We start from the raw sequence: 56,628 nt of genomic DNA, 5'->3' as shown, positions 1-56,628 counted from the left end.
GCAGTCCATACCCTATGTATCTGCGCAGTGGAATGGCCAGCCCTCGTGCCGGACGGCTCAACTCAGGACCAGCAATCCCCCTGGCAAGGACGTGGCTTCAAGCTTGTAGGTATGCTCGATTTGCCATAACACTGCATCGAGAGACGTAATCAGGAATCGACCGCTCACCAGATGGTCGCGAACGGCGGTGTTCACCAGCACGATACGGCCGGGTCGATAGCGGTTGATTTCTTCGATCACCTCGGCAAGCGGCGTACTGCGGAACACCATTTCTCCGGTGCGCCAAGCCGACACTTCCTGCGGATCAGCGCCGGCGACGGGGCTGACGATACGATCGTCGTAGATGGCTTGCTGCCGAGCCAGGAGTGCGCGAATCCCCGCGGGATGCTCCACGCGCGCGGCGCCTTCAAGACAGGTTACACAGACCTTGCCGTTGAGAGACTTCACGTCGAGGCGTCCCGATTCGGCTACGCTTCGGCCGATTCCCGCCGTCACGACGAAGCGCTGGCCGTCCCGGGACAGGTCGACGGCGGCCTGTCCATTGATGAGTTCCAGGCCGACCATTTCGCCATGGTCCATCTGTCGTCGAACGCTGGTCCGCGTGTTGAGCGTAACAAGAACACTGCCGGCTCGCCCGATTTCCTGCCGCTCGCCGGCGGCGGTACGGTAGTCCGCTCCCCACTCCGTGATCGCTGGCCAGACCCCAAGGGGTGGGTACACCGCGGCAACGGCCGCTACGGCCGCAGCACTCACCGCTGCGCCCATGAATGCACGACGCCCCAACTGCACGGGGCGTAATGCATGGCTGTGTGCGGCGGCGATCCCCGGATCGGCACGCAGCAATTCCCCTGCCGCCGGCTTCATCGCAGTCCAGAGCCGCTTGGCTTCGTTGAACGCTTCCTTGTTGGCCGGGCTGCTGTGCAGCCAGCGTTGAAATCCTTGCGCATCCCATGCATTGACTTCACGCGAGGTGAGCAAGCGCACCCAGGCCCGCGCTTCCTCCTGGAGCACGTCGTTGGAGACGGCATGTTGGTCGATGGGTTTCTTCACGATATCGAATCAAGCCACCATGAAAACGCGCTCTGGATGGCGTCGGCGAGCCGCGCGCAGCTTCGGCGCGGATTGCGTTTCACGAGTAAAGACGAATGACAATGCTCAAATCCCTCAACTATTTTTGTCTGCTCGACATTTGGGCACAGAAATCGTGCGCGCGCTTCAATTCGTTTTCGACCGTGCGTATCGAAACCCCCAGTCGCTCGGCCACTTCCTTTTGCGGCAATCCTTCCCAGCGGACCAGCAGCAAGATTTGCCGCCGGCGCTCTGGCAGGCGCGCCATGATTCTGCTCAAGGCCTCTAGCTCGGCACGGTCTTCAACCACCTGCGCCGGACCGGGTGCGGGATCGGACAGCTCCATGAGAGCTTCAACGTCGTCTGTCGACAAGTTGCGGTTCTGCCTGCGCTGAATATCGACGGCGATATTGACCGCCATGCGCAGCAGATAGGCACTCGGGCTCAGGATCGGCCCGCGGTTCTCCTGGCGCTGCAACCTCAGATAGGTATCGTGCAAGGCATCGCCAGCCAGGTCATCGCTGCCCAGCACCCGTACCAGACTTCGCTTGAGGTTGGCGTAGCGATTGGCCAAATGCTCCAGCAAGGCCGGCTGCACGTCGTCGGACATAGCTAGGACGCCCCCCTGTCGCAGCGAAGCCTGCCATTGTGATCCTCAGGGACAATCAACATGGTTAACGGTTGTTGCGCCATATCCGGCGGTGGCGGAGGGACCTGAATCGTTCTCAAGATTTCCATCAGCGCCACATCACGTTGGGGGTCCCCCGTCGAGCCAAGCAAGCGCACCCCTTGGATGCGGCCATCGGCGCTCAATTGAAAGCGCATCAGCGCGCGGTAAGTCCCGGGGGCGGTCCGTGGGGCGCTACAGAGCGCCTGCCAGATGCGGGATTGAACCTGGCCAGGATACCGTCGATCGCTGACCAGATCGTCGATCCCGGCATAGGGTGCCGGCGCGGCGTGCTCATCGGCTTCCATCAAGACAAAGGCACTGCCGCCTCCCCCTGCATTGTCTCGTTCTGCGACGAGGCCGGTCCCCTTGAGTAGTTGGTTCAGCGCGACTTCGGGCAAGAAGCGCCCCTGCACAGCAGACGACATGCGCCCGGTCACGAGTTCGCTTCGAAAAAGCACCGGCCGTCTGGACTGCGCCGCATAGCGGTCAAGTGCGGAATCCAAGGGTAGCGCGGGTATGTCGAAGTCGAAAAACCTTTCATTTCTCCCGGCCGTGCGGCCGATGGCCGGCCCATCCGTCAACGGCAATGTGGCAGCGGTGGCCGGTCCATGGAGACGCATGTCCGACCGTGATGGCCCGCCAGACGTACCCGGCGACTGCGCACGCACCACCCCAGTCGCAATCAGGAGGCCCAAGCCACTCAAGAATCCTGTCAGCGCAAGCACGCTGACCGATGCCGAGTTGCCTGTCATTTCAAACGCATGAGTCGCCGGAGTTTTTGGGAATAGCGGGGTGGATGCTTCGCCAGCAATGTCGTCGAATTTTGTGAATACTTCATGACAAACGCCTCTTTTCCCGTGTGACTTCCATCTGTCCGGTTACGGCCGATCATCCTGGCGATGGATGTGGGGAGTCGGGATCGGATTGGCGTGCACGTGGCGATATTGTCGGCGGCAGCTTCGCCAGGCTGTCCGCTGCCACCATCTCGCGCGCGCCCGGCGCTCGGTCTGCGTTGTCGATGAGGGCCTACCGCGCAACCGCTCGGTCCGGCCGCATATCGCGAGCGAAACTCCCGGTACGAAGAGACGACGCTGCCGCACGACGCCCGCGCCCCTTGCCCTCACGGAGGGTCGGCCGGGATTCGCACTTTATGCTCTGCGAAGCACAATTCCGCATTTTGGCATGCCCCCTTGAAGCCGGGTGCCGCATGCGGCGGGCTAAACGGCAACAATGAATCTGGGATAGTCTTAACGGCACGCAGGCTTTCACAGTCAGACGTCGCCCTGGTTGTGCCAGGGAGTATGCGCATGGTTAAGGGACTGGTGTGTGCCCCTCCGTGCGCCGTGGGCCCGGACTACCATGCGCCCGAGCCGCCGGGCCGCGACCACTTCACAGCAGAGCCACTGCCCGGGTAGACCGCATCCACGCCCGGCATGCCGGGGAGCGCCGGGGCAGCGCGGCGTTTCGTCACAGTGCAGGATATCCCCGGCGAATGGTGGTCGCTGTTCCGCTGTGCCCCACTCGACACATTGATAGTCGATCAGGCTGGCACTCATGGTTTTCTTCAGTCCTTTACTGCATTGTCTCGACCAGGGTTGCCCCGCGAGTGCTGGACGATCTCGCAGCAGCAGGGGCAACGCGATCCGCGATGCCCCTGCCTGGCTAACACTATCTCACTGTCTCGAGCAAAGCTCCACGACCTCCGCTCCCGTTACACTTTCGCGTTCAAGGGCGCCGGGCTGGCCCTACTCGGCGATGGCCTAGGACGATACGAGATTCGCCGGGCGGCGCTCAGGCGTTGATCCAGGCGCGCGCCTGATCCAACTCATTGACGTGGAACGCCTTGACTTCGGCCTTCGTAAAGAATCGCGCCAGATGCATCGAGGCGTGGATCCATCCCGCGTCGGCCACCACGGCCGCGCGCGTGATTTTGCGGGCCAAGGAAACGCCGAGCGTCAGGTCGGTCCACAGCGCCTTTGGCTCGATGCCGGTGACATGCTCGATGCGTTCGAGCACGCGGGTCTTGCCGTTCAGTTCGAGATCCGCTCGCATGCGCTCGATGGCTTCGCGCAGATCGCGGTCAGTGATTTTGCCTTCGACAAAAATCTCGACGACCGGGGAATCGGGGTCAGTGTGATACAGGATCATGGCAGGACCACTTGGCTGGGGAGACATTACACGCTCAGGCACGGACAAACCTAGCGTTCGATCACCTCCTGATGGTACGCCTTTTCACACGGCTCGGATCGGCGACTCTTCGAGCTTCCTGGCCGCATGCGGCCATCGAAAACAAACTGTTGGCTTGCCAGTCCACGCATGCGCTTCAAGCTAAAGATTCGCTAGGCCGCGCTATATTCTTACGGATCAACCTTGGGAGACGGTTTTGCCAGGGGCAGCGGCAGCATCCAGAGCCAGCATCGCAGGCCCGATCATCGCCTGCAAACGGGCGCGGCTGATGCCGTCGCGGGCCTGCACGGAGATGCCGTGCAGCAGCGCGCCGTAGAGATCGCCAAGCGCGGCGATGTCGGTGTCCTGCCGCAGTTCACCGCTTTCCACCGCCGCATGCAGCCGGTCAATAATGGATTGCGTGCGCTGGCGGCGGTGTTCCGCCAGCCAGTCGGCCACCGGTTCGTTCTCGAGTGCGCAACTGCTGGCCGCGGACACCACCAGACAGCCATGCGGACGACCGCGTTTGGTGTAGGTCCGCGCCGCGTCGTCGAGCAAGCGGGCGATGGCCTGTCTGGCCGACTCTTCTTCCTGCATGGCGCGATCCGCGAAACCGCCTTCGCCTGCTTCGTATAGCGCCACCGCTTCTCGGAACAACGCTTCCTTACTACCGAACGCCGCGTAGATGCGCGCCGAGGCCAGGCCCAACGCCTCGACCAGCGTCGACATCGACGCGCCTTCATAGCCGCGCTCCCAGAACACGGTCATGGCCGCATTCAGGGCTTGGTCTCGATCAAATTCTCTGGGGCGTCCGGCCATGTTCTGCTCGTGAGTGAATGCTGTTGCGACGTGCATTTTACCGCCGCGGCGCCGAACACGGTTGACGTCCTCGTTTTCTCCGTCTATTATTTGTCGATCGACAAACAATAGACAGTTAGATCAATGCAAACTATAAAAGGTCCAAGCCTCCACCTCGCTCAGTTCAGCGACGCGCAAGCGCCGTTCGACACGTTGCCCGCGATCGCCAAATGGGCCGCCGAAACAGGGTTCAAGGCATTGCAGATTCCTGCTTGGGACGAGCGCCTGTTCGACGTGAAGACCGCAGCGGAAAGCCAGACATATTGCGACGAAGTCAAAGGCACGTTGGCCGAGCACGGCCTGGTCATCAGCGAACTGACCACGCATATCTTCGGGCAGCTAGTGGCGGTGCATCCCGCCTACGATTCGATGTGCGACAACTTCGCGCCGCCCGCGCTGCGCGGCAATCCGCAGGCGCGCTCCGTGTGGGCGCTGACGCGCCTCCAACTTGCCGCTAAGGCATCGCGCCGACTCGGGCTGACTGAGATGGGCACCTTCTCCGGCTCGTTCGCGTGGCCGTACTTGTTCCCGTTCCCGCAGCGCCCGAAAGGCTTGATCGAAGCCGCCTTCGAAGAGCTCGCCAAACGCTGGTTGCCGGTGCTGAATGCCTGCGATGCGGAAGGCGTCAACCTCTGCTACGAGATCCACCCCAGCGAAGACCTGCACGACGGCGCCACCTTCGAGCGCTTCCTCGATCTGGTTGGCGACCATCCGCGCTGCCACATCCTGTTCGACCCCAGCCACTTCGTGCTGCAACAGCTGAACTACCTGGACTACATCGACTTGTACCGCGACCGCATCCGTATGTTCCACGTCAAGGATGCCGAGTTTAATCCGAGCGGGCGGCAGGGCATCTATGGCGGATATACGTCGTGGACCGAACGTGCCGGACGCTTCCGCTCGCTGGGCGATGGCCAGGTCGACTTCAAGTCGATCTTCTCCAAGCTGTCGCAATACGACTACCAGGGCTGGGCCACGCTGGAGTGGGAGTGCTGCCTGAAGAACCAGGAAGACGGCGCGCGCGAAGGCGTGGATTTCATCAACAGCCATATCATCCGCGTGACCTCGCGCATCTTCGACGATTTTGCTGGCGCCACGGTCGACAAGGCGCAGATCGACAACATGCTCGGCATTGCCTGACATCAACAGCGCATCCAATGCATCCACCGAAGGCATCCATGCAAGACGACTTCCAATACACGCACACCTATGTACGCATCGACGGCCACCGCGTGCACTGTGTCACCGCAGGCAGCGGCCAGCCGGTGCTGCTGATTCCCGGCTGGCCGCAGACGTGGTTCGCCTGGCGTCATGTGATGGCGGCGCTCGCGCGACGCGGCTTCCTTGCCGTCGCGGTCGACCCGCCGGGCACGGGACATTCCGACCGGCCGCTGACGGGCTACGACACCGGCACCACTGCCCGCACATTGCACCGCGTGATGGCGGCATTAGGCCATGATCGCTATCAGGTGGTCGGCCACGATGTGGGCATGTGGGTGGCCTACGCGCTGGCAAGCGACCATCCCGACGCAATCACGCGGCTGGCGCTTACGGAGGCCGTGATCCCTGGACTTGCGCCAGCGCCGAGCATCTTCGCACCGCCTGCTGAAAACAAGTTCCTGTGGCACTTCATGTTCAACCAGGTAGCCGATCTGCCCGAGACGCTGATAGCTGGGCGCGAGGCCGCCTACCTGAATTTCATGTTCGACCAGTGGTCCCATCGCCGCGACCGTGTGGCCGTGGACACCTACATCGCGGCCTATTCCGCGCCGGGCGGTCTGCGCGGCGGTTTCGCCTACTACCGCGCGATTCCGGAAACGGTGCGACAGAACCGCGAACGCGCAAAGGGCAAGCTGGCGATGCCGGTGCTGGCCATCGGCGCGGAGCACGCGACCAACGACGCGCCGCTGGTGACGCTACGCGACAACGCCATCGACCTGCGCGGCGTGGTAGTGCCGGACTGCGGCCACTTCATCATGGAGGAGGCCCCGGAGGCGTTCATGGCTGAACTGCTGCCGTTCCTGGAAGCGGAGCAGGGAGGGCATGCGCATGCCCGTTGATGTGGACATCGCTCGCTTCCTCGCTGCGTTACCAGCAAGCGGCGGTGTTACGTCGCTGGAGCAAATGCGCCATGCCACCGAACGCGACTTGCCTGCGCTGCACGGCCCCTTGCAGGAAGTGGCGGCGATCAGGATGTTCAGCATGACAGCTGATGACGGCCACAAGATCAGGATTCGCGGTTACTGGCCGACGGCATCGCGGCAAGCTGACGCGCCGCTGCCCGCCATCGTGTTCGCTCACGGCGGAGGCTGGGTCCTCTGCTCGATGGCGCTTTACGACAACCCTTGCCGTGCCTTGGCCAACGCCACCGGCTGCGTGGTGCTGTCGGTGGACTACAGGCTCGCGCCCGAACACAAGTTTCCTGTGCCGCTGGAGGACGTGTATCGTGCGGTGGTGTGGGCATTCGACCAGGCCGCGGAACTCGGTATCGATCCGAAGCGGATTGCGGTGGGCGGCGACAGCGCCGGCGGCAACCTGGCAGCCGCTGCAACCCTGTTGGCGCGCGATCGCAACGGCCCTGCCATCGCGCATCAGCTGCTGCTGTATCCCGCTTTGGACAGCGCGATGGACACGGACTCCTACTGCGAGTTTGCCGAGGGCTATTACCTGACGCGGGATGTGATGGAGTTCTGCTGGTCGGCCTACCTGCCCGCGCCGGCGGATGACGCCTCGCCATATGCGTCGCCGCTTCGGGCAGGACGACTCGGTGGTCTGGCGCCCGCCACCATTCTGGTCTGCGAGTACGACCCACTGCGCGACGAAGGCGAGGCTTATGCCCGCCGTCTCGCCGACGCGGGCGTCGCCGTGCAACAGAAGCGCTTGCCGGGCATGGTGCATGCCTGCATCCATCTGCTCGGCGTGGCGCCTGCCGCGGAATGCCTGTTCGATCACGTCGGCGCGATGATGAAGGCGGCGCTACGGGCGTAACCGTCGGATACCACTCAGGCGCGCAATGCGCGGAACTCCTCCGGACGGGCCTGGCGGCCGGCCGGCATGCTATCGAGCGAGTAGAGCCCGTCTAAACATCTAGTGGAATGAGGGTGGGCGCGCTCTACAAGAAAGCGGTTGCGTTCCACTGGAATCGGTGGAGGCGCCCCCCCTGCGACGGTCCGTCTTGCTTACACCATGCGTTCTGGTAGGACTGGGGGACGTAGTGGCGACGTTCGTTAGCAGCCATCTTTCGAGCCGCTTATGTTTGTTTGGCGGTTCCTTCGGGTAACTAAGGCGCTCGACGTTGCCTCGCGAACGGCAGTATATCCAGCCGCGGTCTTGGGATTGGCAGCAACGCGCATAAAAACCTTTACAGGGCTGATTATTCCTGCCGAGGATCCGGCAATCTACGACCTGCTGTGCCAGGCGGACACATAGGACCTTGGCGCACTGATCAGCCAGCTTTTGGCGCCAAGCGATATGCCACTCGGCGCAGGACAGCCGCTAAATCGAGCTAGGTGGTTACCAGTTAGATATCTCTATGGTATCGACTAGCTAGCCATGAATTAGCGCAGCGCTGTTCACTCCGCACCCTACTGCCGCGAGAATTCACACGAACCGTTGATCCGGTTGGCGACTCGAGCGCCTTGGCTTTGCTCTTGGCCGCCTCCTGACGCTCTGCATCCGCAGATTCCCGCTGCCGGCATAGGCATTCCGGGGCAGGAAAGGCAGGGTCGCCCATCAATGTAGTCCTTGCCACAGTGGTGTTGTGATCCTGCAGTGCCTGCGCGGCGAACAATCTTCTGCACTATCGGCATTGCGGGTGACAGAAAAGCCGCCTGCGGCCGAACCGCCTTTTTGCTACTATTCGCGCTCGTGACGCGCTTGCAACGCTTGGCAGCGCGTAGCGCACTCGTCCTCACACCGCTCTGAAAAAAACGATGGCGACACTGCCGCCCAAGCACGTCATGGACCTGCTGCTCGACGCGATCTGCGTCGTCGACCGCCAGGGCCGTTTTCTGTCCATCACGGGGGCTTGCGAAAGCATCTTTGGCTACCAGCCGGAGGAGATGCTGGGCACGCCGATGATTGACTTCGTCCATCCCGAGGATCGGGCGAGAACGCTGCAGGCCGTCGAACGGATCGAGGCTGGCTATCTGCAGCGTCATTTCGAGAATCGTTATGTGCGCAAGGACGGCAGTATCGCGCACATCATGTGGTCGGCACGCTTGTCCGAGTGCAAGAACCAGCGGGTGGCGGTGGCCCGCGATATTTCTGACCGGGCCCTCGCGCTGGCAGAGGAGCGGTTGCTGTCCGATGGCTCGTCGGTGGAAGCACATTGGCGGCTGTCCGCCAAGCCCCCTACGCTGACCCCGCCGGGATTCCCGCCCATTCCACTGTCTGCGCAGGATTACACGGTCCTGCATGCCCTCGCCATCGGCGATGAATGCGTGACGCGCAAGGCCATCGTGCGGGCGCTTGGTGAGGATTACCTTCATTACGACCAGCGCCGCCTGGATACCCAGATGCGCCGCCTGCGCCGCAAGGTCGAGCAGATGGGCGGCCTGCGGTTGCCCGTGTCGACGGTGCGGGGCGAGGGCTACCGGGTCTACCAGAAGATCGTGATCGACGGCTAGTGCCGGGGTCTGACACCAGGGCCGCATGGTGCGGGCCGCCAGTGTGCTCAGATTTGCTCAGACAGCGAGGGGACCGGCGCTCTTATTCTTTGGCTTTGAACATTGGCCAGACAGGCGATCGTCGGCTTGCCTCGCGCGATCCATGAGGGTTTGAATCGGATGCAGCAACCTCGACTCTCCGCACTTAGTCGTGCGGAGTTGGACCTTGCATTTACGTCGTTTGCGGGGATGGATGGCGGCAACCCGGCCGCCGCCATCTGGGTGTGCGACGTGGCCCCGCTGTCTAGCTGCGTACCGCTATCGGTAGCGTTGCAGGGGCAGCCGATACCCGCGGCATGGGACAGGGAGTTCCGTTCGCGCCATGCACACCTATTGCCGCGCTGGCAGTCGCATTACCGCATCGCACGGATGTTGGCTGCAGCGCGGTCAGCTGCCTTGCCCCCGGGGCGCATTCCGATCAATGCACGGGAGTACTTTGACCGATATCTCTACGTGCCGAATGGATGGGAATTCAAGCTGAATCTCTTCCCATTGCCTGAGAGAACAGATCACACCTTGCCCTGGAGCAAGGTATTCCGCGAGCTGCAGGTGTTGGGTGCCAAGTCGGAGTATTTACGCCTGTGTCGCCTCGGCGGGCGCTTCCGCTTCATCTCGTCGCTGCGCCGCCAGCACCGGCCCCGCGTGGTACTGTGCCTCGGTGAACGCCACGCGCGCGACTATCTGCATGCGTTCGGCTTCGAGGACGTGGAGGGGGCCGATGTGCTCCTGCAGCCGGCCGATCTGGTGCGGCGCTTGCAGGTCTTCGAGCATGATCAGACCGCGCTGGTACTGAGTCCCCGCCTTGGCGGCGCGCAAGGGCTGAGTTCCGACGTGCTGCTCGACGCGCTAGGCACCTTCTTGGCGAAATGGCTTCTCCCGACGGATTTTCCGCCCTGCTCGGGCGTAGCCGAGGAGCCTTCCGGTGCGCAGCCCGCTGGTAAGGCCTTGCCGGCAACTGAGGCGCTCGCATTGAACGAAGCATGGGTGGCCGCCCGAAATGGCTTGGCATCCTGCATCATGCACCAGTAGCAGAACCGGCCCTACACTGTAGGGAGTCAGCTAAGGTCCCAGCACAAACCTGGTTCGGACTACCGGTCCAGTGCGTCGTCAGCAGCCGTGGCTGCGGGCTCTGGCTGCGGCAATGCCAGTGGCCCTGGACCGTGACTCTAACCAGGCATGAGCCAGAGTCACGATGGAGCGGGTGAAGGGAATCGAACCCTCGTCATAAGCTTGGAAGGCTTCTGCTCTACCATTGAGCTACACCCGCGCACGATGCGCGGCATGATAGCAGCGATGCCAACGAATCGTGTAGCGATTTCCTTATTTGATCATGCATAGCTGCATGCTATCAAGATCTCCCCTGCGCAGGCGGCTCGGCAAGCGGATGTCTGCAATGCTTCGTGAAGCGCCGCCAGGCATCGACCCGTTGAATCCACGGTTGGCTATGGCCGGCCGCGTTCGGCGGCAGCCAGGAGTGGACGTTCTGGTATTCGACGCTGACCGATGGCGCATGGACGGGGTCACGTTCCGTGAGCACGGCGTCGGCCATTGCTTTGCGCCTTTGTTCAGGTAGCCCCGATTCTTACATTCGAAAGAAATTCCTTTCTCCGAGACGCCCTCTCCGAGGGGGCGAATCCACTGGAGGGGCTGGGTGGTCTGCGCAGAGGTGCGTAGATTTTCGTCTGAGAAAAGCAGATAGTTATTAATGTAGCTATGTTGGCGTGGTACGAATTGCAATCTTCTTGATCCTCCCGCGCGCACGAATCGTTCGAGTCACTTGAAGGCTGCTAGCGGACTGCTGCGCTGCGCCACCTCTCGCCACAGAAACAATGAGCGCCGTTTGTGTAGGCTAGAGAATGCCGCGCGAAGATTCCGACGGCGTGTACGCCTTGGCCCACCTCCCAACTTCCTGTGCCGCGTCAGGGACCGGAACGCCTGGTCGACACGACTCTATGCGGGGACGCCATGGAAGATGAAAAAGACGGACGAACCCCACAGCGAATACCGAGGCACCTGTGGGCGATGTTGCGAGCGCGGGTTAGCGAATGGTTCATTGGGGGCGTCCTCTTGGCAATCACCGGCTTCGCGCCGCAGGAATTCATCGCTCGACTAATCCGCTATATTGCGGCGCCAGAGAGGGTGGAGCATTTGTCGCGCTTGGCGCTCGATGCCCGGCCGGTGATTGTCTTTGTTGGAATCGCAATCATTGTGGCTGATGCGCTGTATCGGAACCGGCACCGACCGGTCACTGCTGTCCCAGGAAGGCCGCCGCTCACTGAGGATGGAGCGGGGCGTTTGCAACCTAACGGCAGGGCGCTGGTGGAAAGCGAACCGAGTGAACCGGAAGCATTACCGCTCCCAAATAATCCATGGCTATCGGAGGGGCGAGTGATACTGGTCGTGCTTCCGTTCGAAAGTCTCGGTGGCGGCGACAAATATGATTACTTCAGTGAGGGCTTAACTGAGGATATGATCACCCAACTTGCCCGGCTCAGCCCGGAGCGCCTGGGTGTAATCGCCCGGATTTCGGCGATGCGCTACAAATCCACGACCAAGACCATTCATCAGATCGGCCAAGACCTCGGGGTTTCCCACGTGCTTGAGGGAAGCGTCCGGCGTGCCGGAGATCGGGTACGGGTTGCGGCGCAGCTCATCCGGGTAAGCGACGAAACGCACCTTTGGGCCGAAACCTACGAGGGGAACCGACATGACATCCTGGCACTCCAGATCGAGGTGGCCAAGGCAATTGCCCGCGAGATTGAGATCAAGCTCACGCCGCACGAGCAAGGGCGTTTAGACCGTACTCCTGCCATTGATGCGCAGGCGCACGAAGCGTATCTCAAGGGGCGTCACTTCTGGTCCAAGCGCACCGAAGAAGGAATGCGAAAGAGCATTGAGTATTTTCAGCTCGCTATTGGACACCAGCCGAACTTTGCGGCCGCCTATGATGGAGTGGCCGATGCTTACACGATGCTTGCATGTCGCGGCGTGAGCCCTGCGCGCGAAACGTTTCATAAAGCAAAAATGGCCGCCAGGAAAGCGCTGCAGATTGAACCTGATTTGGGTGAGGCTTATGCATCACTTGCCCATGTGCGTTTGCACGATTGGGATTGGGTCGATCTGGAACAGGATTTCCTGCGCGCCATTGAACTGAATCCAGGACACGCGATCGCCTATTATTGGTACGCGGAATATCTCATGATGGCAGGCAGAGCCGAAGAAGCCATTGCCAGGGTCAGGCAGTCCCAACAGATGGATCCGTTGAACTCAGTGCTGAATTCATCTGTTGCCATCATCTTGTACCTTGCTCGGCGATACGACCAGGCACGGGAAGAACTCCGTAAAGCCCTGGAAATCGATCCAAACCACTTTCTGCTTCACTTCAGGCTGGGATTGGTTTACCAGCAACAGAAGTTGTTCCATGACGCAATCGAGGAGATGCAGAAGGCTGTAACGCTTTCCGGGAGGAGCACAGAGGCGCTGACGGGGCTGGCCCAGACCTACGCTGCCGCCGACATGAGAGCGGCCATGCAGCAGATCGTGGATGCGCTGGAGACGGAATCCGAAAAGCACTACATCCACCCCTACAACATGGCGAAAGTGTTTGGTTCGCTCGGGGACAAAGAGCAGACCTTCGGCTGGCTGGAAAAAGCCTACGATGAGCACAGTCCCGACTTCATTGAGCTCAGGACAGAACCTACCTTCGACAGCGCTCGCTTCGATCCCAGATTCTCTGAACTGCTATCCCGCGTCGGGTTCAACCAGATCTGAAGGACGACGCTCTATGATGGGCGCCAGGACAGGTGGTTGCGCATTACTCCGGCTGCAGTCGCTGAATCAGTGCCTCCCCCTAACGCTGTCGCGTCGGGGGGGAATGGCTGGGAGCCATGAGTGCTCGGCAGCGTGCATCGCGAGGTAGGCGTTGAGGTTTTCGTCACTTATACCTAAGGTGCGCAAGATTTGGGCCATGAAGCTGACCGGGGCGGTACCGGGAGCTGTAACGACATGCTGATCGGCAACTGCATAAGGGACATCCTGATAGTAAGCGGCTCCACCATAATTCAGTTCCGACAGGTTTTCTGCCGAATTGGACGTATGACGGAGGTTATCGAGCACGCCCGCTTGCGCCAACACACGGGTACCGTCGCAAATGCCAGCGACGACGATGTTTCTCTCATGGGCAGCGGCAACTAGCGCTGCGATATTTGGGGCCAGATCGGTTTTCCAGATAGTACCTCCACATACGATTAGCAGGTCAAGCTCATCGAGTGAGATGGTTTCGAGCGCCAAGTGCGGGGTGACGATCATGCCTCCGGAGGAGGTGACTGGAGCGCCATCGGGGGTGGCGAAGCGCGTATCGAAGCCGTAATAGGCACGACCAGTGGAATTTATCAGGGCGGTTTCCCAATCGGAAAAATTCTCGGTGAGAATAGTAATGGCACGTGTCATTGGAGTGTCCTTCTTTATGTTGTTGATGAATGCCTGAGGAATTTTCCTTTCCACAGGAAACCAAAGAGTAATAGATACTACTGTCAGTTCCTGTCAGTAGTGTTTGACTCCTGTGGAGGGATGTCCTTCATTTCACGCTGCTCTTTGAGAAGAACTTGCTGGCGACGTGGATAGCTTTGGGGCTCAATCCTGTCGACAGGCAGCAAAGGCGCGCCACCTCGCCCTCCTCGGGGCTGGTCGCGTTTCGGAAGAGCAACGCCCAGCCTATCGCAACACTGAAGGAGCTACTCTTAAAAGTTCGACGGATACCGCATTCTCGCTTCTACCTCCCCTTGCCGTCTCCAAACGAAAAACGGTGCCGATCCAACGACATGGTTTCCCGAACTCGGCGCTGGCCTAGCCTCACTTGGCCATGGGCACATCGTTGATGGCGAGGTTTTTGTCCTAAACGACATGGAGCAGAGGGTTTTTTGATTAGCGGTCGCGGCCGCAGGCGTGTGAGCGAGACCCGGCGAGGTCAGCCCGCGACCGATTCAGGCGGTTTCACCGGCGCTGCCCGCCTTCTCGCGCAGCACCTCCATGAAGGCCTGCGCGGCGGGGGTCGGCGCCTCGCCCAAGCGCGTGATCAGACCGTAGTCGGGCATGCGATCCGGCAACTCGACGGGGATCCGGGCCAGCAGGCCCCTGTTCACGTACTTGTCCACCAGGGCGGCGGGTTGCAGCGACAGCATGTCCGTGCTCTGCATCAGTTCCAGGGCGAACAGGAAAGAGGGAGTCTCGACCACGCCGGACGTGAGCGCGAGCCCGGTGCGGCCGAAGATGTCGTCAGACACTTTGCGCACGGCCGTGGAGCGCGGGTAGAGAATCCAGGGCCAGTGGGCCAGCTTGGTCAGATCGAGGTCGTGCGCCCCGCGCAAGGGGTGATCGAGCCCGGCCACCACCTGCAGCGGTTCGCTGGACAGGCGCTCGTATTGGAACTGGGCCCTGTGCGCCTCGTCTGTGAAGCGCCCGATCATCAGGTCGACCTTGCGCTCGGCCAGCCAGATCACCAGCTGGTCGCTGCTTTGCTCCAGGATCCTGAGCACCAGCAGTGGACGCCGGCGCTGGATCTCCGCCACTGTGGCCATCAGCAGGTGCGCGGCCGAGCCCGTGATCGCGCCAATGGACAGGTGGCCATGCCCCCCTTGCTTGAGTGCATTGAATTCATCCACGAACTTGCGATGCCCTGCCAGCGCGGCGTCGGCATAGCGCAGCGTGAACAGGCCCAGCTCGTTGGGCAGCATGCCACGTGACAGGCGCTCGAACAGGCGTGCCTCCAGGATTTCCTCGATATCCATCAGGATCTTGGTGGCCGCCGGTTGCGTGATGTGCATCTGCTCGGCGGTAAGCCTCAGGTTGAGGGTGTGGCCGAGGATGTCGAGGAACTGGAGATGTCGGAATCGCAGGCGCCCGCAGGCCTGCGCCATGGACAGGGGTTTACCCGAGAAAATTTCTGAGCTCATAAGCATTTGGAATGGATCCTAGCAAAAAATTCAGTGGACCGGTACAGGTGCCAGACCTAACCTCTCGCCTGCGTCGAGACGGCCCTGGAGAGGTCTAGCGTGGCGCCGATGGCGCAGCCGTCGCGACAAAATCATTCCATTGGAGACATTGATGAAGTTGAAATCCCTCGCCATGGCCGCCACGGCGCTGGCCATGCTTGCCGGCCCGGTGTCTGCGCAAATCAAGGAACGCGTGTTCAAGGTCGGTGTCGGCCTGAGCGAAGATCATCCTCAGGCCATGGCCGTCAAGCATTTCTCCGAACAACTCGCGGCCCGCAGCGGCGGCAAGCTGGTCGCCAAGCTGTATGCCAGCGGCTCGCTGGGCAATGACGTGAGCATGACCTCGGCGCTGCGCGGCGGCACCCTGGAGATGACGGTCCCCGACACCTCCACCTTGATGTCGCTGATCAAGCCCTTTGGCGTACTCAACCTGCCGCTGACCTTCAACAACGAGCAGGAAGCCGATGCCGTGCTGGATGGCCCCTTTGGCCAGAAGCTGCTCGCCAAGCTGCCCGAGAAGGGTCTCATCGGCTTGGGCTACTGGGAGAACGGCTTTCGCCACGTCACCAACTCCCGTCGCCCTATCAACCGGGCCGACGACCTCGGCGGGCTCAAGCTGCGCGTGATCCAGAGCCCGCTGTTCCTGGATACCTTCAATGCGCTGGGCACCAACGCCACGCCCATGCCCTTCACCGAGCTCTATTCGGCGATGGAGCAGGCAGCCGTGGATGGCCAGGAGAACCCGACCGCCACCATCCTGGCCAGCAAGTTCTACGAGGTGCAAAAGCACCTGGTGCTGTCGCGCCACATGTACAGCGCCTGGGTGCTGCTGATGTCCAAGAAGACCTGGGACGGCCTGTCGCCGCAGGAGCAGAAGATTGTGCAGGAGGCCGCGCGCGAGGCCACGCTGTATGAGCGCAAGACCATCCGCGCCTTCGGCAACAAGGCGCTGGGGGAGCTAAAGAAGGCCGGCATGCAGGTCACCGAGCTGCCACCGGCCGAGCAGGCCAAGCTGCGCGCCAAGCTGCAGCCGGTGCTGACCAAGTACAGCAAGGAGTTCGGCGAGGAAACGACGAACGAGCTGATGAGCGAACTGGCCAAGGTCCGCAAGACCAACTCCATCGCGGCGAAATGATCCTCGCAGGCGCCGAGCAGAAGCAACGCGCCGTTCTTTGACTCCCTGATTTCTCCGCTACAGGTTTCGACATGGACAAGAAAGCCCGCCGTGCCTTCCGCTCCCGCGATTGGTTCGCCGATCCCGAGCGCTCGGACATGACAGCGCTCTACCTCGAACGTTTCATGAACTATGGGCTCACGCCCGAGGAGCTGCGCGCGGGTCGGCCCATCATCGGCATCGCCCAAACTGGCAGCGACCTCTCGCCCTGCAACCGCATCCATCTGGATCTGGCCAGGCGCGTGCGCGATGGCATCCGCGATGCTGGCGGCATTCCGATGGAATTCCCCATGCACCCCATCTTCGAGAACTGTCGCCGTCCCACCGCAGCGCTCGACCGCAACCTGGCCTATCTGGGCCTGGTGGAAATCCTGTACGGCTACCCCATCGACGCCGTGGTGCTGACGACGGGCTGCGACAAGACCACGCCTGCGGGCATCATGGCCGCCTCCACCGTCGACATCCCTGCCATCGTGCTCTCCGGCGGACCCATGCTCGACGGCTGGCACAACGGCGAACTGGTCGGCTCGGGCACCGTGATCTGGCGCAGCCGCCGCCAGCTAGCCGCGGGCGAGATCGACGAGGAAGAGTTCCTGCAGCGCGCCTGCAGCAGCGCGCCCTCGGCGGGCCACTGCAACACCATGGGCACGGCCTCCACCATGAACGCCGTGGCCGAAGCCCTGGGCCTGTCGCTGCCGGGCTGCGCGGCCATTCCAGCCCCCTACCGCGAGCGGGGCCAGATCGCCTACGAGACCGGCCGGCGCATCGTCGAGATGGCCTACGAGGACTTGCGCCCCTCGCGCATCCTCAGCCGCGAGAGCTTCCTCAACGCCTTGTCGGTGGTCAGTTGCGCAGGCGGATCCAGCAACGCGCAGGTGCACATCATGGCCATGGCCCGCCACGCTGGCGTCGAGCTGCGGCCGCAAGACTGGACCGAGCACGCCTACGACCTGCCCCTGCTGCTCAACATGCAGCCAGCGGGCCGCTTCCTGGGCGAGCGCTTCTTCCGCGCCGGCGGTGTGCCGGCCCTGATGTGCGAGCTGCAGCAGGCTGGCCGCCTGCATGGCGACTGCCTCAGCGTCACCGGCCGTACCGTGGCGGAGAACCTGCAGGGCCGCGAGACCCGCGATCGCGAGGTGATCTTCCCTTTCCATGCGCCGCTGATGGAGAAGGCCGGCTTCCTGGTGCTAAGCGGCAATCTGTTCGACTTCGGCATCCTGAAGACCTCGGTGATCTCCGAGCGTTTCCGCGAGCGCTACCTGAACCGCCCGGGCGAAGAGGGCGTCTTCGAGGCGCGTGCCGTGGTATTCGAGGGTGCCGATGACTACCATGCGCGCATCAACGACCCGGCACTGGACATCGACGAGGGCTGCATCCTGATCATGCGTGGCGCCGGTCCGATCGGGTGGCCGGGCTCGGCCGAGGTGGTCAACATGCAGCCGCCCGACGCCCTGATCCAGCGCGGCATCATGACCCTGCCGACCCTGGGCGACGGCCGCCAGTCCGGCACGGCGGACAGCCCCTCCATCCTCAACGTCTCGCCCGAGAGCGCGGTGGGCGGCGGGTTGAGCTGGCTGCAGAGCGGCGACCTCATCCGCATCGACCTCAACGCCGGCCGCTGCGATGCGCTGGTGCCGCCCGAAGAGATCGAGCGCCGCCGCCGCGAGCTCCCCGCGCCCCCAATCCCCCAGAGCCAATCCCCCTGGGAAGCGCTGTACCGGGAGAAGACCGGTCAGCTCGTCGACGGCGCCACGCTGGATTTCGCGTTGAACTACCGGCGCATCGCGGAGAAGACACCGCGCCACAACCATTGAGCCTCGTCTGCCTTGCAAGCGCTGCGCCGCGGGCGGGGCGCGCGGCTTGGGCCGTGGCTTGAAACCTGAAAGGAAATCGTATGAGCGAAGTGACAGCGGCCATGCTGGCCGGTGCGGTGAAGCACGTCCAGGTGTTGCCGGACGACGGCCTTGCGGGCACCCTGGTGGGCCGTGTCTGGGTCGGCGGCGCCCTGCCTGGGCCGGCCGTCGCCGCCCTGCGGCCGGAGGGCGTGTTCGACCTGAGCGAACACTACCCGACCATGAGCACGCTGCTCGATACCGAGCATCCCGCCGAGGCGGCGCGCCGGACACCCGGCCGGCGCCTGTGCAGTGTCGAAGAGTTGCTGGCCAGCAGCCTGCCGGGCACCCGCAACGAGACGTTGCCCTGGCTTCTGGCCCCCTGTGACCTGCAGGTCGTGAAGGCTGCGGGCGTGACCTTCGCCGCCAGCCTGATAGAGCGCGTGATCGAGGAACAGGCGCGGGGCGACGCCAGCCGGGCCCAGGGCCTGCGCAACCAAGTGATCGAGCTGATCGGCGAAAGCCTGGCCGACATCCGTCCCGGCTCGTCGGAGGCGATGGCGCTCAAGGCACTGCTGCAGCAAAAAGGCCTGTGGTCGCAATACCTGGAGGTGGGCATCGGCCCAGACGCCGAGGTCTTCACCAAGGCCCCGGTGCTGGCCTCGGTGGGCTGCGGCGAGGACATCGGCATCCGCGCCGACTCGGACTGGAACAACCCGGAACCGGAAGTCGTGCTGGCGGTAAACAGCCGCGGCGGCATCGTCGGCGCCACCCTGGGCAACGACGTCAACCTGCGCGACATCGAAGGCCGCAGCGCGCTGCTGCTGGGCAAGGCCAAGGACAACAACGCCTCTTGCGCGATCGGTCCCTTCATCCGGCTGTTCGACGCGGGCTTCGGTCTGGACGAGGTGCGCCGCGAGACCGTGCACCTGCGCGTCGCGGGTGCGGACGGCTTCGAGCTGCGCGGCATCAACACCATGAGCAGCATCAGCCGCGACCCGGCCGACCTGGTGGCGCAGACTCTGGCCGCCCACCAGTACCCCGACGGCTTCATGCTCTTCCTGGGTACGCTGTTTGCGCCCATTGAAGACCGCGACCAGCCCGGCGGCGGCTTCACCCACAAGCTCGGCGATGTGGTCACCATCCGCAGCGCCTGGCTGGGGGGGCTGCACAACCGGGTGACACACAGCGAGACCGCGGCCCCCTGGCGCTTTGGCTTGCGCGCCTTCATCGGCAACCTGGCCGAGCGCGGCCTGCTGCAGGGCCGCGCGCTCTGAGTCGGCGTTGGCGGCCTGCCCACCAGCCAGGTTGCCGGCGTCGCCCCCCTTCCCCGTTCCAAGATAAGCATTGATGGCGCAGACCATCAGGGAGACAACCTATGCTCAATACCCTCATCGACCGGTATTGCCGGTTCATTAACCTTCTCATCGCCCTGGCTCTGGCCGTCATGGTGGTGCTGGTTTTCGGCAACGTCGTGCTGCGTTATGCCTTCAATTCGGGCATCGCGATCAGCGAGGAGCTGTCGCGCTGGCTGTTCGTCTGGGTCACCTTCCTGGGCGCCGTGACCGCCATCAAGGAAAACGCCCACCTGGGCACCGACATGCTCGTGTCGCGCCTGCCGGTAATGGGCAAAAAGGTCTGCTTGGTACTGGGTCACCTGCTCATGCTCTACATCACCTGGCTGTTCTTCGACGGCAGCTGGCAACAGGCCAAGATCAATTGGGACGTACAAGCGCCCGTCACCGGGGCCTCGGTGGCCATCTTTTACAGCTCGGGGGTGGCTTTCTCGGTCTGCGCCGGCTTCCTGCTGGTGCTTCAATTGCTGCGCGCGCTGACCGGCCAGCTCAGCGATGAAGAGCTGGTGATGGTCAAGGAATCCGAGGAACAGGCCGAGCTCGAGGCCCTCCAGGCCGAGCTGGCGCGCGAGAGCGCTGCCGGCGGCTCGCAAAGCCACTCCCCCCTGGGCGACACGCCGCTGCCTCACTCGCGCAGATAAGAAACAAGAAAAAGAACCGGAGACCTCAACATGACCGTACTGATCTTTCTCGGCGGCCTCATCGGCGCCATGGCGCTCGGCATTCCGATCGCCTACGCGCTGCTGGCCAGCGGCGTGGCCTTGATGTGGCAGCTCGACCTGTTCGACGCCCAGATCCTGGCGCAGAACTTCATCAACGGCGCCGACAGCTTTCCGTTGCTGGCCGTGCCCTTCTTCATGCTGGCTGGCGAAATCATGAACGTCGGCGGACTGTCGCAACGCATCGTGAACTTCGCGCTGGCGCTCGTCGGCCATCGCAAGGGGGGCCTGGGTTATGTGGTGATCCTCGCCGCCTGCCTGCTGTCGGCCCTGTCAGGCTCGGCCGTGGCCGACGCCGCAGCGCTGACCGCGCTGCTGCTGCCGATGATGATCAAGGCAGGCCACAAGAAGGAAGTTTCGGGTGGCCTGATCGCGGCCTCCGGCGTGATCGGCCCGATCATCCCGCCCAGCATCGGCTTTGTGATCTTTGGCGTCACCGCCAACGTTTCCATCAGCAAGCTGTTCATCGCGGGCATCTTCCCCGGCATCCTGATCGGTGTCGGTCTGGCCACGGCCTGGTGGTGGCTCGGCCGCAAGGAGGACCTGGTCCTGCCCGAGAAGAAGACCAAGGCCGAAATCTGGCAGTCAGCACGCGAATCCATCTGGGCGCTGATGCTGCCGGTGTTCATCCTGGTAGGGCTGCGCATGGGCGTGTTCACCCCGACCGAGGCCGCGGTGGTGGCCGCCGTGTACTCGCTGTTCGTGGCCAGCTTGGTGTACCGTGAACTGCCGCTGAGCGCGCTGCTCCCGATCTTCACCACCGCCGCCAAGACCACCGCCGTGGTGATGTTCCTGGTGGCCGCCGCGATGGTGTCCTCGTGGCTCATCACCGTGGCCAATCTGCCGGCCCAGATGGTGGAACTGCTCAAGCCCTTCATGGAAAACCAGACCCTGCTGCTGATCGCGATCATGGTGCTGGTGATGCTCGTCGGCACCGCGATGGACATGACGCCGACCATTCTGATCATGACCCCGGTGCTGATGCCGGTGATCAAGGCAGCCGGCATCGACCCGATCTATTTTGGCGTGCTGTTCATCATCAACAACTCGATCGGCCTGATCACGCCACCGGTGGGCACAATCCTCAACGTGGTGGCCGGCGTGGGCCGCATGAAGATGGATGAAGTCACTAAGGGCGTGTTGCCCTTCATGCTGGCCGAGTTCGCCGTGATGTTCATCATGGTGGCGTTCCCGCAGACCGTGATGGCACCGCTACGCTGGTTCGCGGGGTGAGGCGCGCGGTCGATCAGGCCCGGGGCTGCGTTCGGTGAACGCGCCCCCCAGTTTGCAAATTGCTTGTATTCAACCCGATTCCTGCCATGAACCAGACCCTTCCACCCTCTTCCGTCATCGAAGCCCTGCTCGCCGAGCTGGGTCCGCTGGCCGTGCTCGCCGGCGACGACGTGCCGGTGCGCAACCATAATGACTACAGCGGCCTGCAGGCCAGCCCGCCGCTGGCCGTGGTTCGCCCTGCCAATACGGCCGGGGTAGCCGCCGCGATGCGCATCTGCCATGAGCACGGCGTGGCAGTGGTGCCCCAGGGCGGGCTGACCGGCCTGTGCGGCGGCGCACGCGCGCCGGCGGGGCAGGTCGCCCTGTCGCTGGAGCGCATGGTGGGCATCGAGGAAATCGATTCGGCCGCGGCTACCATGACCGTGCTGGCCGGCACGCCGCTGGAGACGATCCAGCTGGCGGCCACCGCCGCCGGCTTCTTCTGTCCGCTGGACCTTGGCGCACGCGGTTCGTGCGCGATCGGCGGTAACCTGTCGACCAATGCCGGCGGCAACCGCGTGATCCGCTACGGCATGGCGCGCGAGATGGTGCTGGGCATCGAGGTGGTGCTGCCGAATGGCATCGTGGTCACCAGCCTCAACAAGATGATCAAGAACAACGCGGGCTTCGACCTCAAGCACCTGTTCATCGGCAGCGAGGGCACGCTGGGCATCATCACCCGGGTGGTGCTCAGGATGTTCCCCAAGCCGGCCTCGGCCATGGTGGCGATCTGCGCCGCCAAGGACTACGGCAACGTGCTGACGCTGCTGAACTCGGCGCGCCAGAACCTGGGACCGCTGCTCTCGGCCTTCGAGGTCATGTGGCCCGACTACTGGCAATTTGCCACCACCCAGGCCCCGGGTGTGAGCAACCCCCTCAAGGGCGACAACACCGCCTACGGCGCCTACGTGCTGGTCGAGGCGCTGGGAACCGACCCGGTGCACGACGCACAGCGCTTCGAGTCCTGGCTGGGCGGTCTGCTGGAGTCAGGCGTGGTTCCCAATGCGGCACTCGCGCAGTCGCTGGCCGACGGCCGCGCGTTCTGGAGCATCCGCGATGCCAGCGGCGAACTGCACCCGCTGTGGCCTGGCCACCTGGCCTTTGACATCGGCCTGCCGGTAGCCTGCATGGACGACTATGCGCGCCGCTGCCGCGAGGTGCTCCAGGCCCGCATCCCCAGCGTCCAGGCCCTGTTCTACGGCCACATCGGCGACGGCAATCTGCACATCATCGTCTACCAGCCTGGCGCGGCGGAGCAGCCCAAGGCACTGGTCGACGGCATTGTCTACGGCCTGGTGCGCGAGTACGGCGGCACGGTCTCGGCCGAGCACGGTATCGGCACCCTCAAGCGCCAATGGCTTGGCCATGCGCGCTCGCCCGAGGAGATCGAGCTGATGCGAGTCATCAAGAAGGCGCTCGATCCGCGGGCGCTGCTGAACCCGGGCAAGGTGATCTGACCGGACCGCTCCCATCGACGCGACATTGTTCCCGGAAGCAAGCCGCTCGCTGCGCGTTGATCAGCACGTCGTTTCAGTGCCCAAAGCAAGCCCTGAACTCACTCGAAGAATCGTCATGACACTCCGACTGGCTGGAAAAACCACCTTCATCACCGCGGCCGGACAAGGCATCGGCAGAGCGACCGCGATCGCTTTTGCCGCGCAAGGCGCGCGCGTGATCGCAACGGATATCAATCAGGAGGCGCTTGCTTCCTTGCGCCAGGAAATTGCTTGTAGCACCCACGTCCTGGATGTCACCGATGCCCAGGCCATTCGCGACGTGGCAGAGGCTGCGGGCCCGGTTGATGTGCTCTTCAATGCGGCAGGCTTCGTCCACGCAGGTAACCTGCTGGAGTGCACTGAAGACGAGTGGACGTTTGCATTCGACCTCAACGTGCGCGCCCAATTTCGCACCATCAGGGCCTTCCTGCCGGGCATGCTGGAGCGAGGCAACGGGTCCATCATCAATGTGGCATCCGTCGCGGGAAGCATCAAAGGCGCACCCAACCGATTCGTGTACGGCACCACCAAGGCCGCTGTTATCGGCCTGACCAAAGCCGTCGCTGCCGACTTTGTCGGCAAGGGGATCCGATGCAATGCCATTTGTCCCGGCACGGTGATGTCGCCATCGTTGCTGGAGCGCATCACGGCCCAGGCACAAGCCACCGGCCAGACGCTGGCCCAGGTCGAGGCGGGCTTCGTGGAGCGCCAGCCCATGGCCCGCCTGGGGCGAGCCGAAGAAGTTGCGGCCTTGGCTATCTACCTGGCCAGCGAAGAATCATCTTTCACAACAGGTACCGCCCAGATCATTGACGGCGGTTGGTCCAACTAAGCTCCCACTTCAACCATGAAACTGCTTCGCCACGGCCCCAAGGGCCAAGAAAAGCCCGCACTGCTGCACACGGACGGCACGGTTCGCGACCTCAGCCCGGCGCTGCCCGACATCGTCCCCGGCACCTTGTCCCAGCCCGGCATGGCGGCCCTGCGCAGCCTCGATGCCAGCACCTTGCCCATCGTCCCGCAGGGCCGTCTGGCCGTGCCATGGACCGGCATGCGCAAGTTCATTGCCATCGGTCTGAACTACGCGGACCACGCCGCCGAAGCGAACATGCCGATCCCCAAGGAGCCGATTGTCTTCACCAAGACGGTCGACTCGGCCGTGGGCTGCAATCACCCGGTCGTGTTGCCGCGGGGCTCGGTCAAGAGCGACTGGGAGGTGGAACTCGGGGTGGTGATCGGCACCCGCGCCCGTTATGTCAGCGAGGCCGATGCCCTGAACCACGTGGCGGGCTACTGCACCATCAACGATGTGTCGGAACGCGAGTACCAGCTCGAGCGTGGCGGCACCTGGGACAAGGGCAAGGGATGCGACACTTTCGGCCCCATCGGCCCCTGGCTTGTGAGCGCCGACGAGGTCGGTGACCCGCAAGACCTCTCGATGTGGCTCGACGTGAACGGTGAGCGCCAGCAGACCGGCAACACCCGCACCATGATCTTCACGGTGGCCCAGCTGGTCAGTTACCTGAGCCATTTCATGACACTGGAGCCGGGCGACCTGATCACCACCGGCACGCCACCCGGCGTGGGCATGGGCAAGAAGCCGCAGCCCCAGTTCCTGAAGCCTGGCGACGTCATCACCCTGGGCATCGAGCGGCTTGGCGAGCAGAAACAGACCGTGTTTGCCTGGGATCCGGAATTGATCGACGGATAAAGGCGTACCGCTGCCGGAGCCGATCGACCCGCGCAATTCCGGTTCCGTGGTGCTGCGGCAGCGCAGCCATATCTCGAAGTCGTCGATCAATGGGCCGGTTCTTTTCGGCTTCGATGACGCATAGCTCGGCAATCCGGCGCAGCGCTTCCGTGTTCACGTCGTTCTTTCGAGTGCTCGCCGGATAAACGAGCGCACGAATACCTCGGGCGGATATCGGTACTCGATCAGGCTTGAAAGAACATTCTCAATCTGGGTGTCGAGCCTCGCGAGACTCTCTTGGACGGCTTTGCGGAATGCAAGTTCGGATAACGTTGGCACGTGACTTCGACCCCTAACGTTTGACCTGAGTGGCAGACGCAAGTGGGCGAAGCCCCCTTGCGGCTCTCCGCTCGATGGAAGGGTTAGACCGCCCTGCGAGCCGGCTCACTCTGATGCAGGAACCTGGTGTAGAGATCGCGTGGCGGTACAACCGAGATAGACTTCAGGACTTGCCCGACATTGCCTCGGTGATACCCGCCATGCGTGACTATGTGAAGGAGGATTTCCTCTCGGGACATACGACCGCGATCACCATCGGTGAAAGTGAAATCCAGAACCCCCGATGCCTCTTCCGAGGTGAGCGACGAGGTATACCTCTGGTACCACGCATCAGTTGCCGCGACTTCTTCTCGAAGCTGGCCAAGTGATGGGGTGGTCTTTGTATTTGTGTCGTCAAACGGCCGCGGCTCTCCACTGAGGTGAGCGCGAAAGAGACTGTCGACTACGTAGACGTGGTTGAGCGTACGAACGCAGGTGTGAAGTTCTTCTGCATGCTCTGCTGGTAGTGTCGCCAGGAGAGCAAACAGCTCCGAATTGGCCCAGGCCTTGTAGCCAAACAATGAAATCAAGGTTGCGATTGACATTGCGAACTCCTGGTGCTTGCTTTGTGGCTAATCGGGATAGGAAAAAACCTTGCGGCCCCTTCCATCGGACGTACCGGTCACGTATCCGGCGCTTCGATGAATTGAATTCCTAACGTGGTGCAAGGCTTGGTAGCCCCAGTATTCCGAAGAAACTCAATGGTAGCGCGAAGGCTGATGCCGGTGTCTTTGACGTAGCGCTGCGCATCGGCAACGATCAGGGTCGAACAAATGATGCCACAGTCCGGTCGCGTAACTTCAACCCATCCGGAAATGCTCCGCCGACCGCCCCGCATTGACGGCCCGCTGCAGCGAGGCTGGCATCAGGCTGCGAGCCCTGCCATCGCCATTTTTTACACGGAAAGTACGATCCCCCCAAGACGGCCGGGAACGCGGCCGACGTTGCGCAGTCGATGCTGGTCACGGCCTGGAACATGGCGATCGCGGGCGGCAGCATCATTGGCGGCATGCTGCTGCATCGCCTCGGCGTTACTGCGCTCTCGCCGGCGCTGCTGGTGCTTGCTGGCGGCAACGCTGGTCGTGGTGTTGGCCGCCAGGCATCACGGTTTTCCCGCTGTATTTGAATGAAAGGCGACGGGCTAAGTCTGCTTGTCGGATTTCGTACTGCGCTGCGATCTAGCCGCCGGCGGCTGCCAGTTTTCCACCAACGTCAACAATCCCGGAAAACGGATTTCCAGATCCTCACGGCGCAGGTGGCTGCGCCGTTCCAGTCCATATTGTCGCTGGCGGATTACTCCGGCTTCGCGCAGGGCCTTGAAGTGATGGGTCAGCGACGACTTGGGCCGGTCGAAACCGAACCAGCCGCAGGGATGGTCGTAGGCGTCCGAGTCCCGCATCAGCTTATGCACGATGGTCAGACGCAAGGGATCGGCCAGAGCGCCCAGGATGGTTTCCAGCCGCAAGGTTTCGACGGCCGGCTCATCCAGCGGCGGCGGGAGGTCAGGCGTGGCATCGGCGGGCGTGTCATCGAGGCACTGGTACTGCTCAGCGCCTTGGCCGTGGCTATACGCTTGCCGGCCCGCCGTGACAAGGCGACCGACCCGTTCCGCTTACGCCTGCCGCACGTGCCGGTCGCGAACCGTCGGCAAGTCCTCTGCGGCATCGCCACCTTCTGCGCCGGTATCACCGCTACCTCGTTCGTGTTGGCATTGGGGCCGTCGCTGCTGGCGCGGCTGCTCGACGTGCGCAGCCCGCTACTGGCCGGTGGCATGGCCTGCGCGATGTTCTTCTCGGCGGTCGGCGTGCAGTTCGCGGTGCGGCAGTGGCCAGTCGCGCGCATCTTCGCCGCCAGCGCCGCCGCCACGGTGCTGGCGATGGCGAGCCTGGCTCTGGCGATCCACGCCTCGCTGGTTCCCGCATTGGTCGCGTCCGCGCTGCTGGCCGGCGCGGGGCAAGGGCTGGGCCAGCTCGGCGGGTTGACCTTGATCGGCCTGCACGTGCCGGACAGACACCGCGCGCAGTCCAATGCCGTGCTCAACATCGGCGGCTATATCCCAGCGGGCCTGCTGCCGGTGGCGACTGGCTATCTGATAGACGCCGTTGGGCTGGCGTCCGGCGCGACACTATTCGCGTTGGTGCTGGCAATCGTCGCCTTGGTCGGAGGCACTTGGGCCGTGCATTGCGCCGAAACCTGATCCACCAGCAAGGAGAAAGCGAAGACATATGGACATCCGCCATCTCCGTTGTTTCCTTGCTGTTGCCGAGGAACTTCATTTCGCCCGTGTGGCCGAACGGCTGCACATCGAGCAGTCACCGCTATTGCGCACCATCAAGGAACTGGAAGAATATCTTGGCGTGCAGCTTTTTGTGCGCACTACACACAGCACCAGACTGACACGTGCAGGTAAGCTGTTCATGGAGCATGTGCCGCGTGTTTTCACAGCTTTGCAGCAGGCGCGAGACAGCGTGAAAGGCGCCGCCAAGGGTTTTCACGGTCAGTTGCGGGATGCACTTTCGGACGGCATTACGCCGTCGCGCTTCTCTATCTTCTTGGCGTTGTGCCGCCACAAGGAACCAGAGATCGAGATACGTTTATCCGAGGTTCCTTTGGCGCAACAGATCAAGGGGCTGCATGGCGACCTCTGTGACGTAGGTTTTTCCCAGTCGGATGAAGTCGGCGATGGCATTATCGCCTACGGCGGCCAAGGCCAGTCCGGCGCTGCCCGTTTTCATCACCGCGCTGCACGACAAGATCAGCCGGACCGAGCCGGGACTGGTTCGTGCCTTGGTGCAAGGCAGCGCGTAGGCCAATAGCGGATGCCGCGCCGGCACTGCCACCATCAGCGGATCATCCCAAACAGGCGGCGGCTGGGGCGCGAACTGCACGGCTCGGCGACCTGCCGACGCTCAACGATAGTGAGCGAAGTCGAAGCCTCCCGGCGAGAAACCCTCATCTCATATACGCCGCATAAAGCATATAAGAGCGCCTACGTAAAGTCATTTCTGGGACGCAACACTAGTGTCGCCCGCGTTTGAATTCGGCGGGCACCGAAGGCGATTCGCTGGAATGATGAGCCAGGACACGGAATCGTCGCACAAGGGTAATAAAAAGCTTGGACATGTACCAGTAAAGCATTGCAGTCAAAGCAATATAGAAGAACATGTGAACAAAGTATCCCATCGGCTCGTCCGCGACGCGGTAACTTTCCTTGATGCGATGAGATACGTGATCGACCTCACCGAGCACTAGCCCTCGAATAAACAGGTAGGCTCCAAACGTACACAAGAGGAAGAGAACGAGAATTCGCAGAGCGTCGGGAACCACCTCAAGCCAAGTCTTTCGACTCGCTCCAACTTTCCATGTAATTTGAACGATGGCAAATATGCCGCCCAACGCCGCGGCTCCGGTAGCCAAGACCGCCAGAATGAGAACGAAGGCACCCAAAAATTTGGCCGGGGCGTAAGGGAGGCTGTAGAGAAGCGGGAAAAACAGAACGATGCTGCAATATGTGAAAACAGCAAGGCCCGCAACAACGGAAAGTACGCGGACGGCAACCCGAGCAAGGAAACGGGAGGGAGGTTCGTTATCGCGCTGTACCACTGAGAAAATGCGATCCAGCATAGTGTGCGTCCTAAAACCTAAACCGAGCGGGGGCGACTGCAATGCACTCTAGTCTAACTCAGTCAATCTGCAGTCGTCCGGCACTCCCACCGCACTCTGGCAACGCGCCATCAAGCCGCCGGCGCAGCGGCGTCGGGCGGTGCCAACGAAGCGCAAGAAGCTGCGAAGGTCGGCCCGATAGGTGCGTCACGCAGTTCCATTGCTGAGATTGGCCAGCCGCTCGATCTCGCGCGGCACCGTGGCGCGTCGGCTGACTGCGGAGGCGGTAAGCTTCCTGGTCGTCCCATGGTCGCTCCTTACAAGGGAAGTGACCATCGGACGTCGCACCATTAATAAAGTTTCTTGCGGGACAGAACACTAGATGTGAAGCGTCAAGACGTTATTTCTCGACGCTGGAAGTCGGGACATGGGCGCGAGGCCGCCAATGCCGCTATGTGGCCGAGCCAGTTGTAGTGACGCTGCCGATTGGTTAGGGCTTGGGCACGCTCAGGGCATGTTCGGTGATGTCTTGAACCATCTCCGGTCAACAGGCAAGGGTGAGTCGGGCATTCTTATGGATGTTCATCCGGCTGAGATCCTGGCGGTCTGGGTGTTTGGCGACTTCCAGTTTTCCTGACTCAGTTCGGATGAACCATGGATACAACGTATTGAAGCTTCACACCTAGAGGAACATTGCGCCGCAATGACCCGCATCCCCCGTCACGAGTTGCATCGGTGCAGAATCGCTAAGCCGGCATCGGCCAACGAACATAGCCGACCGTGCAAGCCTGCCGGAAGCCAGCACGGTTTGACGAAATCGACCTCCCCATTTTTTGCGCGCTCTCTCGCTCAGCGGCCGAGATCCTTGTCGGCGCGGTCCATGTCGAGCACAGTACCGTGCCCGTCCTTGAACTTCATGTCGAGGCGGTCGCCCATGGCCGGCACTCTGTCGAGCAAGCGGGTGTCATGGATGACAACCTGCCTACGACCGATATGCTGGGCGACGTGCAGCGTGGACACGGCCACGATGGGGCCAATGTATTGCCGGTCTTGCCCACCGGACTTCTCGGACACGGTATAGCCACCCGCTTCGACTGCAGCGCGTACATTCCGCTCGGACTGCTTGGTCTCGCGCTCCTCGTCGGCAACGACTGAACCCACTTCCGCATCTGGACCAATCGGGCTCGTCTCCATCCCTACGCCATGCGCCCACCCCGGCACGCTGATGTAATAGCGCACCGCTTTGCCCACGCCGTGGCTCCACAATTGCCCGCCCATGACCATCTCGGTGAGATCGCGTGTAGCCGTGGCCTTTGAGATTCCGGTCATCTTCATATACTTCTCAGCGTTCAGTCCGCCCGAGAAACCGCCGTCTCCGTCATCGAGGAGTCGCTGCAACACTTTGCGCTGCCGCTCATGAAGACCGCTGCCCTCCTGCTTCTCCCAAAAGCGCCTTTTCTCGATCGCCTGGTCGATGACCTGGCTCGCGGCATGACAAGCGGCCGTGATTTGGCGCGCAAACCACTGCACCCACGCCGTAACGTCGGTTTCACCGCGCTGGGCGTGGTTTAGGGCGTCGTAGTATGCCGCGCGTGAGGTCAGGAACTGCCGCGACAGACTGTACAGGCGCATCGGCTGTCTCAGATGCTGAGCCATGGCCATGTCGACAATAGCCCGACCAATGCGGCCGTTGCCGTCCTCAAACGGGTGGATGCTCTCGAACCACAGGTGTGCGATGGCGGCGCGAGCGAAGCCGTCGATGGGCTTGCCACGTGCCGGCAACGCCGTGGCCTGCGCCGGCGAGGTATCGGCGAACCAGGTGAGGAAGCGTTTCATCTGAGCCGGCACGTCCTTCGAGGGCGGCGCCTCGTAATGCACCACCTCGCGGCCCGGTTGACCGCTCACGATCTGCATGGGATCGGCATGGCCACGATAGCGACCGACGGCGATTCGATGAATGCCTGAAGTGCCACCAGGGAATAGCGCAGATTGCCAACGGCACAGACGATCTTCGTCCAGGGGCGTATCAATCGCTGTCGTTGCGTCACTGATGACTTCCACCAGCCCATCGACATTGCGGTTGATGGGTCCGGACGTCGCCAATCCAAGCCGCCTCATGACGGACAAGCGAACGGCATCGAGCGAGAGCCGCTCACCCTCAATGGCAGCCGTGGCCAGCACCTCATCGGACAGCGCATCAAGGGCTACCTGGCTGGTACTGCCAAGGCCGATGGCCATGGCCTTGCCCTCCAAGACACCGTGTATCCGGTAGGCTTCCGCCAAGTCAGGCGCGGCCAACTCGGCGTCATGGACGAGAGACCCTGCGGGCCAATCTGCGCGACGCCAAATCCAGGGGGAGCTCGTAGTCATGAGCCGTATTTTGCCATATACGCCTCAATTTGTGAGCTGCTTTTGAGGATTTGCGGCTCACATGATGCACTCGGCATGAGAGCCTGAGCCTCCTCGAGGGATGGCCGGGATTCGTCAAAAATCCGCCGCACCTCCGGCTGACCGTTTGACTTCAAATCGGCACCTCCCCTCGCGGCGCGCTCCGTTACCCCGGCGATGGGCACCCGGAAATGTTCCACGGTCTGCCCGGCATGGACCGCCCGCTGCAGCCAGTCCGGCATGGGGCCGCGACCGTCCCAGCCCTGCCCCTGCGCGTTGCGATAGCACACCGCGCCAGGCGATGGCGCCGACGGCAGCTCATTAAAGCAGCCGGCGGCCTGGAAGTGGCTGGCCGTGATTGGCGCGCTGCAGTGGGCCAATCACGCGCTGATGTTCGCCTCAGGCGTTCTGGGCTTCGCTCAGGGTCGGGTAGTCGGTGTAGCCCTGCGCCGCGCCGCCGAAGAATCCAGTGCGGTCCGCCTCGTTCATCGGCGCGTGGTCCTTCAGCCGCGCGACGAAATCCGGGTTCGCAAGGATCATCTGGCCATAGGCCTCCAGGTCGGCCAGCCCCGCCGCGAGGTCGGCCCCGACCTGCTCGCGCGGGCGGCCCGGCCGGTTGAGGATCAGCGTGCCCTGCCAGAGCTTGCGGAGATCGGTCAGCAGCGGCTCGTTGCCCTGGTGCATGATGTGCAGGTAGGCCAGCCCGAGCTTGTCGAGTTCGGCGACCAGGTAGCGGTACAGGTCCGGGCCTTCGACGCCTTCGTCGATGCCCCACATCGTCGTGCCGGGCGACAGGCGGATGGCGGTGCGGTCCGCGCCGATCTCGTCGGCGATCGCGGTGGCGACTTCGATGGCGAAGCAGGCGCGGTTCTCGATCGAACCGCCATATTCATCGGTTCGCGTGTTCGCGCTCGGGGCGAAGAATTGCTGGATCAGGTAGGCATTGGCGCCGTGAATCTCGACGCCATCGGCACCAGCCTTGATCGCGCGGCGGGCCGCATAGCGGAAATCCCGGACAGTCTGGCGCACTTCCCCGGTGGTCATGGCGCGCGGCACGGGAATGTCCTGCATGCCCTTGGCCGTGAACATCGGCGTGCCCGGGGCGATGGCCGACGGTGCGACGCCCTGCCGGTGATGCGGCGCGTTATCCGGGTGCGACATGCGCCCGGCGTGCATCAGCTGGATGAAGAGGTGGCCGCCCTTGGCGTGCACGGCATCGGTGGTTGTCTTCCAGCCGGCGACATGGGCGTCGGTGTAGATGCCTGGCGTGGTCAGGTAACCCTGGCCGTCGTCCGAGGGCTGGGTGCCTTCGGTAACGATCAGGCCGACGCTGGCGCGCTGGGCGTAATACTCGGCGGCCAACTCTCCCGGCGTGCCGTCGTACTGCGCACGGCTGCGGGTCATCGGTGCCATGACCACGCGGTTCTGCAGGGTGTAGCGGCCGACGCGGACGGAATCGAACAGTTTGCTCACGATGAAATCCTCGGTTGGGGTGGATGGAGGCATCATCGCGCGATCCTCGTTCGGGATAAATATGGTAATTTGGAGAACATTGATCCGCTCATGGAGCAATGTGCATGGAACTGCTTAACGACATGGCCTTGTTCGTCGAGGTCGTCAAAGCCAAGGGTTTTCGCAGCGCTGCGGAGGCGATGGGCGTGCCGAATTCGACACTATCGCGCCGGATCAGCGGATTGGAGAAAGCAATCGGACTGCGCCTGCTCCATCGCACAACCCGCAAGATCGAACTGACCGAGGCCGGCCAGATCTACTTCGAGCGCTGCAAGCGCATCGTCGATGAAGCCCGGCTGGCGCACGAGCAACTCGGCGAAATGCTGGCCCAGCCCAGCGGCGTGCTGCGCGCATCGTTGCCGGTGGATTTCGCCGTAACCTACCTGGCGCCCTTGATCGCAGAGTTCGCCGGCCTCTATCCGGGCATCACCTTCGACTTCGACCTGACGCCACGACGAGTCGACCTGGTCAGCGAACCCTTCGACGTGGCGATCCGCATGGGAGAATCCGAAAGCTCGCAACTGATCGCGCGTACGCTGGCTTCACTCGCGCCTTACCTCTATGCCTCGCCCGGCTACCTGGAACGGTCGGGCGAGCCAGGCAAGCCCGCCGACCTGGCACGGCATGAGTGCCTGGGCATCCTGAAAGCGGACTCGTGGACATTGCACGACGGGAAACGGACCGCTACGGTGTCGGTGGGTGGTCGGTTCGCCCTCAACAGCGTTGGCATGATCCGCCGCCTGGCGACGCTCGATATGGGCGTCATCCTGATGCCCGAGGAAGTCGTCGCCGATGAACTGGCCAGCGGGAAGCTGCGTCGCATCATGCCGGCCTGGCACGGCACGCCGATGCCCGTCTATGCCATCACGGAAACCCGTCTGCTGCCGGCGAAGACGCAGCGCTTCATCGAGTTCCTGCGGGAACGTTTAGGGCGATAGCGCTAGCGCCATAGCGGATCGGCCCCGATGTTCATGCCAAAAGTATGGCCCGGGCGAATCCTGGAATCTGGCTCTTACCACGCAATCGTGGCCCGCGTAGCGGCCGCGCGCCGTCCTGGGAACGGATGTTCAACGCCATCCACTGCCTGGGAGACTGCGCATCAACCGCACACACGTCGTGTGAAGCGTGAAGGAACGGAGCTACCACCACTAACGGGTGCTTGCGCGCTGGACCGTCCGTCGTCGGTAGCGCCGCGTCTGGCACGAGGTGGACAACTGCTGTAACAATAGCGCTCTGAGGGGCGAGACGCGTGGATCCGTGACACGTCCCTCGCTGAGCCTCTTGAGCTGGAACTTGACGACAGCCATATTGGCCAGCGAACCCAGCGTCTTGTTCTTCCAGCTGATCGACCGCAGCGCGGGCGCGTTGTTCTTTCCTGCATGCCAATTGCGCGGCAGATCCGGGTCGATTGACAGCGCTGTGGCGATGCCCGCCATGGCGATGCCACTGTCGATAACCTGTTCGGCCACGGCACGGCGGCGAATGCCTCCGGTGACCATCAAGGGCATGCGCGCGACGGAGGCGATGTCGCGCGCAAACTCCAGGAAATAGGCTTCCCGGGCGAGCGTGCGGCCATCACGGGCTTGCCCCTGCATTGCCGGCGCCTCATAGCTTCCACCCGACAGCTCGATCAGGTCGACGTTGAGCGGATTGAGCATCTCGACCACTCGCTTGGCGTCATCGGCGCTGAAGCCGCCGCGCTGGAAGTCGGCCGAATTCAGCTTGACCGAGACTGCGAACTGGGGCGATACCGCGCTTCGTACGGACCGGACGATGTCGAGCAGCAGGCGTGCACGGTTCTCGATACTGCCGCCCCATTGGTCCTGCCGTTTGTTGGTGAGCGGTGACAGGAACTGGCTCAACAGGTAGCCATGGGCCGCATGGATCTGCACCCCGGTAAAGCCGCTTCTTTCCGCCAGTCGGGCGGATCGTGTGAAGCGCTGCTGCACATCGGCGATGTCCCGGCCGGTCATTTCCCTGGGCACGGGGAACTGCCTGGACAGCGCCCCCAGGTCCAGCGCAACGGCCGACGGCGCCAGGGTGGTCTGGCCGAGTGCCGCAGGCATCTGGCGCCCGGGGTGGTTGATCTGCATCCAGACATGGGCGCCGCGGGCCCGGGCGATCCGGGCCCAACGCTGGAAGCGGTCCAGGTGTGTGTCGTCTTCCAGCACCACACCGTTCGGCCCGGTCATGGCACGGTGATCGATCATGACATTGCCCGTCAGGATCAGGCCTGCCATGCCGTTGGCCCAGGCATCGTACAAGCGCAGGAGCGCATCCGATGGGGCGTGGTCCGCGTCCGCCATGTTCTCTTCCATGGCCGCTTTAGCGAGACGGTTGGGAATCACCGCGCCATTGGGCAGGGCAAGGGGTGTGAACAGCGCCATGGGAGACCTCCTGATTTGACGAGAGCCTGACTTTAAGCTTAAAGTCAACTTTAAGGTCAAGACCTGGGAGAATGCGGATGAAAATCGGGGAGCTGGCTCGGCAGAGCGGCGTTGCCGCCTCACGCATCCGGTTTTACGAAGCGAGCGGCCTGCTCGAGCCCGCGCAGCGGCAAGCCAACGGCTATCGCGAATACGCGCCGGAAGCATTGACCAGGCTTGAGATCATCATGTGCGCGCAAGATTCGGGCTTCTCTCTGGAAGAGATCCGAGCCATCCTGCCACCGGACCTGGACAAGTGGCCGCATGACCAGCTCCTCCGGGCCCTCCGGCGCAAGATCGGCGAGATCGAGTTGCTGGAGCAGCGTCTGGCGCAGAGCAAGCACCGCCTTGTCGCACTGATCGACGAGATCGACGGCAGCACGGAAGGCGAAGACTGCGAGGGCAAGGCCAGGCGGGTCCTGGAGCGATTGAACCACGATGGCAACAGAAGTGCCTCGGAGGGCCCCTCAGGTCGTAGCAAGAGAAAGCGCGCCTGATTGCCGGTTGGATCACGGAAGCAGTGCAAATGCCGTTGAAAGCCGGCCGGCACGGAGGCCGAAGCATCGTGCAACGATATCAGCACACACGCTACGTTGATGGCGGTGATCGCTAGCCGACCGGCGAAGGTGCTGGCCTATCCCCTCGACCTCTCCATGGCGGCATCCGCCGTCAACATTTCAGCGAGTCGGTTCATTCGGGCTTGACCCGGAAGGGGCGCCCCCTTGGGCCAGGGTTCTTCAACCGCGGGGAGACGAGGCCCCGGATTGCAGGCATTGTCCGCCCACACTCAGCGACGGTATCTCGCCCGAAAGCGGACACATGCCATTCCTCCGTTCGCAGCCAAGGCAGGCGCATACGCTTTGGCGGCTTTCGACACGCGGTTCCTGCGCAGGCGCGACTCTGCCGTTCTCCCCCCATGCGACGTCCGTCGGCCACCTACTGAACCATCTTGACCAACATGCGCGAGCGGACTGCTGCGGCGGGATGCTTCGGGCCGCCAGCGGCGTGATCTCCGATTGCGGGAATAAAGCGGACGCCGCCGCAGTTTAGCGGTTGGAACCACCCGCGCAGACCCGCCGGCCGATCCGGCGACCTGTCTCCTGAACCGCAGTCGAGAGGACACCATGCCATCAGATCTTCCTTCCAATCCGCCGCGCCGCGATGTATTGAAATGCCTCGCATTCGGCAGCGCCGGCACCCTGTTTGTCCTGGCTGGGGGCGTCCTCACGCCAGTGGAGCTGGCCCTGGCCGCCAGTACAAAGGCGCAGTCAGCGGTTTCAGGCGTTCCCTTGTTCCTTCAGATCAGCGACACGCACATTGGATTCAACAAGGACGCCAATCCGGACGTCGCGGGTACGCTCAGGCAGACGATTGACCTCGTCAACGCCATGCCAGCCAAGCCAGCCCTGACGATCCACACGGGCGATATCACCCATCTTTCCAGGCCGGCTGAGTTCGATCTCGCGGCCCAATTGCTGTCGGGACTGAGTATCACGGAATTGCACACCGTGCCCGGCGAACATGATGTGACAGACGGGCCTGGCGTCGAGTACTTCAACCGTTTCGGCCAAGCGTCGGACAACAGGGGCTATTACAGCTTCGACCACAAAGGCGTGCACTTCATCGGGCTCGTCAACGTCATGCATTTCAAGGCAAATGGTCTGGGCAGCCTGGGCGACGACCAGCTTGCCTGGCTGGAAAGTGACCTGAAATGGCGCGCATCCAGCACACCGATCGTCGTGTTTGCGCACATGCCGATGTGGACGATCTACGAACCGTGGGGCTGGGGCACCGGCGATGCCGGCCAGGCGCTGAGCTACCTGAAGCGTTTTGGTTCGGTCACGGTCCTGAACGGACATATCCATCAGATCGTTTCCAAGGTGGAAGGGAATATCACCTTCCATACAGCGCGCTCGACCGCCTATCCGCAACCTGCGGCCGGCAATGGCCCTGGCCCCATGCCGCTGAAGGTGCCGAACGATCAGCTCCCCAGGATGCTCGGCGTTACCAGCGTCAGGATCTCGCAATACCCGCTCCAGGCGACGCTTGCCGATGCGACGCTCGCCTGAATCCATCCCTGCACCCACCAAGGATCCAAACCATGCTATCCACTATCATTCAATGCGTATCGGCCGCCACCATCGGGCGCGCGATGCTCATGGCAGCATTGGCATCCGTGTTCACCGTCGCGCAGGCGCAAGACGCCAATGCGATCCTGATCAAGAATTTCATGTTCTCGCCCATGTCGCTCACCGTCAAGACCGGCTCGACCGTGACCTGGAAAAATCTGGACAGCGAACCGCATACAGTCGTCAGCGAAGCTGGCATCTTCCATTCCAATGCACTCGATCAGGACGATACGTATCAGTTCAGGTTCGACAAGCCCGGGGTCTACAACGTATATTGCGGTATCCACCCGCATATGAAAGCGACCGTCACCGTGCGGTAGGCAAGGTCCGGTGGAACGCAGGGCCGCCACCAATCCGCCGGCGGCCCTGGAACGCGGATTCTTGCCAATCGTGCGTGCGGACCAGCGGGTCCGTGTGACACTGCCCCAGGATCCGATCGCGCCAGATTCCGGCCGTCGGGGTATGTGGAGAGTCGCGCATGTCACACTTTCGCTCTTTTCGCTGGTTGTGGCCAGCCGGCGTGCGATCGGTCCGGCTGGCAACCGGCATGGTGCTGTTCTGCTATGTCGGCACGCACCTCCTGAACCACTCGCTCGGGAATATTTCGCTCGCATGGCTGGAGCGGGATCTGCTGGTGCAGAAGTTCATCTGGCAGGGATGGGTTGGAACGGTCGTTCTGTACTCCGCACTGGCGACGCATTTCTTCCTGGGGTTGTGGGCTCTGTACGAACGGCGCTCCTTGCACTGGACCCCGGGTGAAGTGGCGCAACTCGTGCTCGGCTTGTGCATACCGCCGCTGCTGGCCAACCATGTTGTAAATACGCGGATTGCCTTTGCCGAGTTCGGCCTGGACAAAGGTTATGCCCAGGTGCTGTACGCGTTCTGGATCGATTCCCCTTTCTTTGCGCGGGTGCAGTTGATGCTGTTGGTGGTCGCCTGGCTGCATGGGTGCTACGGCATCTGGTTCTGGCTGCGATTGAAACCGTGGTTCGGGGCATGGCGGAGCGTGCTGACGAGCGCCGCCGTCCTGCTCCCCATGCTCGCGCTACTGGGCTTCCTGCAAGGCGGACGTGAGGTGGTTGCGCTTGCGCAGGACCCGGTCTGGCGCGCCGCCGCGATCCGGCCGACGACCGTCGGAACCGGGCCGCAGAATCTCTGGCTTGCCGGGCTGCGCAACGATTTCCTGCTCTTCGATGGTGGTGCGCTGCTGCTGGTGCTGGCCGCGCGACTCGCGCGCACGGTCCGGGAGCGCCGGGGCGGGCGGTTCCGCATCACGTACCCGGACGGGCGAACGGTATTCGCACCGCTCGGATTTTCGGTGCTCGAGGCAAGCCGCATGGCCGGCATTCCCCATGCCAGCAGCTGCGGTGGTCGTGCCCGATGTACGCTGTGCCGGGTGCGTGTGCTCAGCGATGTTCCGCTGCCGGCCCCTGCCGGGGCGGAGCATCGCGTTCTGGAACGGCTCGGCGCTGACACGCAGACATTGCGCCTGGCCTGCCAGTTGCGGCCCACCCATGATCTCTCCGTGTGGCCACTGGTACCCCCGGCAGCATCGACAGCCTTCTTGCAGCGGCGCCAGCAGGAAGTCATGCCGCAAGAGCGGTTCGCGGCGTTCATGTTCGTGGACATGCGGGATTCGACAAGGCTTGCCGCGGCACAATTGCCGTTCGACAGCATATTCGTGGTCAGTCGCTTCGTGAGCGCGGTCTGCTCCGCGGTAGTCCAGGAGGGCGGTCTCCCAAACCAGTTCATGGGAGACGCCGTGCTCGCCATATTTGGCTTGAGCAGCGAGCCGTCGGCCGCCTGTCGACAGGCGCTCCGCGCGGTACCGTTGGTGGCGGCGAAGATTGACGAGCTCAACGCCGTGCTCGAGCAGCAGTTGCAAACCAGAATCCGGTTTGGCATTGGATTGCATTGCGGCCGTGCCGTCGTGGGCGAGATCGGATTCCGCGAGCATGTCACATTCACCGCAATTGGCGATCCATTGAATGTGGCCTCGAGACTTGAGCAGCTGACAAAGGAGATGGCGTGCGAGGCGATCGTTTCGGATCAGGTATTCCACCATGCCGGCGTTTCAGCCTCGGGCCTGCCGCAGCTTGCCGCCCGCCTGCGGGGCCGCGATGAGCCGGTATCCGTCCGCGTGCTGTACAGGGCAGCGCAGATACCAATGCCTGCGGCCTGACCAACGCGGGGCGGGCCAGGAACCGCCCTCCTGGCTGTATGCGTGATATGGCAGTGACGGAGTCCCGGCTGCGCGCGCGGTCAGTGTACGGGTCGCGCTCATCCGTGATGCTCGCAAACGGCCTTTCCGGGCAGCACACTCAATCCGGACTTTTCCCGGTCAAAGAGGCGGAGATCGATGGCGTGCAGATGGGCATCCCGAGCGACGGCGCCCTTTACTTGACGATGCGCGGCCTGGCTCGGATGCGCTGCATCGACAATTCTGTGCTCCTGCATCGCCCGCATCGCCCGACGCCGCGTGGCGCATCGCTCGCCAGACCTCACACGCGCTTGATGCGCGCCTAGGTTGCGGCTAGGGACGCCGCCCTGCGCGGAGAGCATTACCACTACATTGACTCTGACTATCGTTGAGACCTGATGACCGCGTCTGCTGCCTCGATGAAGCCACGGCCCCCAGGACCATCCGTGATCCATACCGGTGGGACCGGAATATCCGACAAGTACTCTCTTACCGTGCTTACGCCGATGGTATGTTTGAAGAAGGCAAACATAGGAGCATCGTTTGTCGAGTCGCCCGTGTAGAGAATCGCGTCTCGCTTCGCATCGATGTCGACGCCGTAAGCTTCGCGCATGACACGGCGCGTCATCGACAGCTTGTCGTACCCGCCAAGCCAACCCAGGATCCACAGATTGTTGACCGTCGTGTTAGCACCAGCTTCCCGCAAGGCATCAACGATTTTCTTGTCAACCGAAGGATCGTAGGTTCGGGAAAAGGCAATACTGGTCAAGCGAAACGCCTGGTCATCGGCCATAACCGCCTCCGGCACTGCTGCCTTCACTGTATGCGCAATGCGCTGCAATTGCGTCGCGACTTCAGCTTGCGCTTCCACTGCATGCCAATACCGGCGAACTACGCCATGCGCATCCGGACTGCGCCTCAGGAAGATTCCACCGTTTTCCCCGATCACACCATCGATCGGCCACATCCGAGCCATCTGGTCGCACCAACCCGCGGGCGCGGCCGTGACAGGTATCACTTGTATGCCGAGGGTCTGCAACCTTTCCAGTGCCGCGTATGTCGCGGCGGAAAGACGCCCCCGATAGGTGAGGGTTTCGTCCATATCCGTGAGCACAAACCGAATACCGCGAAAGTCGTCGAAAGTTGAACCGGACAGTTCCTGCATGTCGCTCTTATGAAGTTCCGTGAACTGGAATTGTCCTCCCAAATCTCGTCAGCCAATATACGAAAATGTTGCTTACATATTCGAAATCCCCAAAGTGGCGGCTTACCAGCATTTGAATTTGAGGCCGTCGAAGCAAAAGGCGCCAAACTTGGGGACTACATCCAGACCGGCCATCTGCTGCAGGAAGTCGACGTGAAGTGGCCCATATAGGAGCCCTTTGATTCCCATGCAGTTTACCGGGATGGCCGTCCCTGGCAGCCATGTGGAGTTTCAGGCACGCCTGGGCCCAAGACTCCCCTCTTTGACCGCTTCCGGCCAGTTTGGGTCATCCAAAGATGGGGCGTTGAATGACTGAGGCACCCATTCCCGGCCGCTCAGGACCGGCCCGCTCGAAACCTGGGTACAGCGATCTTGCCCGCATACGTCGCCGCTCCCTCCCAGAAAGGCGCCACTTCCGTATACAGCCCGCACCTTCGGAAAGAAGACATTGGCGCGCAAAGTACAAATGGAGGCAGCGTAGGTCAAGTTTCTGGTCGCCGATTCCCTTTTAATAGCCACTGGATATCGAGCACCTTTCCACTGCAGTGCCCGTCCTATCCCAACCTTGACCAAACGGAGACGCTCCCCAATGAAAGCAGAAGCCACGCAAGTCCTCAACGAAGTTTCCGCGATCGACACAGTTCATATCAGCGGCAAATCCTCCCCTTGGATCCCCTTCACCCCGGTTAGCGGCAAGATCCTGCTCAAGTCGGCATGGCATTGGTTGTGTCGACCGGAGAACTGCACTTCCTCAACGAAGCCGGGGAGGTTGCATACATCGAGACCTGGCGCTCGGCCCTGGCCCGTTATCGAGACTACTGCAAGGCTAATCAGACTCCCGAGATCAACCTGATCGGGCGACACGTCCCAAGCTAATTGGCCCCGACGAACATGGTCCACACAACCGCCCGATTGGTGCTACACCGATGACCTGCCTTGCCTCGTCCACCTCGCACTCTGCGCTTGAGACGCTGTCACTCGTCTCCGAGCCACATACGCATACGGCTCTCGCTGCAGGTCCGCGGAGTGGCGAATGCGTCCTGCTGCTGCACGGGTGGCCCGAGTGCGCCGACTGCTGGCACGAGGTGCTGGTCGCGCTCGGCGGGGCGGGCTATCGAGCGGTTGCTGTCGACCAGCGCGGATTCGCCGCTGACGCCCCCAAGGACATCGCATCCTGCGCCTCCGGGCACCTCCGGCCGGACGCCTTGGTGTTCGCCGGCCAACTGGGCATCGAGCGCTTGCATCTGGTTGCGCACGACTGGGGTGGCCTGGTGGCGTGGGGCCGACCGGATCTCGCCACTGCTCCTCGAGCATCTCGCCGACACACCGCTGGCGTGATCTCTCATTCTGGTATCGATGGCCAACGGAGTTCCGATCCATGTCCAGCGCGGCGGCTCCGGTAAGCACGACACTGGGAAGGTAGCCTTGCATTCTGTGTTCAGACCGTCATCACCGGCCGATTCACGGCCGCACATGCCGATCACGCCGGTGAGGAGGCCAATCGATGAATGTCGGCAGGCGCCAGGATGGCATGTGGCACGCCGTGTCGTACGGCGTTGAGCATGGCGTCACCGATGATCTGCGTGGTCAGAACACTCTCTGGGGAGAGACGCCGAAGCATGGTCAGCATCGGCTTCAGCAAGATGCACATCCACCGATATACGTTGGTGCGCGACGCGATGCCGTCTTCAGGAATGATTGCGGAAGGCCGGAAGATAGCCACCTGGCGAAACGGCAGCCGCCGCAAGGCGTTCTCCGTTTAACCGCGAACACGGGCCCACATCGTGCTGCCTTTCTCGCTGCTGTCTGCGCCGGCTCCGGACACCTACACCATTGTCATGCGCGGATTGCGAGCAAGCAGTTGTTGCGCGACATGAGGCGTGAGATCGTAGGTCACCGCGCGGTATGCGGACTCCGACATGCCGAAGGAGGAGACTCCCGCACAGAAGAAACAGGCATCGACACCGGCGAGCGCGTCGTCTACCGCCTGGAGACGTTCCAGATGCGGTGTGATGACAACGTTGAGGCGCGGATCGTCGTAGTCTTGCAGGGGACGTCGGCCGATCACGATAATCTCGGTGACGTCCCCGTCCCCGCCGCCATCAGATCGCCGACGGATGCTGCGCCAGCGGCGTGACCTGGATGGTCATATAGGGAAACAGCGGCAGCGACGACAGCAGCGCGTGCAGTTCATCGTTGCTCTGCACGTCGAAGATACTGACGTTGGCGTAGCGGCCCACGACGCGCCACAGGTGGGGCCACTTCCCGGACTTCTGGATCTCGATGGCGCGCGCCTTCTCGGCGGCCTTGATGGCGTCGGCCTGCTCGACCGGCAGGGAGTCGGGGATCTTTACGTCGATATGCACATGGTAAAGCACGGTGTCTCCTTGAAGGATGATTTCGGGGCCCGCCCGGTAGTGGACCGTGGAGGCCGGTCCAGCTCAGCCCGTGCCATCGCCGCCGACCGTCTCGGTGCGCAAGGGCTTGAGTCGGCCAATGAAGGTCTTGCCATGCTCGAACCAGGTCTTGCGGATGTCGGAGGCCATATAGGTGGCGTAGGCCGCTTCGTTCTCGAACCAGCATTCGCCGATCGCGTCGACGTGGCCGATGTCGAAGAAGGGCACGTGGGTGTCGGTGGGCTGCTCGGCGACGAGGCGGACCTCGTACTTGTGCAGGCCCGGCACGTCGTGCGACATGTCGTAGTGCCGCCGGCATTCGGCGCGGAAGGTGGCATCGGACATGCCTTCTGGCTTCACCAGCAGGTACAGCATGCGGATCATCGCGTCTCCTCTTGGTATGGATCAGTTCTGTGTGGCGCGCGCCTGCCGGCGCCGCGCGTCAAGTATGCGCCCGCGCGGGCTCGGCGAGCGGTGCCGCGGCATGGGCACCTTCCGCTGCGCCGATGTGCTCGATGGCGATGCCACGCGTCTCGGGCAACAGCAGGATGCCGAACACGGCGATGGCATAGGCCACCAGACAGAAGGCGCCCATGGCGTTGGCGAGGCCGATGTGGGTGGACAACACGCCGACGCCGACGACGGAGCCCGCGCCTACCGACTTGCCGACGTTGTAGGCGAAACCCATGCAGGTAGTGCGCACGTGGGTGGGGAACAGCTCGCTCAGGAAAGGCCCCAGCGCGGCGAACATGCCAATCGCGGAGAAGCCGACCAGGAAGCCGAGCACGGCGGCCAGCACCGGGTTGAGCGGCAGCAGCATATAGCTGGCGGTGACGATCCACGCGCACACGGCCAGGCCGATCAGCGTGGGGCGCCGGCCGATGCGGTCGGCCAGGTCCGCGGCCACGGCGAAGCCGCAGAACGAGCCGAAGGACATGATGAATACGGTGACGATCATCGAGGACGCGGCCACCTGGCGCTGGGCGAGCAACGAGGGCAGCCAGATCAGGATGGCGTAGCAGCCGGCCTGCAGGCCGATCACCAGTACGCTGGAGAGGATCAGCGAGCGCGCGTACTGACGGCTGAACACCGAGGCCAGCGAGGCGCGCGGCATGCGGCTCTGCCTGGCGCGCTCGAACATGGCCGAGTCCTTGATATGGCGGCGGATGAAGAGCACGATCGACGCCGGGATCACGCCGCTCCAGAAGGCCACGCGCCAGGCCAGGTCGTGCGGCAGCCAGGCCAGCAGCGCCGTGGCCACCACCACCGCCAGAGCCCAGCCCAGGGCGAAGCCGGACTGCACGAAGCCCATGGCCTTGCCGCGGTGCTTGGGGTCGATCACCTCGGCCATCAGCGCGGCGCCAACGGCCCATTCGCCGCCGAAGCCCAGCCCTTGCAGCGTGCGCGCGACCAGCAACTGGTTGTACGACTGCGCGAAGCCGGCAAGCACGCCGAAGAACGTGAACCAGACAATGGCGAACACCAGGATGCGCGCGCGGCCGTAGCGGTCGCTGAGAATGCCGGCGCCCCAGCCGCCGATAGCGGTGACGACCAGCGCCACGGTGCCGAGGACACCCACTTCGGCCTTGCTCAGGCCCCACGCCGCGGTCAGCGCGGGCAGCAGGAAGCTGAACATCTGCATGTCGAAGGAATCCAGCGCCCAGCCGGAATAGCAGGCCCAGAACGTTTTCTTCTGCTGGGCATTCCCAGCCTTGTACCAACCTGTCATTGTCGTCTCCTGTCTGTTCTGACTCTTTTGTTTTGTCTTGTCTTGGTCCCGCTGTCGCGCGCGCCGCCCGCCCGATGCTCAGGCGTACTCGGCCATGACCATGGTCGTGAAGTCGAGCGCCACGTCGGTGACCGACTGCAGCCCCTGCGGCGGCATGTCGCCAACGATCTCGATGACCGACACCCCTTGCGGGCCGATGGCAAAGGTGCCGAGCTCGGTGTACACGCGGCTCACGCATGCCATCCCGGTGAGCGGGTAGCTGCACTGGCGGCGCAGCTTGCTCGCGCCGTCCTTGGTCAGGTGGTCCATCATCACGAACACCTGCCTGGCGCCGATGGCCAGGTCCATGGCGCCGCCCACCGCGGGGATGGCGTCGGGCGCGCCGGTGTGCCAGTTAGCGAGGTCGCCGCGCTCCGAGACCTGGAAGGCGCCAAGCACGCAGATGTCGAGATGGCCGCCGCGCATCATGCCAAAGGCGTCGGCATGATGGAAAAAGGCCGCGCCGCGCTCCAGCCGGATCGCTTCCTTGCCGGCGTTGATCAGCTCCCAGTCTTCCTGGCCGGGTTCGGCGGCCGACCACTGCCCCAGCACGCCGTTCTCGCTGTGCAGGATAATTTCGCGGTGGCGTGGCAGATGGTTGGCCACCAGCGTGGGCAGGCCGATGCCGAGGTTGACGTAGGCACCGTTGGGGATGTCGCGCGCCACGCGCGCGGCTAGCAGGTTTCTTGCCACTTGGTCCATTTGCCTCACCTTGTCTGTGCGCTTGCGTGTGCGCTTGCCTTCGCGCCCGCCTGCAGGTTTGCCGCCGCGCCTTCCAGCCGGCGCATCGGCAGCGCGCAGGCACCGTCGCGCAGCACCACGCGCTTGACGAAGATGCCGGGCGTGACGACGGCCTCGGGGTCAAGCTCGCCCAGTTCGCACACACGCGTCACCGCGGCGATGGTGGTGGTGGCGGCCATCGCCATCACGGGCGCGAAGTTGCGCGCGGTCTTGTTGTAGACGAGGTTGCCCCAGCGGTCGGCTGCCGCGGCGTTGATCAGGGCCACGTCAACGTGGATGGGATACTCGAGCACGTAGTCGCGCGCGCCGATGCGGCGCGCTTCCTTGCCTGCCGCCAGCAGCGTGCCGTGGCCGGTCGGCGTATAGAAGCCGCCGATGCCGCAGCCGGCTGCGCGCAGGCGCTCGGCCAGCGTGCCTTGAGGAATCACTTCCAGCTCGATCTCGCCCGCGCGGTACAGTGCCTCGAAGACGTAGGCATCGCGCTGGCGCGGGAAGGAGCACATCAGCCTGCGTACGCGGCGCGCCTTGAGCAGCGCGGCGAGGCCGGTATCGCCGTTGCCGGCGTTGTTGCTCACCACCGTGAGATCCTTGGCGCCCTGCTCGATCAGGGCGTCGATCAGTTCGTCGGGCATGCCGGCGCCGCCGAATCCGCCGATGGCGATGGTGGCGCCGTCGGCCACGTCGGCTACCGCCTCGCGCGCCGTTGCGTAGAGCTTGTCGATCATGTCTCGCGTCGTTGTTATCGGGTACGGCAAGGTTGCCATGCACCTGCCGGCCGAACAATTTCGCGATTTGCAAGCACCCTTAGCACTGCGTTAAGCACTGGGCCAGAGCCGTAGTGAAGGGCTGGCGGGAAGCCTTCGGCAAGGTGCGCTCATGCCACGCGGCGAACGGCGAAGGGCCTGGCGCGCCGTGCCGAGGGCGACGGCGAACGGTGAAAGCAAGGCGGCGAGAAGGCGCCCTGGGCGTGCAGGAAGCGTGAGAGGTGGCCTGCCGCCCCCGCGGCTAGCCCGCGCCGCCGGCGGGCGCGTAATGGCCGATCAGGCGGTTGGCGAACTCGCGCGCGAAGCTGGATAGGCCCTCCAGATCGCGCGCGCAGACCTGGAAGGTGCGCACGGCCCAGTCATCGCGCAGGTCGCTGCAGCCGATGCGCTGCTCGCTCCTGAGACGCGCGAAGGCGGCCTTGGGCACGATGGCGATGCCGGCACCGGCGGCCACCATGCGGCAGGTGGCGTCGTAGCTGGCCACGTGCACGCGGATCGTCATGGGCTTGTGCAGCGCGCCCGCGGCGCGCGTCAGGAACATCTGGTAGGCGCTGCCCTCGAGCAAGGCAACGAAGGCATGCTCGAGCGACTGCTCGAACCACACGGCCGGCTCCGCGAGCAGCGGATGGCCGAGCGGCGCGACCAGGATCAGCGCGCTCTTGACGAAGGGCACTGCCTGCAGGCCTGCTGTAGGCACATTGCCGGAGATGATGCCGAGATCGGCGCCGCCCTCGCGGACCACGCGCACCACGTCATCGCTCAGGCGCTCGCGCACGTCGATGCGCACATCCGGATGGGTGGCGAGGTACTCCCCGATGACCGGCGGCAGGTATTCGGTGATGGCGGTGGTGTTGGCCACCAGCTTGACCTGCCCGCTCAGGCCTGCGGTGAAGGGCTGCAGGTTGCCGGTGAGCCGCTCCAGCTCGGCCAGCACCACGCGCGCGTGCTGCAGGTAGACCTCGCCGGCCGCCGTCAGCGCCACGCCCTGCGGCGAGCGCTCCAGCAAACGTACGCCGAGCGTGTCCTCGAGGTTCTTGATGCGGTTGCTGACCGCCGGCACTGAAAGAAACGAACGCTCGGCGCCACGGGTCAGGCTGCGCGTTTCCGCCACGTTGACGAAGAGGCGGAAGTCGGTGATGTCGAAGGGAACAGCCATGCAGCATGGTCTCGCGGCTCAATCGTGTAGTGGGGATGATACCCCCGATGCGGGAGAGACCTGGCGCCATGGAGCGGGTGCCAGCGCGCAGCCCGGCCGCCGTGGGCTACCAGCCCGCCGGCTCGAAGCGGAAGCCCTGGCCCTGGCGCCGCACGTAGCCGCAATACGGCTCGCCGAAATGCACCGGCAGCACCAGCGCGCCGCTGTCGGCGGCCTGGTTGAGGAAGGCCAGGCGGGTGCTGCGGGCAAGGTCGGGGCGGATACAGTAGCCCGAGTTCAGGTCCGGGCGCACGATCTGCAGCGGGCTGTGCAGGATGTCGCCGCAGAAGATTGCCTCCTCGCCGTGCGAACGGACCCGGAACGCGACCTGCCCCGGGCTGTGGCCGGCAGCGGCCTCTACCTGCAGGCAATCGGCGATCTCGCGCCCCGGCTCGATCATCTCGGCCAGGCCCGCATCGACCACCGGCATCACGCTGTCGAAGAACGATTCGCCGAACACGTCCACCACGCCCGGCTCCTTGTTGCGGCCCTGCTCGCAGAAAACGAAGTCGTCCTTGGGGAGGTAGTAGCGCGCGTTGGGGAAGGTGGGCACCCAGCGGTTGTCCTGCCAGGTGGTGTTCCAGCCGACGTGGTCGGCATGCAGGTGCGTCATGACCACATGGGTGACCTTCTCCGGCGGTGCCCCGGCCGCGATCATCCATTCGCGCACCAGCGTGTTGAGCATGTTCATGCGCGCGATGCCCGCGCGCGGCTTGAAGTTGCCCACGCCGGTATCGACGACGATGATATGGCTCCCCGCATGCACCACCCAGAACTGGATCGTCACGATCAGCTTGTTCATGTGAGGTATCCAGTGGCGCGGCGCCATCAGGCCGGCATTCGCCTCCAGGACCGAGCGGTCGATGTCGGGGAACAGGAAAGCCGGATCGTGCGTGGGACCCGCATATTCGAGGATACGGGTGACCTTTAGGTCGCCGACGGTGCGCGTTTGCATCATGATGCCGTGTCTCCTTCTTTGTTCTATGCGGACCGGGACCGGCGCGCCGGATCGACGGCTCCGCTTGGCAGGCTCCAAGCATCGGCGATTTCACCGCTGGCGCCAATTTCGCTTTCCGAAATTGGGGTTTCAGGCGGCTTTACCCGGCGCATCCGGCGACATCCGCCCTGCCCCTCCGCCTCGCCTGCCTGCCGCTCCACTCCCTGCGCCTGTGCTACCGCGACCTGCCCGGGGTGCGCTCGAGGTCCATCGAGAATTGGGTACGCAACGCCTACGGCAACCGCTAGCGAGCCTCGGCCTGGCGCTTGCTCTCCTCTCCCGGAGCGCTTTCGTGGCCGTGTGGGCCTGACGTTCGGCATCCCGCCAGTCCGCCCCAAGTGCACCGAGCGCTTCGAGTCCCAAAGCAGACATGGAAGTATGGCGTGCAAAGCAACGACGGCATTTTGGAGCGGCGCGCTGAAGATTGCAGGATTGCCCCACAGCTTGAAGACGGCAGCAATGTGTACACTACCGTGCCTCCATTTTCATTTGACCCATGACGATCACCATCAACGAAGACCTCCGCGCCTACATCGATCCACTTACAGAAGGCGAATACGCGGCACTCGAACGCAGCTTACTCTCGGAAGGGTGCCGCGATGCGCTGGTGTTGTGGGGCGATCTCCTGGTGGACGGACACAACCGCTACAGCATCTGCCAGGAGCACGGAATCCCTTTCAATACGGTGCAAAACCAGACGTTCCAGTCGATGGACGATGTGCACCTGTGGATGATCGACAATCACCTCGGGCGGCGCAGCGTATCGGATTTCCAACGAGGCATACTCGCACTGCGGAAGAAGGAAATCGTATCCGCGCGTCTGGCACAAGCGCAAGCCCAGCGTTGTTCCGCAGAGCCTGCCGGGGCTGAAGTCGCCACGCAATCCGGGGCCGATCCAGTGTTGACTCGCGAGGCTGTTGCCCGCACAGCGCGGGTGAGCAGTGCGACGCTCGGTCAGATCGAGAGAATCCAGAAGACAGCTGCGCCGGAGTTGGTCAGCGCAGTGAAGGCGGGCGTGATTTCCATCAACGCTGCGGCTGCCGTGGCCTCCTTGCCTGGCGAGAAGCAGGTAGCGGCCGTTGCTGGAGGCAAGAAGGAACTGCGCCAGGTGGCGAGGCAGGTGCGCGAGGCCCGCGTGCCACCCAAGCCCGAACCGGCGCCCCCACCCAGCGACGCCACACCCGATCAACTTGCAATTCACCGCCTGACGCTATTGGTTGCACAGATCACCGAAGAGCGCGATCAGTTGAAAAAGAAGGTGCAGCATTTGACGGTTGCACTTGCAGAGGCCCGCGGTGGCCAATAGCCTGCCGCGCATTTCATGAACGGCCACGGCGCAATGGCGCATCGTTGCCACGTGGAGTGGCGGAGATCGCCGGTCGAGGATCGAAGGACATGAGCGCATTGTGGGTGGCTCATTATCCTCCTGAGGGAGGCCTGACCGTAGCCCCCGCTTTGGCGCGGTCCCCCAACGTTGCTTCTCGAAGCGGAACAACTTTATGCTGGCGGACGCGTGCGCGCGGCAACTCCCCGATTCCATTGCGACTGTCATGGCTGCCCTCACATTGCGAGGTTTGGGCAGGGCACTGCATCAGCCCCTCCTGCTAAAGGGAAACGCTGATCAAATCGCTGTGCGGTGAGTCGTCGCGGCATGTGCCGAGTGCGTGGTCACAAGCATATCCATGAGGCAGGCCTGGAGATGAAGCGTTAGATCTGTTTTGCAGAAGCGGGATAAGCGGGATGCCGGGCTTGTGGCCAGAGCGGCTCCGATTCCGCTGCACCGAATTCGCCTGCTGCCTGCCTTCCTTCCTGGTTCAGAATGGCCTCGCTATTGCACCGCCGACAGGGCATTGGACGACATAGCGGTCCAACGCCCTCTCGCGGACGGCATCGTTTGACACGGCAAACCGCGGTGCCGGTCGGATACCGACGCCATCCTCGGCGCCAGACTGCCGAAGCAGCTATCCGCAGGACCTACTTTGCCTCAGCCTCTTCAGACAGCAAGCCGTTCCAGAGCGCACCGGCTTCTTGCTGAATCCGGTCGTTCGGCAGCCATGTCTTGTTGGAGCCTGGGAAGACCACCAGGTAAGTCTCGCTCGCCAGCGAGCGATTCGCCGCACACTTGGGTCTGCCTGCGACTTTCCCTACGACCTCGTGACCTAGCTGGCGATGTAGTTGGATCGACCCTTCGCCAAACTTCTTCTCGGGCCCCGAGTCTGCTGCAATAGCAAATGCAATCTTGTCCCCGGAAATCACGGTTGCCAGGTCGCCCAGTTGCATGCCTAGTTGCTTGTAAGGAGCCTTGCAAGCCGCTTTATTTGCGGCATCGGCGCACCCAGGCAATACAAAATATGGCGTGATGTTTGCGTCCGTCGGCTTTCCCTTTGGACCTGGAAGAGCGGTGCCGGCGGCAGACGTGTTGTCACAAGCCCGGATCTCCTTTGAGGCACCATCAGTATCGAGCTTCAGGTCCGCCGCCTTGACGATGATGGCCTTCCCATTGGACGTGCGGTAAACGAAAGGGTTGTCAATCCACTGGCTTGTGCCATCAGAAAACGTGACCGGTGCTGCACTGGCTTTTGCAACGAGTCGTTGCACGTCCTCCAGTGGCCCGGCGTGCGTCGGCCCGGCAGCCCACAAAGTAATGAGAGTCAAGGTGAGACCAAGCTTGCGCATATTTCCTCCGCTTGTGATGTGAAGCATGGGTGGGGCAAGCGAATGCTACCTATCGACGTGCGCTCTGGGCATCCCTACAGAGAGGGGCTTTGACCCTGCGTGCCGCGCGCGATGCCGGCCCTTGGCCGCGCAGGCACAGCGTCGCGTGCCCAAGTGTCGTCGGGCCCTGGCAGTGATGGCGGTGCAGCTGGCAGCAGCTCGCGGGACACTTCCCTGCCGCCTGTTGCCGGCATGAACAGCCAGCTCGAACCGCGCTGCTTCTCCCGCCCCGCTGATGGTTTTCGCCCCACCTCAAGAGTGGAGCATGAGACGCAAAAATGCCGTTTTCGCGCGCAGCGTCAGCCGATGTCAGAACTTGTCAGCTTTGCACGCGGGGGGCTCGCTAGCATCGGCGCCTGTCAAAAAGTGACTGGTCGCCCTCCATGTACCGCTTATTCCCCAGCTTGCCCCGCCGCCCCGCCTCGCGCGCGCGGCAACTCGTCGGCCTGTGCCTGACGGCCCTGGCCGCCGCCCCCGCCCTGGCCCAGACCCCGCCGGACGCCGGCGCGCTGCGCCAGCAGATCGAGCCCGAGCTGCCGCCGGCCTTGCCGCGGCCAGTGGCGCCGGACCGCACGGCGCCGCCACCGCCGCTGCACCAGCGCGGCGAGGCCACCGTCACGGTGAGCGCCTTCCGCTTCGCCGGCAATCAGCAACTGAGCGAGGCGCAGCTGGCGCCGGTGGTGGCCGGCTTCCTGAACCGGCCGCTGTCCTTCAGCGAACTGCAGGCGGCCGCCACCGCGGTGGCCGAGGCCTACCGCGCGGCCGGCTGGGTGGTGCGGGCCTACCTGCCGGCGCAGGACGTGCGCGAGGGCGTGGTCACCATCCAGGTGGTGGAGGGCGTGTTCGGCGGCGTGCGCATCGAGGGCCAGGGCCCGCAGCGCGTCAGCCGCGAGCGCATCGAGGCCGGTTTCGCCGCGCACCAGGCGGTGAGCGCGCCGCTCAACACCGAGACGCTGGACCGCGCGCTGCTGCTGGCCAACGACCTGCCGGGCGTATCGCTGGTAGGGCGGCTGCAGCCGGGCGCGCGGGAGCAGGAGACCGACCTCGCGCTGAACTTCGTCGAGACGCCGCTGGTGACGGGCAACGTGGGCGTGGACAACCAGGGCGCGCGCTCGACCGGGGCGGCACGCATGGTGGGCAATGCCAGCGTCAACAGCCTGGCCGGCTTCGGCGACCAGCTACTGGCCAACGGGCTGGTGAGCGAGGGCTACCGCTACCTGCGCCTGGGCTACACGGTGCCGGTCGGCTATGACGGCTGGCGCGTCGGCGTGAACGCCTCGCGCCTGGACTACCGGCTGGTGACGGACGACTTCAAGGCGCTGGCCGCGCGCGGCAACTCCAACACGGTGGGGCTGGAGGCGAGCTACCCGCTGGTGCGGGCGCGCCAGCGCAACCTCTACCTGGTGGTCAACTACGACCACAAGACCTACGACAACGAGGCCAGCCAGGTCACCACCAGCCGCTACTTCGACAACACGCTGAGCTTGGGGCTGAACGGCAACCTGTTCGACGGGCTGGGCGGGGGCGGCGCCAACACGGCCAGCGCGATGCTGACCGGCGGCAGCCTGAATCTGGGCCAGTCGCCCACGCAGGCGGCCGACGCCATGACGCTGCGCACGGCCGGCCAGTTCCTCAAGATGCGCTACGGCATGTCGCGCCAGCAGGTGCTGAGCGACGCGCTGTCGGCCACAGCCGCGCTGTCGGGGCAGATGGCGAGCAAGAACCTGGACTCGTCGGAGAAGTTCTACCTGGGCGGTCCGAGCGGCGTGCGCGCCTATCCGATCGGCGAAGGCGGCGGCAGCGAAGGCCAGCTGGTGAACCTGGAACTGCGCTGGCGCCTGCCCTACGGCGTGTCGCTATCGGGCTTCTACGACTGGGGCCACGTCACCGTCAACCGCGACAACAACTTCCCCGGCGCGCCGCCGGTCAACAGCTACCACCTGCAAGGGGCGGGGCTGGCCGTGCAATGGCAACCCGGGCGCGGGGTGAACCTGGGCGCGACCTGGGCGCACCGCATCGGCGGCAACCCCAACGCCACGCCGTCCGGCAAGGACCAGGACGGCTCCCTGATCAAGAACCGCGTCTGGCTAACCGCCAGCCTGTCGTTCTAAGTTTTCCGGAGTCAGACCATGAACAAGATCTATCGCCTGATCTGGAGCGAACTCGTGCGTGCCTGGGTCGTCGTGGCCGAGACTGCGCGCAGCCGGGGCAAGGCCAGCGGCAGCGTGGGCGGCGGCGCGCCGCGCGCCGCCCTGGCCATCAAGCCTCTGGTGGCGGCGCTGGTGGGCATCGGCCTGGCGCATGCTGCGCCGCCAGCGCCGAACCAGCTGCCCACCGGCGGCCAGGTGGCCGCCGGGCAGGCCAGCATCAGCAGCAGCGGCAACACCGCCACGGTGACGCAGACCTCGCAGAACGCCGTGGTCAACTGGCAGAGCTTCAACGTGGGCAGCGCGGCCACGGTGAACTTCCAGCAGCCCTCGGCGAGCGCGGCCATCCTGAACCGCGTGCTGGACAGCAACCCCAGCCAGATCTACGGCCACATCAACGCGCCGGGACAGGTGTTCTTCGTCAACCCGGCGGGGATGTACTTCGGGCCGGGCGCCAGCGTCAACGTGGGCAGCCTGGTGGCGACCACGCACGGCATCGGCAATGCCGACTTCATGGCGGGCAACTACCGCTTCGCGCGCAACGGCGCCACCGGCGGCATCGTCAACGACGGGCAGATCCAGGCAGCGCTGGGCGGCTATATCGCGCTGCTGGCGCCGGAGGTGCGCAACCACGGCGTGGTAGTGGCGCAGCTCGGCACGGTGGCGCTGGCCGCCGGCGAGACCTACCAGCTGCAATTCAGCGGCGACCACACGCTGGCCAATATCCAGGTGACGCCGGTCACGATCCAGGCCCTGGTGGAGAACGGCAACGCGGTGCGCGCGCCGGGCGGCCTGATCATCCTGTCGGCGCAGGCGGCCGACCGGCTGCAGGGCGGCGTGGTGCGAAACACCGGCACGCTGGAAGCGAGCGGCCTGAGCAGCGACGGCGGCACGGTACGCCTGCTGGCCAGCGACACCATCCGGCAGAGCGGCACCATCCACGCCGACGCCGCAGCGCAGAGCGCGGGCAAGGGGGGCACGGTGACAGCGATCGCGGACCTGGGCAACGCCAACAGCCTGACCACGGTGGACGGCACCATCAGCGCGCGCGGCGGCAACCTGGGAGGGGATGGGGGCTTCGTGGAGACGTCGGGCTCGCACGTGAAGATCGCGGACAGCGCGATGGTGGATACGCGCGCGCCGCAGGGCAAGACCGGGAACTGGCTGATCGATCCGAACAGCTACACCATTGCCGCGTCGGGCGGCGATATCACCGGCTCGGCGCTGAGCGCGAAGCTGGCCTCCAGCAATGTCACCATCAGTTCCACCGATGGCGCCACGGCGGGGACCAGCACCACCGACAACGGCAGCATCAACGTCAACGACGCAGTGACGTGGAACGCCAATACGCTGACACTGAACGCGCAGAACAACATCAACTTCAATGCGGTGGCCAGCGCGAGCGGGCAAGGCTCGCTGGCGATGAACACCGGCACCTCGGTCAGCGGCGGCTCCGTGCGCATGGGCGTGAGCATGGACGGCAGCGGCTTCACAGGGCGGCTCGACTTCACTTCGAGCGGCAGCCTGACCATCAACGGCAACCTCTACACGCAGATCACTTCGCAGGCGGACCTGCAGAACCTGGCGCTGAACGGCCACTATTTCCTGGGCGGCGACGTGGCGCTGAACAGCACCTTCACGCCGATCGGCATGGCCGGTGCCAACCTCGGGGCCTTCACCGGTGTGTTCGAAGGCCTGGGGCACCGGATTACAGGGCTGGAGATCAACCTGCCGACCACCGACCAGGTGGGGCTGTTCTCGCAGAACAGCGGTGCCATCCGCAACGTCGGCGTGGTGCTGGGCGCGGCGGGCGTGACCGGGCAGGGCGACGTGGGTGGCCTGGTCGGCTTCCAGAATCAGGGGGGCGTCAACAACAGCTATGTCACCGGCAGCGGGTCGGTCACGGGATCCGCGGACAACGTCGGCGGGCTGGTGGGGAATATCGTGGGAGGCGGTCTCAACCACAGCTATGCCACGGTGAATGTCTCGGCGTCTGGCGTCAACAATGTAGGCGGTGCCGTAGGCAACATCGACTACGGCGACAGTTCCACGATGACCGAACGCATGACGTGGAACTATGCAACCGGCTCGGTGAGCGGTGGTTACAGCGTTGGTGGATTGTTCGGCAGCGTTATCGGGGGAACGGTCGAAGCCAGCTTTGCGACCGGGATGGTGACCGGCTCGGATACCGTCGGCGGCCTGATCGGCAGCGCGAGTACCACGATCTCGCAAAGCTATGCCACGGGCCCGGTGACTGCCACGGGTATTGGCAGTCTCGGTTACGCCGGTGGCCTGGTGGGTGCTAGCGGTAGCGGGGTGATGATCGGCAGCAGTTACGCCACCGGAGCCGTGTATGGCGCTTGGGCGGCGGGTGGCCTGGTGGGGAGCCTGGGGAGCGGAAGCACGTCGTCCATCATCAACAGCTATGCCGCTGGAACCCAGAGTCTTGCCAGCGGAGGATATCGGGGAAGCATTGTCGGCTATGTGTTCTATGACTATCCGGGCCCTACGATCAATGTCATCTGGGACAAGTCAGCGAGTACGAACGGACTGATTGGCAACGACCCAATGCAAAACATGCCCAATAGCCCATCCATGCAGCCGATGCTGGGCAATGGGCTGACGACCAAGCAGATGCAGGACCCTACCAATAGCGTGTGGCAGGCCATGCTGAAGCAGACGAACGCTTCGCTGCCGGATACGCCAGCCAATGGGCCAGTGTGGGGCTTTCCGGCGAGCAACGCGGTCAACAAGGGCTATGCGGTGCTCTGCATCTTCGGCAACTGCGCGCCCAGCAGCAGCTCGGGTTCGTCGAGTGGTTCGGGCTCGTCTAGTGGCTCGGGTTCGTCGAGCGGTTCGGGCTCGTCGAGTGGTTCGGGTTCATCGAGTGGCTCGGGTTCGTCAAGCGGTTCGGGCTCGTCGAGTGGTTCGGGCTCGTCTAGTGGCTCGGGCTCGTCGAGTGGTTCGGGTTCGTCGAGTGGTTCGGGTTCGTCGAGCGGTTCGGGCTCGTCGAGTGGCTCGGGTTCGTCTAGTGGCTCGGGCTCGTCGAGTGGCTCGGGTTCGTCGAGGGGTTCGGGTTCGGGGAGGGGGTCGGGGGCGGCGAGGGGG

The 56,628-nt window shown here is 63.5% G+C and carries 51 protein-coding genes, 1 tRNA gene and 3 pseudogenes; 27 read left to right on the top strand and 28 right to left on the bottom strand.

Translation table 11 applies throughout. The features are described from left to right. Positions 1 to 57: 57 nt before the first annotated feature. From AC3FOF_RS33710 to AC3FOF_RS33690, 5 genes are all read right to left on the bottom strand, one after another. Positions 58 to 1,050, bottom strand: a complete 993-nt coding sequence (locus AC3FOF_RS33710) for a FecR family protein (RefSeq protein ID WP_488729058.1) — start codon at positions 1,048 to 1,050, stop codon at positions 58 to 60. Positions 1,051 to 1,168: 118 nt separating this feature from the next. Further along, complete coding sequence (locus tag AC3FOF_RS33705; protein WP_017224219.1) at positions 1,169 to 1,678, bottom strand: RNA polymerase sigma factor; 510 nt, start codon at positions 1,676 to 1,678, stop codon at positions 1,169 to 1,171. Positions 1,679 to 1,680: 2 nt separating this feature from the next. After that, positions 1,681 to 2,490 (bottom strand): TonB family protein, encoded by an 810-nt coding sequence (locus AC3FOF_RS33700; RefSeq protein WP_488729057.1) that lies wholly within the window; start codon positions 2,488 to 2,490, stop codon positions 1,681 to 1,683. Positions 2,491 to 3,529: 1,039 nt separating this feature from the next. Then, entirely contained in the window at positions 3,530 to 3,886 is a 357-nt protein-coding gene (locus AC3FOF_RS33695) for a SpoIIAA family protein (RefSeq protein WP_017224221.1), read from the bottom strand. Positions 3,887 to 4,102: 216 nt separating this feature from the next. After that, entirely contained in the window at positions 4,103 to 4,672 is a 570-nt protein-coding gene (locus AC3FOF_RS33690) for a TetR/AcrR family transcriptional regulator (protein WP_276269077.1), read from the bottom strand. 174 nt (positions 4,673 to 4,846) lie between these two features. Between AC3FOF_RS33690 and AC3FOF_RS33685 the strand changes: the two genes are divergently transcribed. The 5 genes from AC3FOF_RS33685 (at position 4,847) to AC3FOF_RS33665 (ending at position 10,458) form a co-directional block, all read left to right on the top strand. After that, on the top strand, positions 4,847 to 5,902 hold the full coding sequence (locus tag AC3FOF_RS33685) for a sugar phosphate isomerase/epimerase family protein (protein WP_488729056.1): 1,056 nt from the start codon (positions 4,847 to 4,849) through the stop codon (positions 5,900 to 5,902). A gap of 38 nt (positions 5,903 to 5,940) precedes the next feature. Next, a complete protein-coding gene (locus AC3FOF_RS33680; RefSeq protein ID WP_488729055.1) occupies positions 5,941 to 6,822 on the top strand; it encodes an alpha/beta fold hydrolase in 882 nt (293 codons plus the stop codon). 118 nt (positions 6,823 to 6,940) lie between these two features. Continuing rightward, positions 6,941 to 7,750, top strand: coding sequence for an alpha/beta hydrolase (locus AC3FOF_RS33675; RefSeq protein ID WP_276264477.1), 810 nt, complete (start codon positions 6,941 to 6,943; stop codon positions 7,748 to 7,750). Between the two features lie 944 nt (positions 7,751 to 8,694). Then, positions 8,695 to 9,390 carry a PAS domain S-box protein gene (locus tag AC3FOF_RS33670; RefSeq protein WP_017224226.1) on the top strand — a complete coding sequence of 232 codons (696 nt, stop codon included), beginning with the start codon at positions 8,695 to 8,697 and terminating at the stop codon, positions 9,388 to 9,390. Between the two features lie 159 nt (positions 9,391 to 9,549). Continuing rightward, positions 9,550 to 10,458 carry a transcriptional regulator gene (locus AC3FOF_RS33665; RefSeq protein ID WP_488729054.1) on the top strand — a complete coding sequence of 303 codons (909 nt, stop codon included), beginning with the start codon at positions 9,550 to 9,552 and terminating at the stop codon, positions 10,456 to 10,458. 164 nt (positions 10,459 to 10,622) lie between these two features. On the opposite strand, the gene AC3FOF_RS33660 is transcribed toward AC3FOF_RS33665, so the two are convergent. Together AC3FOF_RS33660 and AC3FOF_RS33655 are read right to left on the bottom strand one after the other, a co-directional pair. Beyond that, positions 10,623 to 10,696 (bottom strand) — tRNA-Gly (locus tag AC3FOF_RS33660). Between the two features lie 81 nt (positions 10,697 to 10,777). Then, entirely contained in the window at positions 10,778 to 10,978 is a 201-nt protein-coding gene (locus AC3FOF_RS33655) for a hypothetical protein (protein WP_488729053.1), read from the bottom strand. A 416-nt stretch (positions 10,979 to 11,394) separates the two neighbouring features. Here AC3FOF_RS33655 and AC3FOF_RS33650 point away from each other — a divergent pair, with 416 nt between their 5' ends. After that, positions 11,395 to 13,200 carry a tetratricopeptide repeat protein gene (locus AC3FOF_RS33650; RefSeq protein ID WP_488729052.1) on the top strand — a complete coding sequence of 602 codons (1,806 nt, stop codon included), beginning with the start codon at positions 11,395 to 11,397 and terminating at the stop codon, positions 13,198 to 13,200. 66 nt (positions 13,201 to 13,266) lie between these two features. Here AC3FOF_RS33650 and AC3FOF_RS33645 read toward each other — a convergent pair whose 3' ends face one another. After that, a complete protein-coding gene (locus AC3FOF_RS33645) occupies positions 13,267 to 13,878 on the bottom strand; it encodes a type 1 glutamine amidotransferase family protein (RefSeq protein ID WP_488729051.1) in 612 nt (203 codons plus the stop codon). Positions 13,879 to 14,411: 533 nt separating this feature from the next. Further along, a complete protein-coding gene (locus tag AC3FOF_RS33640) occupies positions 14,412 to 15,380 on the bottom strand; it encodes a LysR family transcriptional regulator (protein ID WP_035805656.1) in 969 nt (322 codons plus the stop codon). A 151-nt stretch (positions 15,381 to 15,531) separates the two neighbouring features. Here AC3FOF_RS33640 and AC3FOF_RS33635 point away from each other — a divergent pair, with 151 nt between their 5' ends. From AC3FOF_RS33635 to AC3FOF_RS33600, 8 genes are all read left to right on the top strand, one after another. Then, positions 15,532 to 16,554 (top strand): TRAP transporter substrate-binding protein, encoded by a 1,023-nt coding sequence (locus AC3FOF_RS33635; RefSeq protein WP_276264475.1) that lies wholly within the window; start codon positions 15,532 to 15,534, stop codon positions 16,552 to 16,554. Positions 16,555 to 16,625: 71 nt separating this feature from the next. Further along, positions 16,626 to 18,407, top strand: a complete 1,782-nt coding sequence (locus AC3FOF_RS33630) for an IlvD/Edd family dehydratase (RefSeq protein WP_488729050.1) — start codon at positions 16,626 to 16,628, stop codon at positions 18,405 to 18,407. 80 nt (positions 18,408 to 18,487) lie between these two features. After that, complete coding sequence (locus tag AC3FOF_RS33625; RefSeq protein ID WP_488729049.1) at positions 18,488 to 19,702, top strand: fumarylacetoacetate hydrolase family protein; 1,215 nt, start codon at positions 18,488 to 18,490, stop codon at positions 19,700 to 19,702. A 101-nt stretch (positions 19,703 to 19,803) separates the two neighbouring features. Next, on the top strand, positions 19,804 to 20,421 hold the full coding sequence (locus AC3FOF_RS33620) for a TRAP transporter small permease (protein ID WP_276266347.1): 618 nt from the start codon (positions 19,804 to 19,806) through the stop codon (positions 20,419 to 20,421). A gap of 30 nt (positions 20,422 to 20,451) precedes the next feature. Further along, positions 20,452 to 21,732, top strand: a complete 1,281-nt coding sequence (locus tag AC3FOF_RS33615; protein ID WP_276266348.1) for a TRAP transporter large permease subunit — start codon at positions 20,452 to 20,454, stop codon at positions 21,730 to 21,732. Positions 21,733 to 21,818: 86 nt separating this feature from the next. Next, positions 21,819 to 23,228, top strand: coding sequence for an FAD-binding oxidoreductase (locus AC3FOF_RS33610; protein ID WP_017224237.1), 1,410 nt, complete (start codon positions 21,819 to 21,821; stop codon positions 23,226 to 23,228). Between the two features lie 115 nt (positions 23,229 to 23,343). Beyond that, complete coding sequence (locus AC3FOF_RS33605) at positions 23,344 to 24,099, top strand: SDR family oxidoreductase (protein WP_276266350.1); 756 nt, start codon at positions 23,344 to 23,346, stop codon at positions 24,097 to 24,099. Between the two features lie 15 nt (positions 24,100 to 24,114). Then, a complete protein-coding gene (locus AC3FOF_RS33600; protein ID WP_488729048.1) occupies positions 24,115 to 24,978 on the top strand; it encodes a fumarylacetoacetate hydrolase family protein in 864 nt (287 codons plus the stop codon). Positions 24,979 to 25,379: 401 nt separating this feature from the next. On the opposite strand, the gene AC3FOF_RS33595 is transcribed toward AC3FOF_RS33600, so the two are convergent. Beyond that, complete coding sequence (locus tag AC3FOF_RS33595; RefSeq protein WP_017224240.1) at positions 25,380 to 25,880, bottom strand: DinB family protein; 501 nt, start codon at positions 25,878 to 25,880, stop codon at positions 25,380 to 25,382. Positions 25,881 to 26,254: 374 nt separating this feature from the next. On the opposite strand from AC3FOF_RS33595, the pseudogene AC3FOF_RS33590 reads away from it, so the two are divergent. Beyond that, positions 26,255 to 26,465: pseudogene (locus AC3FOF_RS33590) on the top strand (MFS transporter); the annotation flags it as partial. An 11-nt stretch (positions 26,466 to 26,476) separates the two neighbouring features. Here the strand turns inward: AC3FOF_RS33590 and AC3FOF_RS33585 are convergent. Continuing rightward, positions 26,477 to 26,761 carry an ArsR/SmtB family transcription factor gene (locus tag AC3FOF_RS33585; protein WP_488729047.1) on the bottom strand — a complete coding sequence of 95 codons (285 nt, stop codon included), beginning with the start codon at positions 26,759 to 26,761 and terminating at the stop codon, positions 26,477 to 26,479. Between AC3FOF_RS33585 and AC3FOF_RS33580 the strand changes: the two genes are divergently transcribed. Both AC3FOF_RS33580 and AC3FOF_RS33575 read left to right on the top strand, forming a co-directional pair. Further along, positions 26,741 to 27,532: a hypothetical protein gene (locus tag AC3FOF_RS33580; protein WP_051078375.1), complete on the top strand. Its 792-nt coding sequence runs from the start codon at positions 26,741 to 26,743 to the stop codon at positions 27,530 to 27,532. The two genes, AC3FOF_RS33585 and AC3FOF_RS33580, sit on opposite strands and share 21 nt — an antisense overlap. A 28-nt stretch (positions 27,533 to 27,560) precedes the next feature. Beyond that, positions 27,561 to 28,031 (top strand): annotated as a pseudogene (locus AC3FOF_RS33575) (LysR family transcriptional regulator); the annotation flags it as partial. Positions 28,032 to 28,353: 322 nt separating this feature from the next. Here AC3FOF_RS33575 and AC3FOF_RS33570 read toward each other — a convergent pair. The 5 genes and pseudogenes from AC3FOF_RS33570 to AC3FOF_RS33550 all read right to left on the bottom strand — a co-directional run bounded on the left by AC3FOF_RS33570 (position 28,354) and on the right by AC3FOF_RS33550 (position 32,799). Further along, positions 28,354 to 28,959 carry a hypothetical protein gene (locus tag AC3FOF_RS33570; protein ID WP_488729046.1) on the bottom strand — a complete coding sequence of 202 codons (606 nt, stop codon included), beginning with the start codon at positions 28,957 to 28,959 and terminating at the stop codon, positions 28,354 to 28,356. A gap of 357 nt (positions 28,960 to 29,316) precedes the next feature. Then, positions 29,317 to 29,435, bottom strand: a pseudogene (locus tag AC3FOF_RS33565) (IS481 family transposase); the annotation flags it as partial. A 352-nt stretch (positions 29,436 to 29,787) separates the two neighbouring features. Then, positions 29,788 to 31,308: a Fic family protein gene (locus AC3FOF_RS33560; protein ID WP_488729045.1), complete on the bottom strand. Its 1,521-nt coding sequence runs from the start codon at positions 31,306 to 31,308 to the stop codon at positions 29,788 to 29,790. Further along, positions 31,305 to 31,616, bottom strand: a complete 312-nt coding sequence (locus tag AC3FOF_RS33555; protein ID WP_488729072.1) for an H-NS family nucleoid-associated regulatory protein — start codon at positions 31,614 to 31,616, stop codon at positions 31,305 to 31,307. Before AC3FOF_RS33555 ends, AC3FOF_RS33560 begins: the two co-directional genes overlap by 4 nt. Before the next feature lie 109 nt (positions 31,617 to 31,725). Further along, positions 31,726 to 32,799: an alkene reductase gene (locus AC3FOF_RS33550; RefSeq protein WP_488729044.1), complete on the bottom strand. Its 1,074-nt coding sequence runs from the start codon at positions 32,797 to 32,799 to the stop codon at positions 31,726 to 31,728. A gap of 104 nt (positions 32,800 to 32,903) precedes the next feature. Here AC3FOF_RS33550 and AC3FOF_RS33545 point away from each other — a divergent pair, with 104 nt between their 5' ends. Then, positions 32,904 to 33,776, top strand: a complete 873-nt coding sequence (locus AC3FOF_RS33545; RefSeq protein WP_488729043.1) for a LysR family transcriptional regulator — start codon at positions 32,904 to 32,906, stop codon at positions 33,774 to 33,776. Between the two features lie 210 nt (positions 33,777 to 33,986). Here the strand turns inward: AC3FOF_RS33545 and AC3FOF_RS33540 are convergent, their stop codons facing one another. Further along, entirely contained in the window at positions 33,987 to 35,225 is a 1,239-nt protein-coding gene (locus AC3FOF_RS33540; RefSeq protein ID WP_488729042.1) for an NADH:flavin oxidoreductase/NADH oxidase family protein, read from the bottom strand. Positions 35,226 to 35,302: 77 nt separating this feature from the next. On the opposite strand from AC3FOF_RS33540, the gene AC3FOF_RS33535 reads away from it, so the two are divergent. From AC3FOF_RS33535 to AC3FOF_RS33515, 5 genes are all read left to right on the top strand, one after another. Beyond that, complete coding sequence (locus AC3FOF_RS33535; RefSeq protein WP_017224249.1) at positions 35,303 to 35,761, top strand: MerR family transcriptional regulator; 459 nt, start codon at positions 35,303 to 35,305, stop codon at positions 35,759 to 35,761. Positions 35,762 to 36,388: 627 nt separating this feature from the next. Further along, on the top strand, positions 36,389 to 37,333 hold the full coding sequence (locus AC3FOF_RS33530) for a metallophosphoesterase family protein (RefSeq protein WP_035805658.1): 945 nt from the start codon (positions 36,389 to 36,391) through the stop codon (positions 37,331 to 37,333). 32 nt (positions 37,334 to 37,365) lie between these two features. Then, on the top strand, positions 37,366 to 37,713 hold the full coding sequence (locus AC3FOF_RS33525; RefSeq protein ID WP_488729041.1) for a cupredoxin domain-containing protein: 348 nt from the start codon (positions 37,366 to 37,368) through the stop codon (positions 37,711 to 37,713). A gap of 158 nt (positions 37,714 to 37,871) precedes the next feature. After that, positions 37,872 to 39,575, top strand: coding sequence for an adenylate/guanylate cyclase domain-containing protein (locus AC3FOF_RS33520; protein WP_488729040.1), 1,704 nt, complete (start codon positions 37,872 to 37,874; stop codon positions 39,573 to 39,575). Positions 39,576 to 39,679: 104 nt separating this feature from the next. Continuing rightward, the gene (locus tag AC3FOF_RS33515) at positions 39,680 to 39,919 is read left to right on the top strand and encodes a hypothetical protein (protein ID WP_488729039.1); all 240 of its coding nucleotides are present in this window, start codon (positions 39,680 to 39,682) and stop codon (positions 39,917 to 39,919) included. Positions 39,920 to 39,975: 56 nt separating this feature from the next. On the opposite strand, the gene AC3FOF_RS33510 is transcribed toward AC3FOF_RS33515, so the two are convergent. Next, complete coding sequence (locus AC3FOF_RS33510; RefSeq protein WP_488729038.1) at positions 39,976 to 40,758, bottom strand: HAD-IIB family hydrolase; 783 nt, start codon at positions 40,756 to 40,758, stop codon at positions 39,976 to 39,978. Between the two features lie 965 nt (positions 40,759 to 41,723). Here AC3FOF_RS33510 and AC3FOF_RS33505 point away from each other — a divergent pair. Continuing rightward, positions 41,724 to 42,200: an alpha/beta fold hydrolase gene (locus AC3FOF_RS33505; RefSeq protein ID WP_488729037.1), complete on the top strand. Its 477-nt coding sequence runs from the start codon at positions 41,724 to 41,726 to the stop codon at positions 42,198 to 42,200. Between the two features lie 77 nt (positions 42,201 to 42,277). Here AC3FOF_RS33505 and AC3FOF_RS33500 read toward each other — a convergent pair whose 3' ends face one another. From AC3FOF_RS33500 to AC3FOF_RS33460, 9 genes are all read right to left on the bottom strand, one after another. After that, a complete protein-coding gene (locus AC3FOF_RS33500; protein WP_488729036.1) occupies positions 42,278 to 42,544 on the bottom strand; it encodes a hypothetical protein in 267 nt (88 codons plus the stop codon). 78 nt (positions 42,545 to 42,622) lie between these two features. Then, complete coding sequence (locus AC3FOF_RS33495; RefSeq protein WP_488729035.1) at positions 42,623 to 42,865, bottom strand: hypothetical protein; 243 nt, start codon at positions 42,863 to 42,865, stop codon at positions 42,623 to 42,625. A gap of 34 nt (positions 42,866 to 42,899) precedes the next feature. Further along, positions 42,900 to 43,175, bottom strand: coding sequence for a muconolactone Delta-isomerase (catC, locus tag AC3FOF_RS33490; protein WP_017224254.1), 276 nt, complete (start codon positions 43,173 to 43,175; stop codon positions 42,900 to 42,902). Positions 43,176 to 43,238: 63 nt separating this feature from the next. Then, positions 43,239 to 43,577, bottom strand: coding sequence for a 4-carboxymethyl-4-methylbutenolide mutase MmlI (gene mmlI / locus AC3FOF_RS33485; protein WP_017224255.1), 339 nt, complete (start codon positions 43,575 to 43,577; stop codon positions 43,239 to 43,241). A gap of 58 nt (positions 43,578 to 43,635) precedes the next feature. Further along, the gene (locus AC3FOF_RS33480; protein ID WP_488729034.1) at positions 43,636 to 44,922 is read right to left on the bottom strand and encodes an MFS transporter; all 1,287 of its coding nucleotides are present in this window, start codon (positions 44,920 to 44,922) and stop codon (positions 43,636 to 43,638) included. A 78-nt stretch (positions 44,923 to 45,000) separates the two neighbouring features. After that, the gene (locus tag AC3FOF_RS33475) at positions 45,001 to 45,663 is read right to left on the bottom strand and encodes a 3-oxoacid CoA-transferase subunit B (RefSeq protein ID WP_488729033.1); all 663 of its coding nucleotides are present in this window, start codon (positions 45,661 to 45,663) and stop codon (positions 45,001 to 45,003) included. A 5-nt stretch (positions 45,664 to 45,668) separates the two neighbouring features. Then, on the bottom strand, positions 45,669 to 46,427 hold the full coding sequence (locus tag AC3FOF_RS33470; protein ID WP_017224258.1) for a 3-oxoacid CoA-transferase subunit A: 759 nt from the start codon (positions 46,425 to 46,427) through the stop codon (positions 45,669 to 45,671). A gap of 280 nt (positions 46,428 to 46,707) precedes the next feature. After that, on the bottom strand, positions 46,708 to 47,622 hold the full coding sequence (locus tag AC3FOF_RS33465) for a LysR family transcriptional regulator (RefSeq protein ID WP_276266364.1): 915 nt from the start codon (positions 47,620 to 47,622) through the stop codon (positions 46,708 to 46,710). Positions 47,623 to 47,728: 106 nt separating this feature from the next. Next, on the bottom strand, positions 47,729 to 48,619 hold the full coding sequence (locus tag AC3FOF_RS33460) for an MBL fold metallo-hydrolase (RefSeq protein WP_488729032.1): 891 nt from the start codon (positions 48,617 to 48,619) through the stop codon (positions 47,729 to 47,731). A 535-nt stretch (positions 48,620 to 49,154) separates the two neighbouring features. Between AC3FOF_RS33460 and AC3FOF_RS33455 the strand changes: the two genes are divergently transcribed. Continuing rightward, the gene (locus AC3FOF_RS33455; RefSeq protein ID WP_488729031.1) at positions 49,155 to 49,964 is read left to right on the top strand and encodes a ParB N-terminal domain-containing protein; all 810 of its coding nucleotides are present in this window, start codon (positions 49,155 to 49,157) and stop codon (positions 49,962 to 49,964) included. A gap of 668 nt (positions 49,965 to 50,632) precedes the next feature. Here the strand turns inward: AC3FOF_RS33455 and AC3FOF_RS33450 are convergent. Beyond that, complete coding sequence (locus tag AC3FOF_RS33450; protein ID WP_017224262.1) at positions 50,633 to 51,334, bottom strand: glycoside hydrolase family 75 protein; 702 nt, start codon at positions 51,332 to 51,334, stop codon at positions 50,633 to 50,635. A 422-nt stretch (positions 51,335 to 51,756) separates the two neighbouring features. Between AC3FOF_RS33450 and AC3FOF_RS33445 the strand changes: the two genes are divergently transcribed. Beyond that, positions 51,757 to 53,484, top strand: coding sequence for a ShlB/FhaC/HecB family hemolysin secretion/activation protein (locus AC3FOF_RS33445; RefSeq protein WP_488729030.1), 1,728 nt, complete (start codon positions 51,757 to 51,759; stop codon positions 53,482 to 53,484). Positions 53,485 to 53,502: 18 nt separating this feature from the next. Beyond that, a partial coding sequence (locus tag AC3FOF_RS33440; protein ID WP_488729029.1) for a two-partner secretion domain-containing protein occupies positions 53,503 to 56,628 on the top strand: 3,126 nt, incomplete at its 3' end.

Source organism: Cupriavidus sp. 96C5-1 (assembly GCF_057798855.1).
The sequence above is the reverse complement of the archived record's forward strand: the minus strand, read 5'-3'. Positions and strand labels throughout refer to the sequence as shown.

Excerpts from the sequence above, each read along its gene's own strand:
- AC3FOF_RS33700 (WP_488729057.1), bottom strand. The coding sequence starts at position 2,490 with ATGACAGGCAACTCGGCATCGGTCAGCGTGCTTGCGCTGACAGGATTC.
- AC3FOF_RS33455 (WP_488729031.1), top strand. The coding sequence starts at position 49,155 with ATGACGATCACCATCAACGAAGACCTCCGCGCCTACATCGATCCACTT.
- AC3FOF_RS33505 (WP_488729037.1), top strand. The coding sequence starts at position 41,724 with ATGACCTGCCTTGCCTCGTCCACCTCGCACTCTGCGCTTGAGACGCTG.
- AC3FOF_RS33635 (WP_276264475.1), top strand. The coding sequence starts at position 15,532 with ATGAAGTTGAAATCCCTCGCCATGGCCGCCACGGCGCTGGCCATGCTT.
- mmlI (WP_017224255.1), bottom strand. The coding sequence starts at position 43,577 with ATGATCCGCATGCTGTACCTGCTGGTGAAGCCAGAAGGCATGTCCGAT.
- AC3FOF_RS33605 (WP_276266350.1), top strand. The coding sequence starts at position 23,344 with ATGACACTCCGACTGGCTGGAAAAACCACCTTCATCACCGCGGCCGGA.
- AC3FOF_RS33465 (WP_276266364.1), bottom strand. The coding sequence starts at position 47,622 with ATGGCTGTTCCCTTCGACATCACCGACTTCCGCCTCTTCGTCAACGTG.
- AC3FOF_RS33470 (WP_017224258.1), bottom strand. The coding sequence starts at position 46,427 with ATGATCGACAAGCTCTACGCAACGGCGCGCGAGGCGGTAGCCGACGTG.
- AC3FOF_RS33695 (WP_017224221.1), bottom strand. The coding sequence starts at position 3,886 with ATGATCCTGTATCACACTGACCCCGATTCCCCGGTCGTCGAGATTTTT.
- AC3FOF_RS33625 (WP_488729049.1), top strand. The coding sequence starts at position 18,488 with ATGAGCGAAGTGACAGCGGCCATGCTGGCCGGTGCGGTGAAGCACGTC.
- AC3FOF_RS33645 (WP_488729051.1), bottom strand. The coding sequence starts at position 13,878 with ATGACACGTGCCATTACTATTCTCACCGAGAATTTTTCCGATTGGGAA.
- AC3FOF_RS33545 (WP_488729043.1), top strand. The coding sequence starts at position 32,904 with ATGGAACTGCTTAACGACATGGCCTTGTTCGTCGAGGTCGTCAAAGCC.
- AC3FOF_RS33535 (WP_017224249.1), top strand. The coding sequence starts at position 35,303 with ATGAAAATCGGGGAGCTGGCTCGGCAGAGCGGCGTTGCCGCCTCACGC.
- AC3FOF_RS33595 (WP_017224240.1), bottom strand. The coding sequence starts at position 25,880 with ATGTCAATCGCAACCTTGATTTCATTGTTTGGCTACAAGGCCTGGGCC.
- AC3FOF_RS33520 (WP_488729040.1), top strand. The coding sequence starts at position 37,872 with ATGTCACACTTTCGCTCTTTTCGCTGGTTGTGGCCAGCCGGCGTGCGA.
- AC3FOF_RS33540 (WP_488729042.1), bottom strand. The coding sequence starts at position 35,225 with ATGGCGCTGTTCACACCCCTTGCCCTGCCCAATGGCGCGGTGATTCCC.
- AC3FOF_RS33640 (WP_035805656.1), bottom strand. The coding sequence starts at position 15,380 with ATGAGCTCAGAAATTTTCTCGGGTAAACCCCTGTCCATGGCGCAGGCC.
- AC3FOF_RS33620 (WP_276266347.1), top strand. The coding sequence starts at position 19,804 with ATGCTCAATACCCTCATCGACCGGTATTGCCGGTTCATTAACCTTCTC.
- AC3FOF_RS33460 (WP_488729032.1), bottom strand. The coding sequence starts at position 48,619 with ATGATGCAAACGCGCACCGTCGGCGACCTAAAGGTCACCCGTATCCTC.
- AC3FOF_RS33530 (WP_035805658.1), top strand. The coding sequence starts at position 36,389 with ATGCCATCAGATCTTCCTTCCAATCCGCCGCGCCGCGATGTATTGAAA.
- AC3FOF_RS33600 (WP_488729048.1), top strand. The coding sequence starts at position 24,115 with ATGAAACTGCTTCGCCACGGCCCCAAGGGCCAAGAAAAGCCCGCACTG.
- AC3FOF_RS33630 (WP_488729050.1), top strand. The coding sequence starts at position 16,626 with ATGGACAAGAAAGCCCGCCGTGCCTTCCGCTCCCGCGATTGGTTCGCC.
- AC3FOF_RS33475 (WP_488729033.1), bottom strand. The coding sequence starts at position 45,663 with ATGGACCAAGTGGCAAGAAACCTGCTAGCCGCGCGCGTGGCGCGCGAC.
- AC3FOF_RS33615 (WP_276266348.1), top strand. The coding sequence starts at position 20,452 with ATGACCGTACTGATCTTTCTCGGCGGCCTCATCGGCGCCATGGCGCTC.
- AC3FOF_RS33450 (WP_017224262.1), bottom strand. The coding sequence starts at position 51,334 with ATGCGCAAGCTTGGTCTCACCTTGACTCTCATTACTTTGTGGGCTGCC.
- AC3FOF_RS33480 (WP_488729034.1), bottom strand. The coding sequence starts at position 44,922 with ATGACAGGTTGGTACAAGGCTGGGAATGCCCAGCAGAAGAAAACGTTC.
- AC3FOF_RS33665 (WP_488729054.1), top strand. The coding sequence starts at position 9,550 with ATGCAGCAACCTCGACTCTCCGCACTTAGTCGTGCGGAGTTGGACCTT.
- AC3FOF_RS33705 (WP_017224219.1), bottom strand. The coding sequence starts at position 1,678 with ATGTCCGACGACGTGCAGCCGGCCTTGCTGGAGCATTTGGCCAATCGC.
- AC3FOF_RS33510 (WP_488729038.1), bottom strand. The coding sequence starts at position 40,758 with ATGCAGGAACTGTCCGGTTCAACTTTCGACGACTTTCGCGGTATTCGG.
- AC3FOF_RS33580 (WP_051078375.1), top strand. The coding sequence starts at position 26,741 with ATGCACGATGGTCAGACGCAAGGGATCGGCCAGAGCGCCCAGGATGGT.
- AC3FOF_RS33525 (WP_488729041.1), top strand. The coding sequence starts at position 37,366 with ATGCTATCCACTATCATTCAATGCGTATCGGCCGCCACCATCGGGCGC.
- AC3FOF_RS33670 (WP_017224226.1), top strand. The coding sequence starts at position 8,695 with ATGGCGACACTGCCGCCCAAGCACGTCATGGACCTGCTGCTCGACGCG.
- AC3FOF_RS33690 (WP_276269077.1), bottom strand. The coding sequence starts at position 4,672 with ATGACCGTGTTCTGGGAGCGCGGCTATGAAGGCGCGTCGATGTCGACG.
- AC3FOF_RS33560 (WP_488729045.1), bottom strand. The coding sequence starts at position 31,308 with ATGACTACGAGCTCCCCCTGGATTTGGCGTCGCGCAGATTGGCCCGCA.
- AC3FOF_RS33610 (WP_017224237.1), top strand. The coding sequence starts at position 21,819 with ATGAACCAGACCCTTCCACCCTCTTCCGTCATCGAAGCCCTGCTCGCC.
- AC3FOF_RS33685 (WP_488729056.1), top strand. The coding sequence starts at position 4,847 with ATGCAAACTATAAAAGGTCCAAGCCTCCACCTCGCTCAGTTCAGCGAC.
- AC3FOF_RS33570 (WP_488729046.1), bottom strand. The coding sequence starts at position 28,959 with ATGCTGGATCGCATTTTCTCAGTGGTACAGCGCGATAACGAACCTCCC.
- AC3FOF_RS33655 (WP_488729053.1), bottom strand. The coding sequence starts at position 10,978 with ATGGCCGACGCCGTGCTCACGGAACGTGACCCCGTCCATGCGCCATCG.
- AC3FOF_RS33445 (WP_488729030.1), top strand. The coding sequence starts at position 51,757 with ATGTACCGCTTATTCCCCAGCTTGCCCCGCCGCCCCGCCTCGCGCGCG.
- AC3FOF_RS33680 (WP_488729055.1), top strand. The coding sequence starts at position 5,941 with ATGCAAGACGACTTCCAATACACGCACACCTATGTACGCATCGACGGC.
- AC3FOF_RS33650 (WP_488729052.1), top strand. The coding sequence starts at position 11,395 with ATGGAAGATGAAAAAGACGGACGAACCCCACAGCGAATACCGAGGCAC.